The following is a 57,269-nucleotide window of genomic DNA, read 5'->3' as shown; positions in this document are numbered from 1 at the left end:
ATCGTCGAAAGCGCCACGGCGTAGCGTCCCGCGGCCCGGCTGCCCAGCGGCTCAAAGCGATCGAAGAAGGCTATGACCGAACCCGCATCGGGTGATTCTGTCAGCAGGGATTTTTCCGCGAATCCGCGCAATTTGTCCTGCTGGGGATAGCCGGGATAACGCAGCAGGAAGCTGGTATAGGCGGCGAAGCCCATGCGGTCGTTGGCGGAAAGCAGCTTCCAGCGGTCGATCGACTGATGGACCGCCATGTCGTGCGATTGCATCGACTGCGCGCGCGCCGTGTCCCACTCACGCCCGTCGGAAGACTGGGCCTGTGCAAGGGAGGGCGCGGCGAAAGCGAATGCCGCAAAAATGGCTGGGGAAATGCTCAGCAGCAGGTGAGGGGTGCGCAACATGCTGGACATTTTGGAAAGAGGCTCCTTATCAGGCGCTGAACGTGAAGTCCGGGCAGCGGGGTGGTTCCCCGTCAGGGCCGATCATTGAACACCACCAGAGGTAAAGTCCATGTTCTCCGGCTCCATTCCCGCGCTTGTCACACCGTTTCGCGACGGAGCGTTCGACGAACAGGCTTTTCGTCGCCTCGTCGACTGGCAGATCGAGTCGGGTTCGTCCGCTCTGGTCCCCTGCGGTACCACCGGCGAAAATTCGACGCTTTCCAACGCCGAACACCACCGCGTGATCGAAGTCTGCATCGAGCAGGCAGCGGGCCGGGTGCCGGTCATCGCCGGCTGCGGCAGCAACGACACCACCAACGCGCTGCTGCACATGACCTTCTCGAAGAAGTGCGGCGCCGCCGCGGCGCTGCTGGTGGCGCCTTATTACAATCGCCCGAGCCAGGAGGGCCTGCTCGCCCACTTCGGCTATCTGGCCGAAAATATCGACCTGCCGATCGTGCTTTACAACGTGCCGGGTCGCACGGTCACCGACCTGCTCCCTGAGACGGTGTGCGAACTGGCCCGCCGTCATCCCGGCCGCTTCATCGGCATCAAGGACGCCAGCGGCGACCTTTCGCGCGTGACCGACCACCGCATGGGCATCGGCAAGGACTTCGTGCAGCTTTGCGGCGACGATGAACTGGCGCTGCCGTTCAACGCGGCCGGCGGCGTGGGCTGCATTTCGGTGACTGCCAATGTCGCGCCGAAGCTCTGCGCCGAGTTCCAGGCCGCCTGCGCCGCTAACGACCTCGAGGAAGCGCGCCGCCTCAACGACCTGCTTTACCCGCTGCACTACGCCATGTTCGAGGACAGCTCGCCCGGTCCTTGCAAGTACGCGCTGGCGCAGGTCCACGACTGGATCGAGAACGAACTGCGCCTGCCGCTGGTCCCTTGTGGCGACAAGGCACGCCAGGCTGTGGACGATGCGCTGGTCCACGCAGGCCTGCTGTGATCCGCCGTGGGTTCAGCGCAGAGCCCGCGCGGAACCCACGCAATCCTGCGGGATCGAGCCCCGCCCTTGACCCCCGCCGCTTTCAGTCGACGGGGTTGTGTTTGAGGACGAAGCGCATCGTTTCGGCGAGCATCTGCTTGCGGGTGTCCCCGCGCGAGAGCCAGTGGTCCTCGCCATTGAGAACCACCATTTCGTAAGGCTTGCCGGCGTCCTTCAGGGCGTCGGCCATGGCCCGGCTCTGGGCTATCGGCACCACGGTATCGTCCTTGCCGTGGATCAGCAGTACGGGGGCATCGGCCTTGGCGGCAAAGCGCCGGGGCGAAATCTCGGCATAAGTCTTGGGATCGCCCAACTGCTCGCGCAGAGATTTCCACGTCATGCGCGAATTACCCGATTCGCGGACGTCGGTGTTGTACATGGACATCACGTCGGCGACCCCGGCGACCGAGACGGCGCAGCGGTACAGCCCCTGTTGCAGGGTGACCCCGGCCAATGCCGCATAACCGCCATAGCTTGCGCCGACAATGCAGGCGCGTTTGGGGTCGACCACGCCGCGCCGTGCCAGTTCGGCAAGCCCGTCCGAGATGTCGGTCTGCATCTTGCGGCCCCATTCGCCGAAGCCCGCGCGCCGAAAGACGTCGTCGCGATTGGTGGAGCCCCGGAAGTTGGGCTGCAGCACCGCATAGCCCCGCGACGCGAAAGCCTGTGCCCACCAGTCGAACCCGGGATCGCTGCGCGACGAGGGACCGCCGTGGGGCAGGAGGATCACCGGCAGGTTTTTCGCGTTGCGCCCCGGCGGCAGGGTAAGGACACCGTTCATCGTCAGCCCGTCCTGCGCGGTATAGTCGACCAGCGACACCGGCCCCACGGCGTCCGCAGGAATGGCGGTGCGCTCGAATCCGATCGGGCTGGCGTGGCGGGCCTTGACGTCCACCAGATACCAGGTCCCGCTGTCCCCATTGCCATCGGTGCGCACCAGGACCTCGGCGAAGTCGGGGCTCCAATCCACAAGATGGGTTTCGCGGCCCTTGAAGGCCTTCAGAATGCGGGTGACGGCGCTGTGGTGCGTGGGGTCGTAAAGCCGCGTCTCTGCGCCTTCGCCCGCGCTGCGATAGCCCAGCAGCCTGCCGGTTCCCCGGTCCACGAACAGCCGGTCGATCGCGATGCCGGGCAGGAATTCGCTGGTTTCGCCGCCAGCCAGCGGTGCTTCGAACCAGCGGGTGTTCTTGTCCTCGTCCTCGATGCTGTAGAGAATCGTGGTGCCATCCTTGCCGAAGCTTACGAGGCTGACGTTGCCGGTAGGGTCGACGCCGCGGGCCAATTGGCGCTTGTCGGGGCCGAGGATACGCCAGGTGCCGGTACTTTCCGACATGTCCATCGTCACTGCCACGTTGCCTGCGGCATCGATCAGCCAGTCGTTGTAGTGGTCCTCGCCGGCGGGACCGGCGACGTGGCGCGCGCGGTTCGTGGCGATGTCGACAGCGTAGAGTGTCGACCGGCCGTGGCGCCATTGGGGAGATGTGCCTCTGGTGTCCAGGGTGATGCCGCCGAAGTAGCCGACCGTCTTCCCGCCGATCGTGCGCACACCGAACCGCCCGCGGGTAGTATTGGCGATCTCCTTGTTCTTGCTGAAGATCATCCCCGAGGCTGCGCCGTTCAGCGATACGATAACCGTGCCCGTAAGCTCTGCCTTGCTGGCGATGAACTGCGAGCCCAGCGATACGGTGGCGGTGTTGGTGACGAGCAGCGTATCCTTGTCCGCCCAGTCGATCGAGCGGACTTTGGTCTCGCCCGTCGCTCCCCGCAAGTAGACCTCGTTGTCCCGGCCCACGACAAGGATGCTGCGCTTACCTTCGTCCTGCACGACACTCGCGATTCGGGCGCCGTCGGGTGAAATGGCAGCATCCTCGACCGAGGGCAGTTCGCCGTAAGCCTCCAGCGGTATGAGCTCGGCGGCCAGCGCGGCGGCGGGGGCAAGCCAGATGGCCGTGGCAGTCGGCAACAGTAAAACACCGGCCAGAACGGCCCTGAATTTAGATCGCACCTGAAGCATATCCCCCTGATTTACCGGTCGACTATTTCGCAGGCTCGGCGTCGGTGCAAGTCATGCGAGATCGACTTGGGGATTAATTGCATGTCACCGTGAAAAACGGATGCAGTCAGTTTGCAGGTATCGGCGTGGCGGGAAATCCCGCCTTCGCCGACCTCACCGGGCATGGCCGCCCACGCAGACATGGCGAAACGGCGGGCAATTCCTGCACCGTCCACCAGTTCGACGCGGGCGGCAAAATGGTGGACCCGAAGATATATCCGCGCCGCGATCGAACCGTCTGCCGGCTTTGTGCGATTTCCCGTCCGAAAGCGTCGAGATGGGGCGTTTTCTTTTGCCGCGCACATCCCTACATGCGGCTAATCATGGCACGCCCCCAAAACTCCCTTTTCGACAAAGCCAAGACCGTCGCGGAAAACCGCAAGGCTCGTTTCGATTACTTCATCGAGGACAAGTTCGAGGCGGGAATTGCGCTTACCGGTACCGAAGTGAAATCGCTCCGCTTCGGCGAGGGTTCGATTGTCGAATCCTTCGCGGAGATTCGCGGGGGCGAATGCTGGCTGGTCAACGCCAACGTGCCTGAGTTCAGCCACGGCAACCGCTTCAACCACGTTCCCAAGCGCCCCCGCAAACTCCTCCTGCATGAGCGCGAGATTTCGCGTCTTCAGGGCGCGGTAGAGCGCAAGGGCATGACACTGGTGCCGCTGTCGATCTACTTCAACAGCCGGGGCCGCGCCAAGGTCGAGCTGGCGCTTGCCAAGGGCAAGAACGCGGCTGACAAGCGCACCACCATCAAGGACCGCGAATGGAAGCGCGATCAGGCCCGCATCATGCGCGACCACGGATGATATGAGCGCGATGCTTTCTCGCATGGCGGCGTGGCTCCATCGGCAGATGCCGACGCATGAGCAGCTTGAGGGCAACCGTTTCACGGCGCCCCTTGCGCGCCGGCAGGAACTGTTCCGCTTCACCCGCCGCTCGGTCCCGCGCGGTGTTGCAGTCGGCCTCCTGGTGGGCATCTTCGCACTGATTCCCGGCATCCAGATCGTCGGCGCCGCGCTGATGTGCGTGCCGTTCCGCGGCAATATCCCGCTGGCTGCGGCGATGACTTTCCTGTCCAATCCGGCGACGACGCCCTTCATCCTCGCCGCGTCGATCTGGCTGGGCAACCATCTGGGCTATCACGCCGACCTGTCGACCTTCTACGCCCTGTACGAAAGCGGGGCAGGAGTGGGTGAGTGGGGCCGCTGGCTTCTGTCCGACGCCGCCCCGGCGCTGCTCGTGGGTCTCTTCGTGATTTCCACCGTATGCGCCGCACTGGGCTATGTCCTTTCGATGTGGTTCTGGCGCTGGTGGATCGGCCGCAAGCACCATGCCCGCCGCCTGCGTCCGCCGCGGCCCGACAGCGCTGTCGCCCGCGGCTCCGCTCCCGTCCCCACCAAGTCGGAAAACGCTGCATGAAGGTGAGCGCCGATCGGGCCGCCGATCGAGTAGGACCTGGCCCTGACCTTTTGGTCGTTGCCGTCGCCCTTCTGCTCAGCGCCGGGCTGGTCTGGCTGGTCTCGGGTGATGGGCTGCTGATGGCCGTCTTCGTTGCGGCTATGGCCGGACTGGGCGCTCTCGCATGGGCGCTCTCGCGCCGCCGCGCGCCGGTCACCGATGCCGATTTCGCCCAGCCTGACTGGTCCGTCACAGTAGCCGCTATCGAGCGGCCCGACATGGCGATCGCCGTCACGGACCGAGCCGGCCGCCTGACTTGCGGCAACCCCTGCTTCGAGGCGTGGTTCGGCGCCGGCAGCGCTCCACCGCGCCTGCCTGTCACCCATCCCTCGCTCGAACGCCTTGCCGACGCAACACGCCGCGCCTGGCGCGACGGCCACGGCACCGCCGATATCGCCGACGAGGAGGGCAGGCACTGGCGCGCCGACGTGCGCCGGGCCGGGCGCGGTGACGATTTTCTGGTCTGGCGCATCTCTGCCGAGAGCGCGACCGACGCTGTGGCCGAAATCGTCGGGCAGCTTGACGGCAAGCTTGGGCGCGGCCTCGCCAAGGCCGGTATCGCCGCAGCGCTTGTCGATCCCGACGGGACGATCCGCGCCGCGAGTACGGGCTTTGCCCAGCGCGCCGTCGGCGATGCCAAGGTCGACGTGACCGGCACCGATTTCGTCTCCCTGCTCAGCCAGGAGGAGGGCGAGCGCATCGGCTGGGCCCGTGACAGCGGACGCGGCGGGGCGCTGGTGCTCTATCACGTTCCCGTTGCCGACCCCGACAGTGCGAGCGAGCCTGACCCCAACACCACGCCTTCGCTGATGCTGGTCATCGAGGCAGGGCAGGGCATTGGCGCCAGCGCCGGCGGCACGGGCGCCGCGCCGCACCTTGAAGCGCTGCTCAGCCAGTTGCCGCTCGGCCTCGCCATGGCTGACCGCGATGGGCGATTGCTCTTCGCCAACCCCGCCTTCATGCGCGCAGCTGGCCACGAAGGCCATGAGCCGCCGACCTACCCCACCGACCTCGTCGTCAAGGACGACAAGCGCGCCCTGTCGGAAGCGATCCGCCGCTTCGCGCAGGGGCCTGCTGCTGCGGGCGACCTTGCCATCCGTCTGGTGGCGCAGCCCGAGGACCCGGTTTCGCTCAGCCTCGCGGGCGTGCGCGGGCTGGGAGAAGCTGCGGTCCTGCTGGGCCTGACCGATACTTCCGAGGAAATCCGCCTCAAGCGCCAGGTCGCGCAAGCCACCAAGATGCAGGCGGTCGGCCAGCTTGCGGGCGGCGTAGCGCACGATTTCAACAATGTACTCACCGCGATCCTGGGCACCTGCGACCTCATGCTGATGCGCCATACGCCCGGCGATTCGGACTATGACGACATCCAGCAGATCCGCGCGAATTCCAACCGTGCCGCCTCGCTGACCCGCCAGTTGCTGGCCTTCTCGCGCCAGCAGACGCTGCGCCCGGAAACGCTTCAGCTGCCTGATATCGTCGCCGACGTCTCGCAGATGCTGCGCCGCCTGATCGGCGAGAAGATCCAGCTTGTCGTCACCCACGACCGCGATCTTGGCCCGGTACGCGCCGATCCGACCCAGCTCGAACAGGTCATCGTCAACCTTGCCGTCAATGCGCGCGACGCCATGCAGTCGCGCGGGGACGCCTCGGGCCGCCTCGTCCTGGCCACCCGCAAGGTCACCACGACCGACGTGCGCGCGATGCGTAGCGAGATCATCCCGGCGGGCGAATATACCGCGCTCATCGTCGAGGATTCGGGCGGCGGCATTCCCCCTGAAATCCTTGGCAAGATTTTCGAACCCTTCTTTACCACCAAGGAACAGGGCAAGGGCACCGGTCTGGGCCTCTCGACCGTTTACGGCATCGTCAAGCAGTCCGGTGGCTTCATCTTCGCCGAGAGCGAAGTGGGCAAGGGAACGCGCTTCACGGTCTACCTGCCGGTCCACCACGTGGCCCCGGGCAGCACCCCCGAGATCGCACAGGCCAAGCCCGTACCCCCGCCGACCCAGTGGGCGGGCGGCGGCTCGATCCTTCTGGTCGAGGACGAGGATCCGGTACGCATCGTCGCCGAACGCGCGCTCACCCGCCAGGGCTATCAGGTCACCTGCGCACGCGACGGGGAGGAAGGGCTGGAACTGGTGCAGGAAGGCGGCAAGTTCGACATCGTGGTTTCGGATGTCGTCATGCCGACGATGGACGGCCCGGCCATGGCCCGCGAGATTCGCCGCTTCGCTCCGAATCTGCCGGTTCTGTTCATGTCGGGCTATGCCGAGGAGCAACTGCGCAAGCAGATTGGCATTCCCAATGCCTGGTTCATGCCCAAGCCTTTCTCGGTACAGCAGCTTTCAGAAAAAGTCGGGGAAGTTCTGGCGCATATGGCCCAGAGCTGATTCGCACCGCAGGCCGCCGTTAAAAAACGGAAATCCGCCGAAGTTCTCCTCTTGTTCTGTGAGAACAAAGAGAATACATACCCTTTCGTGACGTTGACCTTTCCGGTCAGCCCGGTAGCAAAAGGGAAGAGACATGGCTGCTCAGCTCAAGCTGATCCAGGAAGGCAAGGAAAAGGACGCAATGGACCGTCAAAAGGCGCTAGAGGCAGCGCTTGCCCAGATCGACAAGGCGTTCGGCAAGGGCTCGGCGATGAAGCTGGGCTCGAAGGAGACGATGCAGGTTGAGGCGATCTCAACTGGTTCGCTCGGCCTCGATATCGCGCTTGGCGTCGGCGGCTTGCCGCGCGGCCGCGTAATCGAGATTTACGGCCCGGAAAGTTCGGGCAAGACCACCCTGGCGCTGCACGTCATCGCCGAAGCGCAGAAGACCGGCGGCACCGCCGCGTTCATCGACGCAGAGCACGCGCTCGACCCGGTCTATGCCAAGAAGCTGGGTGTCAACATCGACGAACTGATCGTTTCGCAGCCCGATACGGGTGAGCAGGCGCTCGAAATCGTCGACACGCTGGTCCGCTCGAACGCGATCGATGTTCTGGTGGTGGACTCGGTGGCTGCACTGGTTCCCCGCGCGGAAATCGAAGGCGAGATGGGCGACAGCCACGTTGGTCTTCAGGCCCGCCTGATGAGCCAGTCGCTGCGTAAGCTCACCGGTTCAATCAGCCGTTCGCGCTGCATGGTGATCTTTATCAATCAGCTGCGCATGAAGATCGGCGTCATGTACGGCAACCCTGAGACGACGACGGGCGGCAACGCCCTGAAGTTCTACGCCTCGGTCCGTCTCGACATCCGCCGCACCGGCGCGATCAAGGACAAGGACGAGGTTGTCGGCAACGCAACCCGCGTGAAGGTGGTGAAGAACAAGGTCGCGCCGCCGTTCAAGCAGGTCGAATTCGACATCATGTACGGTGAAGGCGTCTCCAAGATCGGCGAAATCCTCGATCTCGGCGTCAAGGCAGGTATTGTCGAAAAGTCGGGCGCTTGGTTCAGCTACGATTCGATCCGCATTGGCCAGGGCCGTGAAAACTCCAAGACCTACCTGAAGGCGAACCCCGAGGTTGCAGACCGCCTCGAAAAGGCGATTCGCACCAAGACCGAAGGCCTCGCCGAAGAGATGATGGTCGGTCCGTCCGAAGGCGACGACGACTAAAAACCAATCCCTCCGCGAGCTTGCTCGGGGAGGGGCCATCTGCAAAATGGTGGGGTCTACGCAACTTGCCGTAGACCCCCGTGTCCATCCGCACATGGCGCACGATCGCTTCAGTGGGCTGTCTTCGCCACAGCGAGGCGGAATTCGACCGTCTTATCGTGATTCCCGAACAGTCTGACCGCAGACAAGCGCTTGCCGACCTCGCGCACGTGCATTATCGGCCCGAACTATGCAGACGACCAACGAAATCCGCCGGTCCTTCCTCGACTATTTCGCCAGCAATGGTCACGAGGCCGTTCAGTCAGCGCCGCTCGTTCCTTACAACGACCCGACGCTGATGTTCGTGAACGCCGGCATGGTGCCGTTCAAGAACGTGTTCACGGGCCTCGAGACCCGTTCTGTCCCGCGCGCCACGTCCTCGCAGAAGTGCGTGCGTGCAGGCGGCAAGCACAACGATCTGGACAATGTAGGGTACACCGCCCGCCACCACACCTTCTTCGAGATGCTGGGCAACTTCTCCTTCGGCGACTATTTCAAGGAGCAGGCGATCACCAACGCCTGGAACCTCCTGACCAGGGAATGGGCGCTCCCGGTCGAGAAGCTGCTGGTCACCGTCTACCACACCGACGACGAAGCGTTCGACCTGTGGAAGAAGATCGCCGGCCTGCCTGAGAGCAAGATCATCCGCATCCCCACGAAGGACAACTTCTGGGCGATGGGCGATGAAGGCCCGTGCGGACCCTGCTCGGAAATCTTCTTCGATCACGGCGACCATATCTGGGGTGGCCCTCCGGGGTCGCCGGAAGAGGACGGCGACCGCTTCATCGAGATCTGGAACCTTGTGTTCATGCAGTTCGAGCAGTCGGCCGGCGAGATCGTCGGCAACCTGCCCAAGCCTTCGATCGATACCGGCATGGGCCTGGAGCGCGTATCGGCGGTCATGCAGGGCGTGCATGACAACTACGACATTGACACTTTCAAGGCGCTCATTGCCGCGTCCGAAAGCCTGACCGGCGTGGCCGCGCAGGGCGACAGCCGTGCCAGCCACCGGGTCATCGCGGACCATTTGCGTTCGACCAGCTTCCTCCTGGCTGATGGCGTGCTGCCGTCCAACGAGGGTCGCGGCTACGTTCTTCGCCGCATCATGCGCCGTGCCATGCGCCACGCGCATCTGCTGGGCGCGCGTGATCCCCTGATGCACCGCCTGGTGCCGGCGCTCGTTGCGGAAATGGGCCAGGCCTATCCCGAACTTGGCCGCGCGCAGCCGCTGATCGAGGAAACGCTGGAGCGCGAGGAAATCCAGTTCCGCCGCACCCTCTCGAACGGCATCAAGCTGCTCGATGAAGCGACCGCAGACCTCGGTGAAGGCGGCGAGCTGCCTGGCGAAACCGCGTTCAAACTCTACGATACCTTCGGCTTCCCCTACGACCTGACCGAGGACGCGCTGCGTTCGCGCGGCATCGCCGTCGACAAGGCCGGCTTCGATGCCGCCATGGCGCAGCAGAAAGCTGCTGCCCGCGCTGCGTGGAAGGGCTCTGGCCAGGCCGCCGACAGTGAAGTGTGGTTCGACATTGCCGAGCGCGAAGGCGCCAGCGAGTTCACCGGTTACACCTCGACCAGCGGCGAAGGCCGCGTCGTTGCGCTGGTGCGGGACGGCAAGGAAGTGGAAACGGCCACTGCGGGCGAGAGCGTCATTGTCCTCACCAATCAGACTCCATTCTACGGCGAATCGGGCGGTCAGGTCGGCGATGCCGGTACCATTACTGGCGGCGCCGGTGCGGGCGGCAGTGCGCTTGCGATCACGATCGAGGATACTGCCAAACCGCTCGGCCGTCTTCATGCGATGAACGGACGTCTCGAAGCGGGCACGATCAAGGTGGGCGATGTCGTCAACCTCATGGTCGATGGCGAGCGCCGTGATGCGATCCGCGCCAACCACTCGGCCACGCACCTGCTGCATGCGGCATTGCGGAACCGTCTTGGCGATCATGTGACCCAGAAGGGCTCGATGGTCGGGGCGGAGCGACTTCGCTTCGACTATTCGCATCCGAAGCCGCTGACCGACGAGGACGTGGCGGTGATCGAAGCCGAAGTGAATGCCGAGATCCGGGCTAACGAACAGGTACTCACCCGCCTGATGGCACCCGATGATGCCGTTGCCGCTGGCGCGATGGCGCTGTTCGGCGAAAAGTACGGCGATGAAGTTCGCGTGCTCTCGATGGGCCGCAATTCGGGCGACCGCTCCTATTCGGTGGAGCTGTGCGGCGGCACCCACGTGCGCGCCACTGGCGACATTGGCGTGTTCCGCATCGTTGCGGAAAGCGCGGTGTCTTCGGGCGTGCGCCGTATCGAGGCGATGACTGGCGAAGGCGCGCGCCAGTGGCTGGTTGGCCGCGAGGACGCGCTCAAGAACGCTGCCGGGCTTCTGCGCACCACGCCGGAGGACGTCGAGGCCCGCGTTGCCGCGCTGCTCGACGAGCGCCGCAAGCTGGAGCGCGAATTGGCCGAAGCGAAAAAGGCGCTCGCGCTGGGCGGCGGTTCGGGCAAGGCTGAGGCTGCAGACGAGGAAGTGAATGGGGTAAGGTTCTCCGGGCAAGTCCTTGAAGGGCTCGATCCTAAGGAACTGCGCGGACTGCTCGATCAGGCCAAGCAGCGGCTTGGTTCGGGCGTTGCAGTGATCGTTGCAGTGAATGAGGGCAAGGCGAGCATCGCTGCCGCCGTTACCGAAGACCTCGTCGCCACCGTCAGCGCCGTCGAACTCGTCCGTAAGGGCGTCGAGGCTCTGGGCGGCAAGGGCGGCGGCGGCCGCGCGGACATGGCGCAAGGCGGCGGACCCGACGGCGACAAGGCGGCAGAGGCCATCGCGGCGGTCAAGGCGGCGCTGGCGGGGTGATCCGCCCTCGCATACCTCTGGCAGGGCTATTTGGTGTAATGCTGGCGTTGCTGTCTGCGCTGCCGGTTGCGGCCAAGCCGGCGGCAGCGGTTTGGCCTCAGGGGCTTTTCGGATCGGTTCGCATGTCGGAGGAAACCGGCGACCTTGGCGGCATGGAAATACGCTTCTTTGCGCAAGGCGGCCGGCCGATGGTCGAAGCGGTGATCTGCGAGGGCTGGTGCAACGCGTCGTACACTGCTCCGCTGGAACGTACTGCGGACGGGTTCGCATTCCGCTACGTCGAGCGTTACGAGAGTAGCAAGGGGGCGACCGAGGAGGTGCTTCGCGTCACCCTGGAGGCGGCGAAAGGCGGATTTCTCGCCAGCCTCGCGCCCGAGGGGGAGCCGCAGACGCTGCTTTGGGAAGAAGCCGCGCGGTTACGCCGGTTGAAGCAGCCTTTTGGCCTTGCCGTGGTACATGGCCAGAAGGACTGAGCGCATCGTTTGTGCCGGGCGAGGGGGATTTGGGTGCTAGTATCAGCCTCGTCGATTGCCGACATCGTCACCGAAATCGCCGAGGAGATGCGCGGGATTGAGGATCGCGGTACGGTCGCAAGCTATATTCCGCCGCTGGCCTCGGTCCCCGCCGACAAGTTTGGGCTGGCGGTGGTCATGGCCGATGGCGCGGTCCACACTGCGGGGGATGCCGAGGAAGCGTTCTCGATTCAGTCGATTTCCAAGGTTTTTGCTCTGACGCTGGCGCTGGGCGCGGTGGGGGACCAGTTGTGGCGGCGCGTGGGACGGGAGCCTTCTGGTAGCGCCTTCAACTCGATCGTTCAGCTTGAAACCGAGCAGGGAATCCCGCGTAATCCCTTCATCAACGCTGGCGCCATCGTCGTGTGCGACGTGCTGCTAGGAGGGCTGCGGCCGCGCGAGGCGATCGGGCAGATGCTGCGCTTCGTGCGCGAACTGGTGGGCGACGATACGATTCGCATCGACGAGGCCGTGGCACAGGCCGAGCATGACACTGGCTTTCGCAACATCGCGCTGGCCAACTACATGCGGGCCTTCGGGAATATCCACGGCGATATCGGCATGGTGCTGGGGACCTATTTCCATTTTTGCGCGCTGGCGATGAGTTGCCGGCAGTTGGCGCTTGCGGGGCGCTATCTGATGAACGGGGGCCGGGTCGAGGGGCACCGTCTCATTACCCAAAGCCGGGCGCGGCGTATCAATGCACTGATGATGTCCTGCGGGCATTACGACAATTCGGGCGACTTCGCGTTTCGCATCGGCCTGCCGGGGAAGTCCGGCGTGGGCGGGGGCATCCTTGCGGTCGCACCGGGGATCGCCAGCATTGCGGTGTGGTCGCCGGGGTTGAATGAGGAAGGCAATTCGCATCTGGGGCAATTGGCGCTGGAGCGGCTTGTCCAGCGCACCGGCTGGTCGGTGTTTGAGCCGAGGGTTGACGGGTAAGAAGCCTCGTCTTCTCAAGAGCAGGGAAAAGGGCCGCCTTCAGGCCTTTTTCGGCTCGCGCAGTTGCGCGGACTTGAGCGAGGGCTTTTCCGACAACCCGCCGCGTTCCATGATCATTTCGCGGTATTCGTCGCGCTTCTCATGGATCGAGGCGATGATCGGGCCCATCGCCACGCCTGTTTCCACCAGCGCCGCTTCCGATAGCTGCAGCGAGCTTTCGAGCGTTTCGGGCACGGCGTAACTGGCCCCGGCGCGGTAGAGCTGGGCGGCATGGTCGGCGTCGCGGGCGCGGGCGAGGATTGGCAGGTCGGGAAACTGCAGGCGCAGCTTGCGCACGATGCGCTGGGCGGTGACGGGCACGTCCATAGTCAGGATCACCGCCGCCGCTTCGCCCGCGCCGAGGCGCAGCAGAGCATCACCGCGTCCGGCATCGCAGAAGGCGACGTTGTAACCGCGCCGGCGGCCATCGGCGATCAGGTCCGTGTCACTATCTACCGCGAGGTAAGGGCGGCCATGATGGGCCAGCATGTCCGCGACGAGGTGCCCGATGCGCCCGAAGCCGACGATAAGGGTGCGCGGCTTACTGTCGTCTTCCACCGGAGGCTGACGCGGGGCATCGCCGGCGTCCACGCGCTTGCCCATGATCTTGCCGCCGAGCGCGAGCAGGGGGGTGATCGTCAGACCCAGGGCGGTGACGATCTGCCAGAACTGCGCGGTGCCGGGCTGGATGAGCTGCGCCGAAGTGGCCGCCGTCAGCACGATCAGCGTGGTTTCGGAAGGGCTGGACATCAGGATGCCAGTCTCGGTCGCGGTGCCGCGCCGGGCGCCCATGATGCGCAGCATCAACCCGGTGACGATGGCCTTGAGCACGATCACCACTACCGTCGCAATCAGGATCGAGCCGAGGTTTTCCCAGACCACCGCAAGGTCGATGCTCATGCCGATGGTGATGAGGAAGACGCCTAGCGCCAGGCCCTTGAACGGCTCGATGATCTGTTCGACCTCGGCGTGATATTCGGTCTCGGCGATGAGCAGGCCGGCAACCAGCGCCCCGACGATCGGTGAAAGACCCACCGCCGCCGTTGCGAGCGAGGAGAGGATCACTACCAGCAGGCTGGCGGCGAGGAACAGTTCCGGGCTCTTGGTGCGGGCGGCCTGGGCGAAGAGGGGGGGCAGCAGGTAGCGGCCCGCGATCAGCAGCGTGGCGATCACCACCGTGCCCCAGATCAGGGTGTGGAGCAGTTCATCCACACCGCTGCCCGCGTGGGGCGCCAGCGCGCCAAGCAGGAAGATGATCGGCACCAGCGCGATATCCTCGAACAATAGCATGGCCAGGGCGGCGCGGCCCACCGGCGTGGTCGTCTCGGTGATCTTGAGCACCAGCGCGGTCGAGGACAGCGCCAGCGCGAGACCGAGCGCCAGCGCGCCCGAAAAGCTTTGCCCGATCGCCGCGAGGATGAAGGTCAGCGAGCCGCCGATGACGAGAAGTTCCAGCGAGCCCAGTCCGAAGACCATTCGCCGCATTTCCCATAATCGGCCGAAGGAAAGTTCCAGCCCGATCGAGAACAGCAGCAGGATGATTCCGAATTCGGCGAAGAGGTCCAGCCCGTCAGGGTCGGTGATCGTGAAGTACGCCAGCCAGGGCACGTCGAACACGTGCCGGCCCAGCCCGAACGGGCCTACCAGCAATCCCACGAGGATGAAGCCGATGACCGGCGTGATGCGATAGCGGTTGAAGACCGGGATGACGATGCCTGCCGCGCCCAGGATGACCAAGGCATCGGACATGACGGGGGAATAGAGGTCGCTGCTGCCTGACATGGGTCGACACTAGGGCACGCAAAGGCGCGCAGGCAATGGCGCAGCACCGGCAAATCGCGCCGCATCGGGCGTTTTGTTCTGCCGTGATCCCCAAGCGAACGGCCAGGCTGTTGCACACTGCGACAAATGCACCGGCACAAGGCGCGGAACTTCACTTGGCGTTCAGCAAAGCGCTGGCTATAGACCCGTCCATGTTCGAACGTTCGCGCCTGAAGACCGCCCTCCTTGTCGCTGCCACCGGCGCGATCGTTTTGACCGCAGGCTGCGGGGGTGGCGGGGGCAAGAACCGCGACACCGCCTATGTCGCGCGCGATGTCGACACACTCTATGCCGCTGCCCAGCAGCGGCTGGAAACCGGCCGCACCAAGCAGGCCGCCGCGCTGTTCGACGAAGTCGAGCGCCAGCATCCCTATTCCCCGTGGGCCCGCCGCGCCCAGTTGATGAGCGCGTTCAGCTATTATGCAGCGCGCGATTACAACAAGGCGATCCAGTCGGCGCAGCGTTTCCTGTCGATCCATCCGGGCAATAAGGACGCGCCTTACGCCTATTACCTGATCTCGATCTGCTATTACGAACAGATCAGCGACGTGACGCGCGACCAGAAGACCACCGAGCAGGCCAAGCAGGCGCTGACCGACGTAATGCGCCGCTACCCCGGCACGTCTTATGCTTCGGATGCCAAGCTCAAGATCGACCTCGTGAACGATCACCTTGCCGGTAAGGAAATGACCATCGGTCGGTCCTACGAATATGGCGGCAAGTGGCTGGCGGCGACGCTGCGCTTCCGCAACGTGGTCGACAACTTCCAGACCACCAGCCACACGCCCGAGGCGCTGTACCGTCTGGTCGAGGGCTATCTGGCACTCGGCGTGCCGGAAGAGGCGCAGAAGGCTGCTGCCGTGCTGGAACGCAACTATCCCGGTAGCGACTGGTACGCCCGCGCCTACAAGCTGATGAACAAGAACGCGCCGCAGAACGTCGCAGCCTGAAGATGAAATTTCTCCCCGTCGCCATGCGACGGGGAGGCGCTTCGCGAACAAGCGAATGCCCCCTCTGACGAATGCGCAATAGCGCCGGGGAAGGCGTCCCTGCAGGGGCGCAAGGTTTCCATTGTCACATGCGAATGCCCGGCTAGCTAAGGGCTGCGCCGGCGCGCGGATCGGAGCCCCCCGCCACGGCACGCAAAGCTGCATTGATGGCACCGCTTCGCCCTCGCGATCCCTTTCTGCCGCGCAAGAGTTTCGCTTTATCGCCTGATAGCTGAAATCTATTGTCCACTAAATCAGTTGAGATTAGAGATGCTCAACAGGAGGCGAACCGGCCCGGAGGAAAAGTCATATGAAGGCTGCGCGGTGCCTGACCGGGCTTGCGGCTTTCATCTTCTCCACGGGCTGGACGGCGCAGGATCCGCATTCCTCAAGGAAGCGGGCCGGGGCCGACCTCAAATCCATACCGGGCGGTCCTGTGAGGGGGCAGGCTGCTCATGAGGTGCACACCGGACCGCCGGATGCATTCAATTCCCTGACAAAGGATTTGAATCAATGCATTCGTTCGTCCGCAGCAGTCTTTTTGCGACCACCATCCTTGCCTCCGCCGCGATCGGCCTGCCTTCGGCCAATGCCGAGGAGTTGCGCGAGGAGTCCGCAGCCCGCGACGTTCCGGCCACTTCCGCGGACGAGGATCAGGCGACGACCTCGATCGGCACCGGCGCCCGAGACCGGGGCGCCGACATCCTCGTCACCGCACGCCGTCGCAACGAATCGAGCCAGGAGGTGCCGCTGGCGATCTCCGTCGTGGGCGGGGAGCACATCGATGCGACCGGCTCGTTCAACGTAGGCCGGTTGCAGCAGATCACGCCGACCCTGCAGTTCTATTCGTCAAACCCGCGCAACACCGCCGTCAACATCCGCGGCTTGGGCGTGCCGTTCGGCCTGACCAACGACGGCATAGAGCAGGGCGTGGGCATCTACGTCGACGACGTCTATAACTCGCGGGTCGCCTCGGCGACGTTCGATTTCCTGGATGTCGCCCAGGTCGAAGTGCTGCGCGGGCCGCAGGGCACGCTCTACGGCAAGAACACCACAGCCGGCGCCATCAACATCACCACCAACCAGCCGACCTTCGACTTCGAAGGCAAAGCGGAGGTTTCGGTCGGCAACTACAACTTCAAGCAGGCCAAGGCGGCGATTTCCGGCCCACTGTCGGAAACGCTGGCGGCGCGCCTTGCGATTTCGTCCACCAGCCGCAAGGGTACGATCTATAACGTTACCACGCATGAGCACATCCAGAGCCAGGACAACCTCGGCCTGCGCGGACAATTGCTATGGAAGCCCGCCGACACCGTCGAAGTGACGCTGGCAGGAGATTTCAGCGCTCAGGACGCCAACTGCTGCGGTTCGGTCTACGTGCGCACCGGTCTGACCCAGCGCGCGCTCAACCGCCAGTTTGCGGCGCTGGCCGCAGCTCAGAGCTATGCTCCGCCCAGCACCAACCCCTTCGACCGCCTGACTGATCTCGACACGCCGCTCAAGGCCAAGAACAAGATCGGCGGCGCTTCGCTGCGGGTGAAGTGGGAACTGGGCGAGGGCACTCTCACGTCGGTCAGCGCCTGGCGATTCTGGGACTGGGACCCGTCGAACGACCGTGATTTCACCGGCCTGCCGATCGTAGCGCTATCGCAGAACCCCTCGCAGCAGGACCAATACACGCAGGAGCTGCGCTACAACTACAGCGCCGACAAGTTCGACTTCGTGGTCGGCGCCTTCGGTTTCTACCAGCGCATCGACACGCAGGGGACCGAATCGCAGGGCTCTGCCGCCAGCCGCTGGAGCATCAACCCCGGCAGCGACACTGCGGCGCCTCCGGGATCGTCCGGCTGCGGCCCCACCGCGTCCAACCAGCTGGCCTGTACGCCCTCGGTGCTGAACGGCCTCGTCGCCTACAATACGCAGTATCTCAAAAACACGAGCGCGGCTCTGTTTGGTCAGCTGAGCTGGCACGTCACTCCCGAACTGACGCTGCAGCCCGGCGTGCGCCTGAACTATGACAAGAAGGAAGGCTACTATCAGCGCCGCGTGTTCAACGGGGCGGGCGATGAGCTTCTGCTTACCGGGCCGACCAGCGCGGTGAAGACGGCTCAGTTGGCGATCTACACCCCGCAGGAAATCTCGCCCGAGTTCAGCGACTGGAACTTCAGCTACGACTTCACCGCCAGCTACAAGGTGGCGCCGGACGTGCTGGTCTATGCAACTTATGCCAAGAGCTTCAAGTCGGGCGGCATCAACCAGAACGGCGTACCGGTCGACGCGCAGAACAACCCGATCCTTGCCTCGGCGACGGTAAAGCCCGAATCGGTCCACCATTACGAGGCCGGCATCAAGACCCAGTTCTGGGATCGCCGTGTCACCTTCAACCTATCGATCTTCCGCTCCGACATCGCCAACTACCAGGCCAATGTGAACAACGGCCAATACGGCGTGCTGCGCGGTTACCTCGCCAATGCCGGGGAAGTGCGTTCGCAAGGCGTGGAAGCCGACTTCTCCGTTCGCCCGAGCGAGCGCTTCAACGCCTACGTAAACGGCGCCTACACCGATGCGACTTACAGGAAGTTCGTCGACGCGCCGTGCCCGCCCGAGTTGTCCGGTGGCACCGTGGTGACCGGCACCCAGACTCCCGGCGCTGCGGGGGTTCCCAACTCGCTCAGCCCGGCCAACTGCGATATCTCGGGCCAGCGCCTGCCGGGCGTCTCGAAGTTCTCGTTCTCGTTCGGTGCCGAGGCCAATGCGCCTGCGACGATCCTCGGCAAGGAGGGCCAGGTCTACTTCGGCTACGACGGCAGCGTACGCACCAACTTCTCGTCGAACCCCTCGCCTTCGGCCTATACCTGGGTGGACGGCTATAGCCTGCACAATTTCCGGGCGGGGTTCCGTACCGAAGCAGGTTTCAACGTCTACGGCTGGGTGCGCAACGCCTTCGACCAGAACTATTTCGAGCAGCTTTTCGTCGGCCCGGGCAACACCGGCCTGATCGCCGGTCTGCCCGGTGATCCGCGCACCTGGGGCTTTACGGTGTCGTCGAACTTCTGAGAGCGGTGAGCGGTGATCTACGAAAGTGATTAAAACGATTGCAGTGTGAACCTTAAGTAATTTCTCAAAGCCTTGGAAAGCCCCTAATGCATGATTCACCAATGGGGGTGAGCCCGGATCGGCGACGCAGCACAGCAGCCTGCGAGCCGGTCCCGGGCGGGGTAAGGTCTTTCTTCGACATGGACATGAAGCACGATTTTCCGCACGATCCCGACATCCGGGTTCAGCAGGCCACCTCGCGCACCCTGCGGCCGGAAGCTTTTGTCATCGGCAGTATCGTGCTCGTGTTTTGGCTCATTTTCGCCCTGCATCTCCTGAAGATCAGCGGCGCCTGGTAAACCGCACCGGTTAACACGCGAAGCGGGGTGACGGCGGGAATTCCATCCGCTAGAACGATTCGCGAACATGCTGAGCCGGCTCTCCATTCGCAACATCGTGCTGATCGAAGCCCTCGATCTGGATTTCGCACGCGGTCTCGGTGTCCTCACGGGCGAAACCGGGGCGGGCAAGTCTATCCTGCTCGACGCGCTGGGGCTTGTCCTCGGCAATCGGGCGGATAGCGGCCTTGTCCGTAATGGGGAGGGCAAGGCGAACGTCACTGCCAGCTTCGACGTATCGGCGCTGCCGCCGCAGGTGCTGGCGGTTATCGACGAGGCCGGGCTCGAACTGGAGCCGGGCGAACAGTTGATCCTCAAGCGCCAACTGAAGGCGGACGGCGGTTCCAAGGCCTTCCTGAACGACCAGCCGGTGGGCGTGGCCCTGCTGCGGGAAATCGCACCGGCACTGGTGGAAATCCACGGCCAGCACGACGACCGCGGCCTCGTCAACGCACGCGGCCATCGCGCCCTGCTGGACCGATTCGCAGGCGGCGAAGTCGCCTGGGTCGAAGCCGCGTGGAAGGACTGGCGAGCCGCGCAGGATGCCCTCGACCTTGCCCGCAGCCGCGTTGCCCGTGCCGCCGAAGATCAGGACCTGATGCTCGCGCATCTCGCCGAATTGACCACCATCGCCCCGGAACCGGGGGAGGAAGACGAACTCGCTTCGGCTCGCGCCCAGATGCAGAAGGGCGAAAAGCTGGCGGACGATCTTGCAGCGCTCCAGCACTTGTGGACCGGATCCAATTCGGCACTGGCTGCTTTGCGCAGCGCATCGCGCCGGCTCGACCACATTGCCGGCGAACACGAACTTCTGGCGGAAGCTGCCGCCTCGCTGGACCGCGCCGTGATCGAGGCCAGCGAGACCGAGGACGCGCTGGGTCGCGCGGCCGATGCACTGGCCTTCGACCCGGCGGAGCTGGACCGTATCGAGACGCGCCTGTTCGAACTGCGCGCCGCTGCCCGCAAGCATAGCTGCCAGGTTGACGATCTCCCCGCCAAGATGGCCGAGATGCGCGCTGCGCTCGACGATATCGAGGGCGGCAACGAACATATAGCCGAACTGGAAAAGGCGGCGCAGAAAGGCGCTCTTCTCTATCGGGAGAAGGCCGGCGCGCTGCATGATATGCGCCGTGCTGCCGCCAAGCGGCTCGACGTGGCGGTGGCGGGAGAACTCGCGCCGCTCAAGCTGGACGCCGCGCGGTTCCGCACTTCGGTCCTTCGCTTACCCGAAGAGCGCTGGGGCGCTACCGGCATGGACGCGGTGGAATTCCTCATCAGTACCAACCCGGGCGCCGATTTCGCCCCGCTCGGAAAGATCGCGAGCGGCGGCGAACTGTCGCGCTTCATTCTCGCGCTCAAAGTGGCGCTGGCGGAAGAGGGCGGCGCGGCGACGGTGATATTCGACGAGATCGACCGCGGGGTCGGCGGTGCCGTGGCCGATGCCATCGGTGAGCGTCTGTCGCGGCTGGCCTCCAGCGGGCAGCTGCTGGCGGTCACCCACTCGCCGCAGGTCGCGGCTCGCGGTGACCGGCACTACATGATCGCCAAATCGAGCCAGGGCACGGTCACCCGCACTTCGGTCACCCCGCTCACCGCCGCCGAGCGCAAGGAGGAGATCGCCAGGATGCTTTCCGGCGCGCAAGTGACGGATGAGGCGCGCGCTCAGGCGGACAGGCTTCTTCAGGCCTGAGCGCGGCGCGATTGAAGGATTATCGATGACCCAGGATATCTCCGCAGCCTATCGCCGTGATGGCTATACGCCGCTTCGCGGTTTCGTGCCGCCTGAAGTGGCGAACGGCTTTCTCGCGCGGATGAAAGGCGATCTCGACCGGCAGGGCGTGCAGATGGAGCGGATGCGCCAGGAAAGCCCGCTGCTGGCCCGCGCCGCCAGCGAGCTTTACGGGTTCCATTACCCGCCGATGGCCACTTTCCATTGGGGCATGACCTCTGCGGTGGAGGCGCTGGTCGGCGAGCCGCTGCTGCCTTCCTACTCCTATTTCCGCCTCTACCGGGAAGGCGACATCTGCCGCGTCCACGGCGACCGCTATGCCTGCGAACATTCACTGTCGCTGACGCTGGCCTATTCGCACGACCGGCCCTGGGCGCTCGAAGTCTCGCCCGTGCGCACGGAGAAACCGTACCAGCGCGCCGACGCGGGGTTTCGTGAGGAAGAGCGCGGAGTTGCTGTTGCCATGGATGCGGGCGATGCGGTGCTGTATCAGGGCGTTCACCATCATCACGGGCGGACCACGCCCAATCCGAATGCCTGGTCCGCACATCTGTTTCTGCACTGGGTCGCGCGCGCCGGACCCTATGCGGCAGAAGCTTTCGACAAGCAGCCGCTGCCGCCGCGTGTGAGGTTCTGACGAAGGGCGACGAATCGGTCCCAATTCGGCGCGGGCTGTCCTAATAGCCGGACGATGGACAGTCAGATTCCGACCGGCCTTCCCAGTGAAGCCGAAGCCGCCAATGAACTGATGCGCCTGGCGCGTCAGATCAACCGTGCGAACCGCCTCTACCATGCCGAGGATGCGCCGGACATTTCCGACGCCGATTACGATGCGCTGGTGCGGCGCAATGCCGCGCTGGAAGCGGCCTATCCGCATCTCATCCGGCCCGACAGTCCGACCAATAAGGTAGGGCACGAAATCGCCGCCTCGCCGCTGGGCAAGGTGCCGCACGAGGTTCGCATGATGAGCCTCGACAATGCCTTCACCGATGAAGAAGTCGCAGAATTCGTCGCCCGTGTGCGGCGGTTCCTGTCGCTTTCCGCCGATGAGCCAGTGGCACTGACGGCCGAGGACAAGATCGACGGCCTCTCATGCTCGCTGCGCTATGAGAAGGGCAAGCTCGTGCGCGCCGCCACGCGCGGCGACGGGCAGGTGGGTGAGGATGTCACCGCCAATGTCGCGCATATCAAGGATATCGTTCCGGAACTCACCGGTGAGGACATCCCGGACGTGTTCGAGGTGCGCGGCGAGGTCTACATGGAGAAGGGCGCGTTCCTGGCGCTCAACACTCATTTGATGGACGAGGCGCGTGCCGCCGCAGAGGCCAAGGGCGAAGCTTTCGACGACTCCAAGGTCCGCCAGTTCGCCAATCCGCGTAATGCCGCCGCCGGGTCGCTGCGCCAGAAGGACGCCTCGGTCACCGCCAAGCGCCCCTTGCGGTTCTGGGCCCACGGCTGGGGTGCGGCAAGCCATGTACCAGGGACCACCCAGCATGAGGTAGTGCGCCGCATCGAGTCGTGGGGCCTGCCGGTTTCACCGCAGTTCCGCCTTTGCGGGTCGGTTGAGGAAATGCTCGCCGCTTACCGCGCCATTCGCGATGGCCGCGCCGCGCTGCCTTTTGAGATCGACGGGGTGGTCTACAAGGTGGACCGGCTCGACCTGCAGCAGCGTCTGGGCTTCGTCGCCAAGGCGCCGCGCTGGGCGCTGGCCCACAAGTTCCCCGCCGAGCGCGCCGAGACGGTGCTCGAATCGATCGACATCCAGGTCGGGCGTACCGGCAAGCTGACGCCGGTGGGGCGCCTCAAGCCGGTGCTGGTGGGCGGCGTCACCGTCACCAACGTCACCCTGCACAACCGCGACGAGATCGCGCGTCTTGGCGTGCGACCGGGCGACAGGGTGGTGCTGCAGCGCGCCGGGGACGTAATCCCGCAGGTGGTCGACAACCTCAGCCGCGAAGAGGATCGCCCCGCTTTCGCGTTCCCTGACCATTGCCCCGAGTGCGGTTCCGAAGCCGTAGCCGGGGAAGGCGAGGTCGATGTGCGCTGCACCGCGGGGCTGATCTGCCCGGCACAGCGCACGGAGCGCCTGAAACACTTCGTCAGCCGTACTGCGCTCGACATGGAGGGGCTGGGCGACAAGACCATCGACGAGTTCTTTGCGAAAGGCTGGCTGGAAAGCCCGGCCGACATCTTTCGCCTGCGCAGACGCCGCGAGGACATTCTCGCGCTCGACGGCTGGAAGGACAAGTCTGTGGACAACCTGTTGGCAGCTGTAGAGACCAAGCGCCGCCCCGATGCGGCGCGGCTGCTGTTTGGCCTTGGCATTCGGCACGTTGGCGTGGTCACCGCACGCGACCTCATGAAGCGTTTCACCACTTTGCCGGCCTTGCGCGCGCTGGCCGAGCAGGCCCACGTCAAGGAAGGCGAAGAGGCCGTGGTGGCTGCCAGCGACGCCTATTCCGAACTGATCTCGATCGACGGCGTCGGCCCGGTAGTGGTCAAGGCGCTGGGCGACTTCTTCCATGAAGACCACAACCGCGCGGTATGGGACGATCTGTTGAGTGAAGTTTCGCCGCCCGACTACGTGGTGGAAACCAAGGCCAGTGAGGTATCCGGCAAGACCGTGGTTTTCACCGGCAAGCTGGAGACGATGAGCCGCGACGAGGCGAAGGCGCAGGCAGAGCGGCTGGGCGCTAAGGCGGCAGGGACAGTCTCCGCCAAGACCGACCTGATCGTCGCGGGGCCGGGGGCTGGATCGAAGCTGAAGAAGGCGGCCGAACTGGGCATCGAGGTGATCGACGAGGCTGCCTGGGCCGAAATCGTCAAAGCTGCCGGGTAGGGCCGGCGGCGCTGGGAGCGGGTAACGCGATCGAGCCGCAAGCCCAGGGGCTTGCGGCTCATGCACGGGGTCCGTTCAAACATCGGCCGATGCCCGTCTCATGGGCGCCAATTCCCTTTGGGAACTAGCTGTAGCGACCCTTGCGCTCGTGTGCCTGTCGATAGTGCTGCACACGTGTCGCGCGCAGGCCTGCCATGCCTTCGCGTTCCACGGAGCGTTGCCACGAGGCCAGTTCCTCAAGCGTGAGGCCATAGCGCTCGCATGCCTCGGCGATCGTCAGCAGTCCGCCATTGACTGCCGAAACCACTTCGGCCTTGCGCCGCACCACCCAACGAGACGTATTGGCTGGTGGCAGCGTATCTTTACTTAGTGGCTCGCCAAGCGGGCCGGTTACCACCTTTGGCGGGGTGGTTTCAGTATCAATCATGGTTGGCCTCTCGAATGATTGTTGCCAACCCCCTGTCGTTCTCGGATTTTTGCCCCAAATCGTTAATTTGTGACCACCGATATTAGTTAACGTTCGTTTACGTTAAATCCCGTAAATTACGGGGATGACTATGCAAAAATTCCGATCAAAGGTTGATGCGGCGTTTACACATACTTCATCTCCGTTAATTACTTTTGCGTATGAGAGCATTAGCTAAATCGGACGGGGTAGGAGTGTCTACACGGCGCAAGCATTCAGCCTACGCATCTGCGGTGGCGCGGCACATCTCGTCGGAGGGGTGCCAGTTCGAAGTCGTGCGGGATGACATCGCCGAAGGGCAGCGCTTCAGCTTCGCCCTCGACGGCTATCCTCCGATTCGCGGAACCGTGCGCTGGGTGGTGAGCGATCGTGTAGGTTTCGCCTTCGACCGGCCGATCTCACGCGATGCGCAAAGCGCAATGCGCAAGCGGTGCGCCATTGTGGAGGGCGTGGAACTCTACCTCTCCTGAAGGACCGGATCAGCTATCGCAGCCGTTGCGGACATAACGAAACAGCTCGGGGCAGCGCGAACTGCTCCAAGCTGTTCGGTTATGTCTTCATGATGGCAGAGAAGGGCGGGCCGATCGGCCCTGCCGCTAAGCCCGCCGCTTGCGCATCCACAGGATCGACCAGTCGCCGTTGACCATGCGCGCGGCAAGACGAAGCCCGGCCCGGCGGCAGGCGGCGCGTACGGCGGCTTCCTGAGTCTCCAGCAGGCCGGCCAGCAGCAGGTGCCCGCCCGGAACCAGCGCCTTGCCGAAGTCCGGTGCCAGCGAAACCAGCGGTCCGGCAAGAATGTTCGCGAGGATGAGGTCGTAGGGCCCGCGTGCATCGAGCACGGGATGCTCCATGCCGTCTGCCACCGTCATCGCCAACTGACCCCGACCGGAGCCCATGGTGATGCCGTTGGCCGCTGCATTGTCATCCACTACGCCGACGCAGACTGCGTCGATGTCGCTCGCCGTTGCCAGCGTACGCGGCCAGAGCGAGAGCGCTGCGAAAGCGAGCAGGCCGGTGCCGGTGCCGATGTCCGCGCAGTTGCGGATGACCAGTCCCTGGGCCTTCATATGCGTGAGCATGGCGAGGCAGCCGGCGGTCGTCGCGTGCTGGCCGGTGCCGAAGGCCTGGCTGGCGGGGATTGCGAAGTCGAACACGCCCGCCTCGGTCGTGGCCGGGTGCTCAGGGGTGTGGACGTAGAAACGGCCTGCGCGGATCGGTTCGAGGCCCTCCTGGCTGGCGACCAGCCAGTCGGTCTCGGGCAGTTCCTCGACGGTCAGCTTGGGCGCGGTTCCCTCGAAGAGTGCGGCGATCGCGGCCTTGTCCGTGCGAGTCGGCTTGTGGTCGAGCCAGGCTTCGAGCTGCCAGTCTTCGGGCTTGTCCTCGGCGATTTCGCGGCCGGACAGGACTATCTCATGATCCCACTCCCACGCGTCCTCATGTGCGACGAGGGCGCCCTCGACGACGAGACGCGGGGCAAAGGCGGTGACTTTCCAGCTCATCGTGCTTCTTTCGCTTCTTTCTGGAGTCGCGCTGCGAACCGGTCTTCGGCTGCGGTCACGTAGGTGCGGCAGGCGCTTGTATCGGTGAGGGGCTTCGTGCCGGCGAAGCGCTCCATCATCGCGCTTTGCGAAGGGTGCGGGGTAAGGAGGATATCGCAAGGCAGGGCAGCGATCTTGGGCAGGCCCTGGCGGATCGCCGCGACTCGGTCCGGATGGTCGGTGAAACGGTAGCCGTCCGACGAGATAGTGGAGGTGCTGTCGGCATAGGCGATGCTGTGGCAATCGCTGGTGGAGGCGCAGGAGCGCCAGGTCCAGCTTGTCGATCCGGGGGCGTGGACGGGAGTCGCGTGGGCCGTGATGACGAGGGAGCCGACCACGACTGTGGCGCCGTCCTTCAGAACGCGGTCGATCTTCACTGGCGCGATGGAATCGAGGCCCGCGCCTTGCGGGTCCTCCTTGCTTGGCTTGCCGGTTTCGAACACCGCCTTCTGAGCGGGCAGCGCGGCGACTTTGGCACCGGTCTCGCGCTGCAGTGCGGCAAGAGCGCCCACATGGTCAAAATGCTCATGGCTGGCGACGATCCAGCGGACCTGTTTCGGATCGAATCCGGCCTTGCGGATGTTCGCCAGGACGAGCGGGGCGGCCTTGGCGACGCCGCCGTCGATCAGAATGTGGCCCTTGGCGCCGGTTACCAGGATCGCCGAGATGCCGCAGGTGCCGACATACCAGGTATTGCCGAAAATCCGTGCGGGCGGGGCAGGGTCGGCCCATTTGTCATGGCCCGCGCAGGCGGTCGCAAGCACTGCCTGCGTCCTGTCCCCCGGGGTCTGCGGGCGGCCGGGCGACGGGGCGCCTGCCGCGTCTGCTGCGATGGAAGAAAGCGCCAGCGCGGCGGCCAGCGTGATTGCCCTGGAGGTGCGACTCATGCGCGCTGCTTTAGGCTGCAGCTATGCGATAGGCCAGTACGGGCCGACAATGATGGCCTTGGGAACTTGCACCATGGCTCATTTTGTCTAAGGGGCATCAGTGAGGGCAGCTTGTTGCGCTGCCGCAGGCAAGGGATTAGTGAGAGCCATGGCAAACGCCGGGACCAAAAACCGTCCGCTTTCGCCGCACCTCCAGATCTGGAAGTGGGGCCCGCACATGTTCGTGTCGATCCTGCACCGCGTCACCGGCGATGGCATGGCCTTCGCGGGCCTTGGCGTGCTGCTGTGGTGGCTCGGCGCACTCGCTGGAGGCCCCGCTTCCTACGCGACCTTCCAATGGGCGATGTCGACCTGGATTGGCATGATCGTGCTGGTGGGCATTTCCTGGGCGTTCTTCAGTCACATGATGAGCGGCCTGCGTCACTTCGCGCTGGACGTTGGCGCCGGCTTCGAGCTGCGCACCAACCGTATGTGGTCGATCATCTGCCCGATCCTGGGCGTCGTACTCACCGCCGCCTTCTGGGCGCTCCTGCTGCTTCGCTGAGGTAAGGGAAACATGGGTAACGGAACTTCCATCGGCCGCGTACGCGGCCTCGGCGCGGCCAAGGGCGGCGTCGTTCATCACTGGCTGCTGCAGCGCTTCACTTCGATCGGCAACCTGCTGACCGTCCTGTTCCTGGCAGTCTCGCTCGTGCTGCTGCCGGACTACAGCTACGTCACCATGGTCGAATGGATCGCACGTCCGGTCCCGGCCGTGGCGATGATCCTGCTGGTGATCACCACCTTCTGGCATGCCCGCCTGGGCCTCCAGGTTCTGGTCGAGGACTATGTCCACGAGCACGGCAACAAGTTCGCCTGCATCGCTGCACTGAACCTCGCCGCCTGCGCAGGGATCGCCTTCGGCGTGTTCTGCATCGTTCGCCTCGCGCTGGGAGCCCACGCCTGATGTCCGCCGCCTACAAGATCATCGACCACCTCTACGACACCGTCGTCGTGGGTGCTGGCGGTTCGGGCCTGCGCGCCACCATGGGTTCGGCCGAAGCCGGCCTCAAGACCGCGTGCATCACCAAGGTCTTCCCGACCCGCTCGCACACCGTCGCGGCGCAGGGCGGCATTGCCGCCTCGCTGCAGAACAACTCGCCGGACCACTGGACCTGGCACATGTTCGACACCGTCAAGGGTTCGGACTGGCTGGGCGACCAGGACGCCATCGAGTACATGGTGCGCGAAGCCCCGCAGGCCGTTTATGAGCTGGAGCACGCAGGCGTGCCCTTCAGCCGCAATCCCGACGGCACGATCTACCAGCGCCCCTTCGGCGGCCACATGCAGAACATGGGCGAAGGCCCGCCGGTGCAGCGCACCTGCGCCGCCGCGGACCGTACCGGCCACGCCATGCTGCACGCGCTGTATCAGCAGTCGCTGAAGTACGCCGCCGACTTCTACATCGAATACTTCGCGATCGACCTCATCATGGAACCCGGCCCGGACGGCGTTCCGGTATGCCGCGGCGTGATCGCGCTGTGCATGGACGATGGTACGCTGCACCGTTTCCGTTCGCAGGCCGTTGTGCTGGCGACGGGCGGCTACGGCCGTTCGTACTTCACTGCGACTTCGGCCCACACCTGCACGGGTGATGGCGGCGGCATGGTGCTGCGCGCCGGCCTGCCGCTGCAGGACATGGAATTCGTTCAGTTCCACCCGACCGGCATCTACGGCGCCGGCGTTCTCATCACCGAGGGCGCACGCGGCGAGGGCGGCTACCTGACGAACTCCGAGGGCGAGCGCTTCATGGAGCGCTATGCACCTTCGGCCAAGGATCTCGCCAGCCGTGACGTCGTGTCGCGCTCGATGGCGCTGGAAATCCGTGAAGGCCGCGGCGTCGGCCCGCACAAGGACCATATCTACCTGCACCTCGATCACATCGATTCCAAGGTGCTGGGCGAGCGTCTTCCGGGCATCACCGAGAGCGGCAAGATCTTTGCCGGTGTCGACCTGACCCGCCAGCCGCTTCCCGTGGTTCCCACCGTCCACTACAACATGGGCGGTATTCCGACGAACTATCACGGCGAAGTCATGACCATCGGCGCCGACGGCAACCCCGAGACGGTCGTTCCGGGCCTGTTCGCAGTGGGCGAAGCGGCCTGCGTTTCGGTCCACGGCGCCAACCGCCTTGGTTCGAACTCGCTGATCGATCTCGTGGTGTTCGGCCGTGCAACCGGCCACCGCCTGCGCGACATCGTCAAGCCCGGCGCGGCCCAGGCCGAACTGCCCAAGGATTCGGCAGACCTGGCGCTCACGCGTCTGGACCACTTCCGCAATGCCAAGGGCGGCACGCCGACGGCGGAAATCCGCACCGAGATGCAGCGCACCATGTCGCTTCACGCGGCGGTGTTCCGTACCGATGAGCTGATGGTCGAAGGCAAGGAAAAGCTCGCCAGGACTTATGAGAAGTTCCAGGACGTGCATGTCACCGACACCGGCCTGATCTGGAACTCCGACCTCGTCGAGACGATGGAACTGGACAACCTGATCTCGCAGGCCACCGTCACGCTCCACGGCGCACAGAATCGCCAGGAAAGCCGCGGCGCTCACGCGCACGAGGATTATCCGACCCGCGACGATGTGAACTGGATGAAGCACACCGCAGCCTGGTTCAACGGCTGGGGCGGCAAGGGCGGCGAAGTGAAGATCGACTATCGCCCGGTCCACGAATTCACGCTCACCGACGACGTCGAGTACATCAAGCCCAAGGCCCGCGTGTACTGATACGCCGCATCGGCACCTGAACAACGAGAGGAGGGCGGCGCACCGGCAAGGGTGCGCCGCCCTTTTTCGTGGGTCTGCCTGAACGAGGTCAGGCAGGAACTGGCGGGAGTTCCATGCATTTGTAGGGGTAATTCGCTGCAAAGGAACTTCGCCGATGGAACGCACCACGCTCGACCCGTTGCTGGACCCCCATGTGGAGAGCGACCCGCTCGTCCGCTCGATGAACCGCGCTCCCGGCAATCCCTGGGGCTGGATCATGGGCTACGGCGTGTTGCTGCTGCTCGTGGCGCTGATCGTGCTGGTCAATCCGCTGGTCGCCGGAGTTGCCACCGGGCTGCTGCTCGGCGTCGTGCTGGTCGTCTACGGCGTGGCCGCCATCGCGGCGGGGTGGACCACGCTTTCCACGCGCGCGCGCTGGACGGAAATCCTGCTCGGCGCCCTCGCGCTGCTGGCGGGCATCTTCGCGATCGTCGACCCGGTGGCGGGCGCATTGTCGCTGGTATGGGCGATCGGCGTGTGGCTGGTGATCGCAGGTGCATTCCAGATCGCCTTTGCCCTCAAGGCCCTTCACGACCGCGGCTGGCGGCTGTTCATGGGTGTGCTGGACGTGGTGCTCGGGCTTGTCCTGCTGTTCTCCGGCCCGGTGGCGGGACTGGCTTTTCTGGCCATGGTCGTCGCGATCAGCCTCACCGTGCGCGCCGTTTTCCTGATCCAGCTAAGTCTCGCGCTTAAGAAAGCCTGACCCGCCGCATTCACCCGGCGTTCATGTTTACAAACGTAGTCGATTACGTATGTAAACGATGGAGGCCGGGATGTCGGACAAGTCTGGCGAAGGGGCTGGCGAACAGCCCGAGAGGATTTCCGAAGCCGAACATACAGTGATGGAAGCGCTGTGGCAGCGCAGCCCGCTCACCGCGCAGGAAGTTTGCGAGGAAGTCTGCGGCCCGCGCGGCTGGAGCCTTGCCACGGTCAAGACGCTGTTGTCGCGGCTCGTGGTGAAGCAGGCAGTCGGCACCGAGCCGGACGGCAAGCGCTTCCTCTACACTCCCCGCATCGCGCGTTCCGACTATGTCGGCACCGAAAGCCGCCGCCTGGTGGACCGCCTGTTCGGCGGGCGGGCGGCACCGCTTTTTGCGCATCTTGCGCAAAGCGAAGCACTCACCGAAGATGACATCACCGAGATCGAAGCCCTGCTGAGGGAGCTGAAGTCATGATCGAATGGCTGACCGATACGCTCGTTGCCACCGGCGCGCTGATGGCGCTCGTGCTTGCCGCCCGTCGCCCGGTGGCGCGCTGGTTCGGACCAGGCGCAGCGTATGCGTTGTGGGCGCTGCCGATGATCCGTTTGGTGCTGCCGCCGCTGGCCCTGCCGCGCGGGTTGCTGCCTTCAATCCGGTTCGGGGTTGAGCCTGTCACCGCCTCGGCTGCCGGGACGCACGTTGCCGCGCCGGTTGAGGCAATTGCTGCCGGGGGCTACGTACCTATCGAGGCTCCCATGAGCGCAGCGCCGCTCGTGGCGGAGCCGGGCCTGCTGGAGCAGGTGCCTTGGACTACGCTGGCCCTGAGCGTCTGGCTGGGCGGCGCAGTGCTTTTCCTGCTCTGGCGGACGGTTACCTATCGCTGGATGCGACGCGACCTGCTGGAAGGCGCGCGTCTGGTGGCGCGCTCAGGCGCGGTGCGTATCGTCGAGAGTCCAGCGATAACCGCGCCGCTGGCATTCGGTGTCACTGACAAGGTAGTGGCGCTGCCGATGGGCTTCCTCGCGGACGAGGACTCCGAGACATCGGACTTCGCCATCGCGCACGAGATGGAGCACCACGCCGGCGGCGATCTGCTGGCGCTGATCGCGATGCAGCCGCTGTTTGCGCTCCACTGGTTCAATCCGCTGGGCTGGGCAGGCTGGCGCGCCGTGCGCTCCGACCAGGAGGCTGCCTGCGATGCGCGGGTCATGCTGGGCCGCAGCCGCGAGGAACGCGCGCGGTATGGCCGCCTTATCGCCTCACTGGCGGGCGGCACCCGCCTTGGGCTTGCAGCGCCGATGGCCGGGCCGCTTTCGGGCGAGAAGCCGATAATCCACCGGCTGAAAGCACTGGCCCGCAAGGACGTGACGCCCGCGCGGCGCGTGCTGGCCCGCAGTCTGTTCGCGCTGGCTGTCGTCGCCGTGCCGGCGACCGCCACAGTCAGCTACGCCGCGATGGATGAGGCCGATGCGCCTGAGGTCCCGGCGATGCCGGCAACTCCTGCAGCGCCGTCTTCCATCAATGCGGAAATGCGCGCGGGCCCCCAGGTTTCGGAAGCTCTTCAAGCACCAAACGTCCCCGAAGAACCGGATGTATCGGCAGCGCCGGCGTGGGGGGATGTCGCAGGCGCGGTGCCTCCTGCTCCCCCGGTTCCGCCTATGCCACCCGTTCCTGGCGCGCCCTCTGCGCCGCCAGCGCCAGTGGCGCCCCGGAACACCATGTCGCAAGAGCACGCTCGCCGCGCCGCCGATGCTGATCGCCGAGCGGCCGACGCTGATCGCCGCGCCGCCGAAGCGATGGCGCGCGCGCCCCAAGTGGAGGAAAGGGTCTCCAGTGATGGAAAGCGCCGCACAATCAGCATCGTGCGCAGCGACGGCTCCGACGCGGGGAAGATCATCCGGCAGATGGTCCTCGACGAGGATTGCCCGGCCGACAGCCACCGCCGCGAGGCGCGCAGCGAAGCCAACGGCACTTCGGCGAGCGTGGTTATCTGCACAGGCGAGCCCAAGGCTGCGAAGCAGACTGCGGTGAATGCGATTCGCAGTGCGCGGGCTTCCATCGCCTCGAACCGCGATCTCGATACTCAGGTGCGGGCGGAGATCCTGTCGGACCTCGACCGCGAACTGGCGGATGCGATGAAAGAAGTGCGCGGTAGCTGATCCGCTACCCTCGTCATTGCGATCATAGCGAAGCACCCCAGGGCAGCATTACGCCGCCCTGGGGTGCTTCGCTATGATCGTAATGACAAATAAAGGGGCCAAAAAAGCAGGTGGACGAACTGTAGGGGACGATCCCGATTGCAGCTAATTCAGGCCCTTCGGCTGTAGCGACTGTCGCCGTTCCAGCGCGCAAGGATCGTTTCCAGTTCGACCGGGTCGAGCAGTTGGTCGAAGGCGCAGCCGACCAGGCCGTTGTCCCACCATACCACTTTGGCAGAAACCGTGTCCTTGCCCGGCAGTGTCAGCCAGCAGTTCGTGCGGGGAGGCACGCGGGTCATTGCGGTTGCGGAGAAGCCGGACAGCGAAAGATCGCGCACTGCCGTCTGGAACCCCTTGGAACCCGAGGGCCTGAGCGATGCGGGGATGGAAATCCGCAGGCGCGGTGCGCTGCGATCTTCCTGGGCAGCTGCCTCGTATCGTTCCTGCTGGGTGTGGACCATGGCGACCTCGCGCTTTCTAGGCACGGTGCGCATTTTCGGCACCGATTCGTCACCATGTGTCCCAGTTTGGGGTTACCTTCGGATTACGATGACTGGTTAACGGTTTCCCGGTGTCCTGTCATAAAGTCCTCTGTCAGCAAGGAAATCAGCCGATCGGCAACCACTTCGGGCGGTTTTACCGACGCCGGCGCCTCGCCGGGATAAGCCCTTGCGCGCATGGCGGTGCGAGTAGCACCGGGATTGACGATAGCGACTCGAATCTTCGAAATCTTGGCCGTTTCCTGTGCGTAGCAGTCCAGCAGAACCTCGAAGGCGGCCTTGGTGGCCCCGTAGGCGCCCCAATAGGCGCGGGGCGCCTGCGCGACCGTGGTGGTCATGCCGATTACGCGGGCGTTGCCGCTCTTGCGTAGCAGGGGGTCGAAGTTGGCGATCAGCGCCTGCGTGGCAAGGACGTTGGTGGTCAGCGCCTTGTTGAAGGCGCGCTGGTCGATGTCCGCAACGCTGGTCAGTTCAGGCAGGATCGCCGCGTTGACGACCATGATGTCGAGCTTGCCCCAGCGCTGCGACAGGGCAGTGGCAAGGCGGGCGATGCCGTCCGGCTCGACGAGATCGACAGGGGCGATCGTGGCCGAACCGCCGGCCTGAAAGATCGCGTCCTCGACTGCTTCGAGCGCCTTGGTGTCGCGCCCGGTCAGCACGACATGCGCGCCCTGAGCAGCCAGGGCGGCGGCCGTGGCCGCGCCGATGCCCCGGCTAGCGCCGGTTACCAGTGCGACCTGTCCTTCGAATGGCTTCTGTGTCACGCGGCGTTCAGCTCCGCCGGGAAACGGTCGGAGAAGTCGGTCAGCTTTGTGGGGTATTCGCCGGTGAAGCAGGCGTCGCAGAACTGCGGGCACTTGTTGGCGCGCTTTTCTTCACCGACCGCGCGGTAAAGCCCGTCGATCGAGACGAAGGCGAGGCTGTCGGCCTTGATGAAGTCGGCCATGGCCTGGGTATCCATGGTTGCGGCCAGCAGCTTCGAACGCTCGGGCGTGTCGACGCCGTAGAAGCATGAGTACTCGGTCGGCGGGCTGGCGATGCGCATGTGCACTTCGGCAGCGCCGGCATCGCGCATCATCTCGACGATCTTCTTGGACGTGGTGCCGCGCACGATCGAGTCGTCGATAAGGACGATCCGCTTGCCTTCCACGATGGCGCGGTTGGCGTTGTGCTTGCGCTTTACGTCGGCATGGCGGGCAGCATCGCCCGGCTGGATGAAGGTCCGGCCCACGTAATGCGAGCGGATGATGCCCAGTTCGAACGGGATGCCCGATTCCTGCGCATAGCCGATGGCGGCGGGGACGCCGCTGTCAGGCACCGGAATGACGACATCTGCGTCCGCGAAGGCTTCCTTGGCCAGCTCGACGCCGATCTGCTTGCGCACCTGATAGACCGAAAGGCCGTCCATCACCGAGTCGGGGCGCGAGAAGTAGACGTGTTCGAAGATGCAGGGGCGCGGCGACGGGTCCCCGAAGGGGCGGTGGCTGGAAATCGTGCCCTTGTGGTCGACCTGGACCAGTTCGCCCGGCTCGATCGAGCGGATGAACTCCGCGCCGACGATGTCGAATGCGACGGTTTCGGAGGCGAACACGGTGGCATCGCCGATGCGGCCCATCACCAGCGGGCGGATGCCCAGCGGATCGCGGCAGGCGATCATGCCTTCCGGGGTCATGCAGATCAGCGAGTAAGCGCCTTCCACCATGCGCAGCGCATCGACAAAGCGGTCGAGCAGCGTGGGGTAGCGGCTGGTCGCGACGAGGTGGATGATGACTTCGGTGTCCGAGGTCGACTGGAAGATCGACCCCTTCGACACAAGGTCATGCTTCAGCGTCATCGCGTTGGAAATGTTGCCGTTATGCGCGATGGCAAAGCCGCCCGCGGCAAGGTCGGCGAACAGCGGCTGGACGTTGCGCAGGCCCGATCCGCCGGTGGTGGCGTAGCGCACATGGCCCGAGGCCATGTTGCCGGGCAGGGTGTCCAGCTCCTTCTGGCTGAACACTTGCGCCACGTGGCCGATGCCTCGGTGCGAGTGGAACTCGTCGCCCGAGAAGCTGGTGATGCCCACCGCCTCCTGGCCGCGATGCTGAAGGGAATGGAGTCCGGCAGCGGTGATGGCCGCTGATTCTTTGGCTCCGATAACGCCGAAAATGCCGCACTCTTCGCGCAGCTTGTCCCCGTCCGAATCGAGAAAGGGATGAGTAATGTTCATGGATTTATGTCCAGCCCGCTGGCGCGTCATAACGCCCGCGCATTTGGCTGCGATTGTCGGCAAAAGCAAGGGGGAAGGGCACGACATGCAGCGGAACGCGTGATCCGGCGGGTTCCTGGGCCGTGCTTGTGACGCGGCGATGACAGGTGAGCGGGCGAATCGTTTGGACGGAGATGCCTGGACAAAGCCTCTGCTCAGCCGGACGGGGCCGGGTGGGGCGGCGCAGAGTCCTTATAGTATGTAGTATGCGGTGCGGGTTTTTCCGTGCCATGCTGCGTTCAGGTGTGGAACCTTACCCGGTCTCACTCGTCCTCAGCATGACGATGGGTGCTGGCGGGCACCGGGTTTTCCCGTGCCCCGGTTTTCTCGCCGTGCTTGCCAGCCTGTTCCCGCAACTCTAATGCCGCCCTACCTCCCAGATCACAGACGGACCCGTCGCTTGATCCTATCCCCTTTCGAATGGACTATCGCCAAGCGCTACATGCTGCCGGGCAAGGGCGAGCGCTTCATTGCGCTGGTCGCCGGTATCAGCCTTGTCGCGGTGGCGCTGGGCGTCGCCGCGCTGGTGATCGTCATGAGCGTGATGAACGGTTTCCGCGCGGAACTGTTCGACAAGATCGTCAATCTCAACGGCCATGCCATCATCCAGGCCTACGGTGGCCGGCTCGATGACTGGGAGCGCGTGCTCAAGGATGTGCGCGCCACCAAGGGCGTGGTCAGAGCCTCGCCGCTGATCGAGCAGCCGCTGCTGGCCAGCTTCAACGGCCGCGTCGAGGCGATCCTGGTACGCGGCAACACCGCCGAGGACATCGGACGTATCCAGGATAAGGTGAAAGCCGGAAGTCTGGCCGAACTCAAGCCCGGCAGCGACAATGTGGCGATCGGCAAGCAGCTTGCCCAGAACCTTGGCGCGCAAGTGGGCGACGTGATCACCATCATCAACCCGCAGGGGCGTTCCACCCCCTTCGGCACGGTGCCGCGCCAGATCGCCTACAAGGTGTCGGCGGTCTTCGAGATCGGCGTCTATGACTATGACAACGCCTTCGTGGTGATGCCGATGAAGGATGCGCAGACGCTTTTGCTGAGCGGCGATTCGATCGGTACGATCGAAGTGACCACCAACGATCCCGACAACGTAGGCACTATCCTCGCTCCCCTGACGCGTCAGCTACAGGGCAGGGCCGTAGTCACCGACTGGAAGACCATCAATGCCTCGCTGTTCGAGGCGCTGGCGGTGGAGCGGGTGGCGATGTTCGTGGTGCTTTCGATCATCGTGCTGGTGGCGGTGTTCAACATTCTGTCCTCGCTCATCATGCTGGTGCGCGCCAAGACCCGCGACATCGCGATCCTGCGCACGATGGGGGCCACGCGCCGCTCGCTGCTGAAGGTCTTCGTGACGGCGGGCTTCTGTATCGGCGCGATGGGGACGCTGGTGGGCCTCGCGCTCGGCTTCGTGTTCCTGTTCTTCCGCCAGCCGATCGTCCATGCGGTGGAGATCGTCACGGGCCAGAACCTGTGGGATCCCTCGATCCGCTTCCTGACAGAGCTGCCCTCGCGCTCCGACCCTGTCGAGATCATCACGATCTGCGGTATGGCGCTGGTGTTCAGCTTCCTTGCCACGCTCTACCCGGCCTACAGGGCGGCGAGCACCGATCCCGTGCAGGTGCTGCGTTATGAGTGAAACCATCGTTGCTTCCTCGACTGCGCCGGTGGCGCATCTCACCGAAGTTACCCGCAGTTTCGAGCAGGGCGGGGTGCGTATCGACGTGCTGCGCGGCGTGAACCTGACAGTGCGCCCCGGCGAGATCGTCGGCCTGCTTGGGCCATCCGGCTCGGGCAAGTCGACCATGCTGCAGGCAATCGGCCTGCTGGAAGGCGGCTTCGGCGGCAAGATCGAGATCGCCGGGATCGACGCCAGCAAGCTGGGCAAGGACCAGCGCGCTGCCGTGCGCCGCGATCACATTGGTTTCGTCTACCAGTTCCATCACCTGCTGCCGGACTTCAACGCGATCGAGAACGTTGTCCTGCCGCAGCTCATCACCGGCAGGCCCAGGGGTGAGTGTGACGAGCGGGCGCGTGAACTGCTGACCGCGCTGGGCCTCGGCCAGCGTCTGGAACACCGTCCCAGCAAGCTCTCGGGCGGCGAGCAGCAGCGCGTCGCAGTGGCGCGTGCGCTGGCCAACCGCCCCCATCTGGTGCTGGCCGACGAGCCGACCGGCAACCTCGACGAGGCGACCGCCGACAAGGTTTTCGCCCAGTTCCTCGCGCTTGTGCGGGGGGAGGGCAGCGCTGCGCTGGTGGCCACCCACAACGAACGGCTGGCCGCAGCAATGGACCGCGTGGTGCGTCTGCACGATGGTGTGCTGACATAGAGGGGCCGCGCAGGATTGTCGCGGAACCAGCGTTGACCTCGGGATTTTCTGTTCCCACATCGAATGTGTCAGTTTGAACAGAAAAGAAGGTCAGCGCCCATGAGCGACACCCCCTCCACCATCGAGACCAGCACCGGCCCGGCTAAGGGCTTTGGCTGGGACGATTCCGCTGAGCTTCACAAGTGCGAGGATGGCGGCGGTCTGTTCCACCGGTTCAAGACCATCCGGCGCGGCACGGTGGCCGAACTGATCCGTTTTGTCCTCGGCATGCCGGAGGAGCGACAGGACGATTATGCCATCCAGAAGGACGGCGACCACACATTCCGCATCGGCGAGATACGCAGGCTGTCGCGCCGCGCCGACTTCCCTCTGGCGTGATGGCCGTGGGTGTGAAGGCAAATCCGCAGACCATCGCCGACTTCACCGCCGTCCTGCCGAATGGCGAGACGGTGAGCCTTGCCGATCGCCTCGGCAAGGTGGTGCTGGTGGTCAACACCGCCAGCAAGTGCGGCTTCACTCCGCAGTACAGTGGTCTGGAGGAACTCTGGCAGAATTACCGTGAGCGTGGCTTCGAGGTGATGGCCTTCCCGTGTAACCAGTTCGGCGGGCAGGAGCCGGGAGAAGCTGACGAGATCGCCGCATTCTGCGAAGTGAATTTCGGCCTGTCGTTCCCGCTGATGGGCAAAGTCGAAGTCAACGGAGCCGGCACTGCGCCGCTCTACGAATGGCTGAAGGCGCAGGCGCCCGGACTGCTGGGGTCGAAGTCGATCAAATGGAATTTCACCAAGTTTCTCATCGACCGCGAAGGCAAGGTGGTCCGCCGCTATGCGCCCACCGACAAGCCGGCCGCGATGGCCCGCGATATCGAGGCGCTGCTCTAGCGCATTCGTCACCGGGAGCCTGTCCGGCTCTTAGTACGTCCGCGATGGATCGATACGGCGGGCGTTTCGGTCGACCCACGGCGTTCCCGCTTCCCCTCTCGGAGTCATCCCAAGATGCAGCGTCTGCGTTTTTCCTCGGCTCTTGCCGCCTCCGCGCTGGTATCGATCGCGCTTGCCTCGGCCGCCTGTGTGCCGGTGCTGGCAAAGGACCCCATCGCCGAGACGAAGACCGGCAAGGTCTCTGGCGTGATGGAGGAAGGCGTTATCAGCTGGAAGGGTATTCCCTTCGCCGCGCCGCCGGTGGGCGAGTTGCGCTGGCGGGCGCCGCAGCCGGCAGCGGCGTGGCAGGGCGTGCGCGCCGCCACCGCCTATGCGCATGACTGCATGCAAAAGCCGTTCCCCAGCGACGCCGCCCCGCTGGGCACCCCGCCGGCTGAGGATTGTCTCTACTTAAACGTCTGGAAGCCGGCCCATGCGACTGGCACGGCCAAAGGCAAGCTGCCGGTCGTCCTGTGGGTTTACGGTGGCGGCTTCGTGAATGGGGGGTCTTCTCCGCCGACTTATTCGGGCAGGGAACTCGCCGAAAAGGGCGTTGTCGTGGTCAGCTTCAACTACCGCCTCGGCCGTTTCGGGACGTTCGCCCATCCGCAGCTGAGCGCAAAGGATGCCGACGGCGGGATGCTGGGCAACTACGGCACGCTCGATCAGGTCGCCGCGCTCAAATGGGTGCATGACAACATCGCGGCTTTCGGCGGGGACCCCGGCAACGTTACCCTGATGGGCGAAAGCGCGGGCGGATTTTCGGTGCACATGCTGCTGACGTCGCCGCTGAGCCAGGGTCTGTTCCACCGGGCGGTCATCATGTCTGGCGGCAATGGCGACATGTTCGGCAAGGATGACATGGCGCAGGCCGAAAAATCCGGACAGGACTTCGCTGCCGCGCAGGGCATTGCGGCGGACGATCCTCGGGCGCTGGCGAAACTGCGTGCCTTGCCAGCGGAAAAGGTGGTCGACGGGCTTAATCTGGCAGCGCTGTTCGCTTCGCCGCGGCCGGCGTTCTCTTCGCCTTTCGCGGACGGCCGTATCGCGGTGGACATGCAGAAGGCCTATGCCGACGGAAAATTCAACAAGATCCCGGTCATGGTCGGTGCGACCAGCGATGATATCGGCGGCGCGGACGGCATGATGATCAAGGGTGCACGTGACGTCGCGGCGACGCTGACGAAGGCCGGTGTGCCTGTCTATGCCTATCGCTTCTCCTACGTGGCATCCTCGCTAAAGGCGAAGGGCGCGGGCCATGCCTCGGACATTCCGTTCTTCTTCGATACACAGGCTATCAAATACGCGGACACCACTACCGCACGCGATAATCATGTGGGTGAGATGATCAGCGACGCAGTTGTCGCTTTCGCGAAGAAGGGCGATCCGAACGGCGGGGTACTGCCGTTATGGCCGCGCTACGACGGCGCAAAGGACGAGATCATGGACTTCGCCGCCGACGGCGAGGCGCGGGTCGGGCGCGATCCGCTCACCCGCAAGCCCTGAAGGTGCGCCAAATGGAGGGGAGGGCGGGGCTATCCCCTGCCTTTTCCCCCGCGCGCTCTTGATCCCGCCCATGCCCAATGCCTAAATTTGGGCGATGGCCCATTCTCCCTTCGTACCGCTTCGCATCTTTTCCAGCTTCACCATGCTGGACGGCGCGATCGAGCCGAAGGCGATCGCCAAACTGGCCAAGGAGCGCAAGTTTCCCGCCGCCGCTATCTGCGATCGTAACGGTCTCTACGGCGCCCCGATCTTCGCGGGAGCGTGCAAGAGCGCGGGCGTGCAGCCGATCGTCGGCGCGTTCCTCGCCGTCGCCCGTCCCGGCGCTCAGGCGCAGGGGCAGGAACTGCCGATCGACTGGCTGGCCCTGTTCGCGCAGAACGAAGCGGGCTGGCTCAACTTGTGCCATCACGTCAGCCGCGCACACCTCAGCCGTCCGCTGGAACTGGACCCCCATGTCCAGCTCGAATCGCTGCGCGGTTACACCGACGGTTTGATCTGTCTTTCCGGCGGCAACGAAGGCGCGCTGGCGCGGCTTTTCGCGGGCGGCAAGTATGACGCTGCGGAAAGCTATTGCGACACGTTGCAGTCGCTGTTCGGTGATCGTCTTTACATCGAGATCACCCGCACCGGCGAGCCTGAGGAGGACGAGAGCGAGGAGGAGCTGATCGCGCTCGCCTACAGCCGCGATATCCCGCTGGTCGCCTCCAACCCGGCGCAGTACCCGGAAAAGACCTTCCACGCCGCGCATGACGCGCTGCTGTGCATCGCCAACTCCACCCAGATCGACGCCGGCGACCGCCCGCGCTCCTCGTCCGAGCGCTGGGTCAAGCCGATGCCGGTCATGCAGGAACTGTTTGCCGACCTGCCCGAGGCGCTGGCCAATACCCTCGTCGTTGCGCAGCGCTGCGCCTATGCGCCGCCCAAGCGCAAGCCGCTGCTGCCCAGCCTCGCCGGTGACCGCGAGGGTGAGGCACGGATGCTCGCCGACGATTCGCGCCTCGGCCTTGCCGTGCGTCTGGCGCCGTACTGGCCCGATGTAACCGTCGACGAACTCGACCAGGCCATGGCCCTCAAGGGCGACGAGCGCCGCGCCGCCTACGAAGGATTGCGCGAAAAAGGCGTCACCGAAGACTTCCTCGAATACGCCGACCGCCTCGATTTCGAGGTCGGTATCATCGTCGGCATGGGCTTCCCCGGCTACTTCCTGATCGTTGCCGACTTCATCAAGTGGTCGAACGACAACGGCATTCCCGTGGGTCCGGGGCGTGGTTCGGGCGCCGGCTCGCTGGTGGCATGGGCCTTGACCATCACCGGGCTAGATCCGCTCAAGCTGGGCCTGCTGTTCGAACGCTTCCTCAACCCGGAACGCGTCTCGATGCCTGACTTCGACATCGACTTCTGCGAAACCCGCCGCGGTGAGGTGATCCGCTACGTTCAGGCCAAGTACGGCGAGGACCACGTCGCCCAGATCATCACCTTCGGCAAGATGAAGGCCCGCGCGGTTCTGCGCGATTGCGGGCGCATCTTGCAGATGGGCTACGGCAAGGTCGACAGCCTGTGCAAGATGGTGCCCAACCATCCGACCGACCCCTGGACGCTGACCGAGACTATCAACGGGCGAAAGCAGCACGGCGTCACCAAGGACGGCCCGGTTCCGGAATTCCGCCGCGAATACGACAACGACGCCGAAGTGCGGCGGCTGGTCGATCTGGCGGTGCAGCTGGAAGGCCTGCCGCGCAACTCCTCCACCCACGCAGCGGGCGTCGTCATCGGTGACCGTCCGCTGGCGCAGCTTGTGCCGCTCTACCGCGATCCGCGCTCCGACATGCCGGTGACGCAGTTCGACATGAAATATGTCGAGGACACGGGCCTCGTCAAATTCGACTTCCTCGGCCTCAAGACGCTGTCGGTGCTGCACAAGGCGGGCGAATTGCTCCAGCGGCGCGGCATCACGATCAACCTTTCGACGCTGGGCTGGGACGATCCTGCGGTTTACGAACTGCTCAAGCGCGGTGACACCGTGGGCGTGTTCCAGTTGGAATCGGAAGGTATGCGCCGCACGCTGTCGGCGGTGAAGCCGACCAACTTCGGCGACATCATCGCGCTCGTTTCGCTCTACCGTCCGGGCCCGATGGACAACATCCCGCTGTTCGGCCAGCGCAAGAACGGCCTCGCCGCGATCGAGTATCCGCACGAGAAGCTCTCGGTGATCCTGGGGGAAACCTACGGGATTTTCGTTTATCAGGAGCAGGTCATGCAGGCCGCGCAGATCCTGGCGGGCTACTCGCTGGGCGACGCCGACCTTCTGCGCCGCGCCATGGGCAAGAAAGTCCAGGCCGAGATGGACGCGCAGCGCCTGCGCTTCGTCGAGGGCTGCAAGCGCGAATCCGGCATCGAAGCGGCCAAGGCCAACGAACTGTTCGACTTGATCGACAAGTTCGCCGGCTATGGCTTCAACAAATCGCACGCCGCCGCCTATGCGCTGCTTGCCTATCACACCGCCTGGTTCAAGGCGCATTACCCGCACGAATTCTACGCCGCCGCCATGTGCTTCGACATGCACCAGTCTGAAAAGCTGGCGATCTTCGTCGACGACGCGCGCCGCAATGGCATCGAACTGGCACCGCCCGACATCAACCGTTCGGAAGCGGAATTCATCGTCGAGGAAACCGCCGAAAGCCACGCGGTGCGCTATGCGCTGGCGGGCATTCGCAACGTCGGCGAAAAGGCGATGGACGCCATCGTCGCCGAGCGCGTGGCCAATGGCCCGTTCGTCAGCCTGGATGACGTGTTCCGGCGCGCGCCTGCCGGATCGATGAACCGCCGCCAGCTTGAAAGCCTCGGCGCGGCGGGCGGTTTCGATACGCTGGAGCCGAACCGCGCCAAAGTCCTCGCCAACGCGGACACCCTGCTGGCCGAGGCCGACCGCTCCTCCCGCGAACGCAATTCCACGCAGGCCGCGCTGTTCGGCGGCGATGACCATGCCGAACAGGGGCTGCGCCTTGTCGAAGCGGAACCCTGGAGCCGCATTGACCAGATGGCGAAGGAGCGCGAGAATTTCGGCTTCTACTTCGCCGCCCACCCGGTCGAGCAATACCGCGTGGTCGCCAGCGGCAACGGCGCGCGCACGTATTCCAGCCTGATGGCGGGCGGCGGCGGAGGCGGGCGCACCGGCGCGGTCATGGCGGCGATGGTGGAGAGCGTGCAGCGGCGCAAGACCAAGCGCGGCAAGGACTTCGTCATGGCCGATTTCTCGGACCAGTCGGGCAATTTCTCGGCCTCGTGCTTCGAGGAAAGCCTGGTCGAGAACTTTGTGAAGTGGGCCAAGGAAGGCACCTGCATCCTGCTCAACGTCGAGCTGGATTCGCCCAGTGTGGACGAGCCTCCGCGCGTTACGGTGCGCGGCGGGCGCCCTCTGGCGGAAGTAAAGGCCGATGCGCGGATGCTGCTGAAGCTCGATATCGACCGGGTCGAGGCAGTGCAGGAACTGGCGCTGCTGATGCGCCCCGGCCCCAAGGGCAGCGGCGAGGTGATTGCGACCCTGCATCTGGGAAATGGCCGCGAGCAGAAAGTACGCCTCGGTCGCGATTTTGCGCTGGATGGCGACTTTGCCGAACAATTGCAGAGCGTAACGGGCATATCGGGCATCGAGTTGACCGCGCGGCGCGGTCCTGAACGAGTGCCGATGGCTGCCTGACGCGGGTAGATCTCACGTTACTTTCCGCGCTAGCAGTGTCGCGCAGAGGTCCGCGGCAGCATGGAAACAGTGCGGCTTGGCTCGCCCAGTCTGCGGTCACTGATAATGGGCGCGACTTTACGAAGTAAACGGTTTGCTCCATCTGGCCGTGCTTCGCCCCGTCTTGTCCTTATTTTACATTCTTTTGCTGGAATAGCGCAAAAGTGCGCATAACTTGCCGGGACAGGAGAACGCTGCGATGCTGGGTGGGATGCAGGATTGGGAGCTGCGCGTCTCTGGTCTGATCGATCATGCCGCGCGGGCGCATCCTGAGCGTGAGATCGTCAGCCACTGGGCGGACGGCACCCAGACGCGGACCAACTGGCGTGACCTGCGCCGCGATGCGCTGCGCATGGTGCAGGCGCTGCGGCGGCTGGATATCTACGCTGGCGCGCGCGTCGCCACCCTGGCGATGAACCATTCACACCATCTTGCAAGCTGGTTCGGCATCACCGGCGCGGGCTGCGTGCTGCACACCATCAACCCGCGCCTGTTCGACGATCAGCTCGAATATATCGTCAATCACGCCGGCGACCGCGTACTGATCTACGATGCCCAGTTCCAGTCCATCGTCGACCGCATGCGCGCGCGCTGGCCGACGATCGAGCACTACATATGCTTCGACGATGCTCGCCATGCCGTGGCCTTCGCAGACTTGATCGCGGCCGAGGACGGCGATGCGGTGTGGGGCATGGGCGACGAGCGGGCGCCATGTATGCTGTGCTATACCAGCGGCACGACCGGCGATCCGAAGGGGGTGCTTTATTCGCACCGCTCAAACGTGCTGCATACGCTGGCGATGATCCAGCCGGCATGCCTGGCGATCGAACCGCGCTCCTGCGTGTTGCCGGTGGTGCCGATGTTCCACGCCAACAACTGGGGCCTGCCCTGGGCCTGCGCCGCGACGGGCGCGAAGATGGTTTATAGCCAAGTCAACGAACCTACCGTCCTCTGCGACCTGATCGCGGATGAGAAAGTCACCCATGTCGGCGGTGTGCCCACCGTCTGGTTTGCGATGTTCGAGCATCTCGACAGGACCGGACGCGCGATGCCGCCGTTCCGGCTGGCGCTTTCGGGCGGCTCGGCCGTGCCGTCCAGCGTGGTCGAGCGGTTGATGCGCGCGGGCGTGCGCGTAGTGCAGGCCTGGGGCATGACCGAGACTTCGCCGATCGCCACCGTCACTTACGAGCCGCCCGAATGGGATGAGATGACCTTCGAGCAGCAGGTCGAATGCAAGAGCCGTCAGGGCCGCCCGGTCTACGGCAGCGAAGTGCGCGTGATGTCGCTGGCCGACCCCAGATGCGAGGCTGCGCACGACGGCAAGACGAGCGGCCCGCTACAGGTGCGCGGCCCCTGGACGATCAAGCGCTACTTTGAGGCAGAGGAAGACGTGGTCGGTCCCGGCGACTGGTTCGATACCGGCGATGTCGCGGTTATCTCACCTGATGGCACGGTGCGGCTGACCGACCGGACCAAAGACCTCATCAAGTCGGGTGGAGAGTGGATCAGTTCGGTCGATCTGGAAAACGCTGCCATCGGCCATCCCGAAGTTCTGGAAGCGGCGGCGATCGGAATATTTCATCCCCGCTGGGACGAGCGACCGCTGCTGGTTGTCGTAAAGAAACCGGACACCGCGCTTTCGGCCGAAACCCTGCGCCATTACCTCGCTGCGCGGGTCGCCAAGTGGTGGGTGCCCGATGCGATCGAGTTCGTCGCCTCGCTGCCCCACACCGGCTCCGGCAAGATCAGCAAGAAAGACCTGCGTGTTCAGTTTCGCGATTATCGTCTGGACTGATCCATCGCTCTCACTTGTTGGTGTTAACCGCGTTTTCAGCAGCATTGCCGACCTTGGTGGCGGCATTGCCGACATCGCTCGCCGCGTCGGCAATGGCGTTGTCGCGGGCGTTCTCGCTTGAGGTCTTGCTGAAAAGATAGATGCCGCCGACCACGACGATGAGCAGGATCAGCGCCATGATGATGCCGATGCCGCTGCTGGAGCGCGGGGCTTCGTGAATGATCGTGGTGTGCGTCGCGGGGGCTTCCGACTGGCGCGCGGTTTCGCTGGTTTCGTCGGCCATGTATGGGCTCCTGTCCGTTATCTCGTTACCAACGGAACGCGCGTGCGGCGAAGCGGTTGCCGCGCGCAGGAAGCAGGGCTCAGCGGTCGCGGTAGCGGGGCGGGCGCTTCTCGCGGAAGGCGGCGACGCCTTCGGAAAAATCCTCGCTCATCAGAAGCATCACTTGCTGGCGGTCTTCCACCGCCATGGCATCCGCCAGCGAGCGCGCATCCAGGTTGCGGTTCAGCGCGTCCTTGCTGAGCCTGAGGCCCATCGGTGCGTTCGCGATCATCTCCCGCGCCAGCGCGAGGCCGGTTTCGAGCAGGTCTTCAGGCGCGGCGATCTGGCTCAGGAGGCCGCAGGAAAGCGCTTTGTCCGCCGTCATGAACCGTCCGGTGAGGATATATTCCGAAGCGATGGAAGCTCCGACGAGGCGCGGGAGAAAGTAGCTGCAGCCAAGGTCGCAACCGCCAAGACCAACCTTGATGTAGGCCGCATTCATCCTGAGGTCGGGCGCTGCGTACCGCACGTCGCTTGCGAGAAGCAGCGAAAAGCCGGCCCCGCAAGCTGCCCCGTGACCAAGAGCGACGATAGGCTGGGGGCAGGCGCGCATCGCCTCCAGAACGCCGGCGACCGCGCGTTGAAGGCGCCAGTAATGCTGCACCTCACCGCGCGCGCCGTCATTTTGCCAGCCGCCAAGGTCGAGCCCGGCGCAGAAGGCGCGGCCTTCGGCGCGAATGATCACCACGCGCACGTCGAGCCGCTCGGCAAGGCCCGTGAAATAGCCGCGCAGAGCGAAGGTCAGCGCCTCGTCGAAGGTGTTGAGCGCTTCCGGGCGATTGAGCGAGACGATCTCGATGGCGCCGCGCGATTCGATCAGGATCGGGTCGTCGGCCATGCGCGTTCCTTGCCTCCGGTTGCGGGCGGAAGTTCGGGGACAAAGGCCGTCCGTTCAAGGCCTGCAAGGGCGGCGCGGATTGCCTTTGCCGGAAAAGCGCTCTCCTTCCGGCGTTAACCGACGATCCGTACCCGCCCGGCATCGCCGACACGGACATGGATCTGATAGTAGTATTTACCGGTGGGCCTGCCGTCGTTGAGGAAATTGATGCGTACCTGTCGGGCGATCCCGTTCACGATCACGCGGCGGCTGCGCAGGCGCTCACGTATATCCGCAAGATCGGTGGTCCCGACCAGGTCATTCATGGCGCGGGGCGTCATGGCGACTGTCAGGCAGTTACGGTCCCGGTAGTCCGTTTCCGAGTTAAGGTAGAACATCCCGTTCTGCTGACCCACTTCCACCACCGGCATCTCGAAGATGCCGGCAACCCCGGCCTTGGTTCCCAGGTACGAAGCATAAGTCACCGCCTCGATGGCAGACATGCAGCCCGCCGCGCAGGAGGGCGCTCCTCGTTCAACGGATACGACCGGAGGCGGTGCGCCCGCCAGAGCCTGCTGATAGGATGCGGCAGGAGCCGCGACGAGGACCAGAAATGCAAGGGCTGCCGTTACCATCGTCACATGCGTCCTCGAAATGTCATTCGCGAAGTTATAGCAGCGAAAGTTGACCGTCCAGCGACGGGCGGCAAAATTGCGTGCAGTCCAGCACGGATCTGGGGCCGGTAATGCCCAGCCGCGTGGCGGCGATGCGGAAGCGGCTGCGGAACAGTTCTGCCCAAACACCCTTCGGCTTCATGCGGGTGAAGAAATCGGGATCGTTGTCGCGTCCGCCGCGCATCGATCGGATCGTTGCCATCACCTTGTCGGCGCGGCTCGGGAAGTGGGCCGCCAGCCATTCGCGGAAGAGCGGGGCGACTTCATGCGGCAGACGGACCATGATCCACGTCGCCGCGTGGATGCCGCGCGCTGCCGATTCCTCCAGAATCTCTTCCATGAAACTGTCGGTGATGGCCGGGATAACCGGCGCGACAGATACATGCGCGGGCACGCCCGCCTCGGCCAGCCGCCCCAGTGCCGCCATGCGCTTGGCCGGGGATGAGGCGCGGGGCTCCAACAGCTGCGAGAGTTTCGGATCAAGGCTGGTCACGGAAATGCCAACGCTCACGAGATCGCGCTGGGCCAGTGCCACCAGCAGGTCGAGGTCGCGCAGCACGCGGTCGGACTTGGTGGTGATCGTCACGGGGTGGCGCGTTTCCAGGCACAGTTCGAGCACGTCGCGGGTGATGCGGTAGGTGTTTTCGATCGGCTGGTAAGGGTCAGTATTGGTCCCCATTGCAATCGGAGCGGGTTTGTAGCCGCGCTTGGCCAGCGTTTCGCGCAGCAGTCTGGCGGCGGCAGGCTTGGCGAACAGCTTCGTTTCGAAATCGAGGCCGGGGGAGAGATCGTGATAGGCATGACTGGGCCGCGCAAAGCAGTAGATGCAACCGTGCTCACATCCGCGATAGGCGTTGACCGAGCGGTCGAACGGCACATCGGGAGACTTGTTGAACGAGAGGATCGAGCGGGGACGTTCCTCGATCACGGTGGTTGCCGGGTGGCGGGCAGGGCCGTCGACGGTTTCTGCATCGTCGAGCCAGTCGCCGTCCGCTTCGCGTGCAGGCAGATTGAAGCGTGCGCTTGCCGCTCCCGTAACCGCGCCTCTGCCCTTGATCGGTTCCATGAGTCGAGAATGAACAAAAAGAGAACAAAAGTCAATCCACCCTTCGCGGTTGATCTTGTATGCCTGCGCCCTTAGGCCAGCCGGCGAAGGGAATTACGATGGCAGGCGTAGCACGCAGGGTCGGAGCAGAGACGTCCGCGACGCGGGCCCTCATCGTCGAGGCTACCAACCAGTTGATCCGCGACGAAGGGTATGCATCCGTCAGCACTCGCCGGGTTGCCGCTTGCGCCGGGCTAAAGCCTTCGCTGGTGCACTATTATTTCCCGACCACCGATGATTTGCTGGTCGAAGTCTCGCGGCTTGGCGCATCGCAGAGCGACCTGATGATCGAGGAGGCATTGGCTTCCGATGATCCGCTACGCGCGCTCTGGGGGTTCTTCGTCGACACCAGCCGCACCGCCATGGCGCTCGAATTCATGGCGCTGGCCAACCATCGTCCGGCGGTGCGCGACTATATGGCGCAGCACAGCGAGGCGATGCGTGCGCGTCAGGTCGACATTCTCAAGCGCATCCTGGGCGACAGGATAAACCGCCTCGAAGGTTTCGATGCGGCGGGTCTCAGCCTCATTCTCGCCGGGATCGGCCGGGCCATCGTGATGGAAGAGGGGTTGGGCGTACGTACCGGCCACGCCGAGGCGATGCGCATCGTCGAAACCTGGCTGGAAAAGCTGGCACCGGCGAAGGACTGACTGGCCCTTCATATAGGGCCGACATACCGCATCGGCGCTGACTTGGCCTCACCGGGCCAGTCCGCTTGACGCTCAAGGAGCTTTGGTCCCAGACGCGGTAACAGCGTTCTCGCAGCCCAAACTTCGGGAGAAATCAACATGTCGGTCGCAACCAAGGCCCAATTCAAGGTCGAACACGTCAAGCCGAAGATCGGCAGCCGTATCCTCAATTCCAAGGAAGAACTGCTCTCCGGGGAATTTGCCGCCCAGATCCGCGAGGAACTGGAGGCGCGCGGGGTGCTCGTCTTCCCGCAGATCAACTTCTCCGACGAGGAGCAGATCGCCTTTACCAAGACGCTCGGCGAATATGCCTCGGAAAACCCCGACGGTTCGCCTTCCAAGATCACGCTCGACGTGAAGGAAAACCCCAGTAGCGCCGAGTATCTGAAGGGCTCGCTCTACTGGCATATCGACGGCACCCGTAACGAAGTGCCGATCCTGGCCTCGCTGCTTTCATGCAAGGTGCCCAGCCCGAAGGGGACCGGCAACACCGGGTTCTCGAATACCTATGCCGCCTATGACGACCTCTCGGACGAGGACAAGGCGCGTTACGAGGACATGCGTGTACTGCACGGGCCCTGGGCCTCGCTGTTCTACTATGAGGCGGAGCCGAGCCTGGCGAAGCTCAAGCTCATGCAGAGCATCGGCGAGAAAGTCCTGCCACTGGTGTGGAAGCACGCCTCGGGCCGCAAGTCGCTGGTTCTGGGATGCACTTGCCACCACGTGATCGACGTCGATTACGCCGAGAGCGCGCGGATCATCCATGGCCTGCGCGAATGGGCGACCAGCCCGGACTTCACCTATAGCCACGCTTGGACGGTGGGCGACCTGGTGATCTGGGACAACACCGGGACCATGCACCGGGCCGAGGCTTACGATCCCGACTGCGGGCGCATGATGCACCGCACCAAGCTGGAAGGCGAGGAAGCCTGGGCGGAGTGAGCCGCGAATTCCTTCCCGAGTAAGTTCGGGGAGGAATTAAGACCAACAAAAAGCCCGCCGGCTCTGACGAGTCGGCGGGCTTTTTGCTGTGTCGATCAGCCGGCGGCTCGCACCGCCGGCTGAAACGGGATCAGGCCCAGTTGGCCATTTCCGCGTCGAGGTTCTCGACGATAGCTTCGAAGAACTGCTCGGTGGTCATCCAGCTCTGGTCGGGGCCGATGAGCAGCGCGAGGTCCTTGGTCATCTTGCCGCTCTCGACGGTCTCGATGCAGATGCGCTCGATCGTCTCGGCGAACTTCACGACTTCCGGCGTGTTGTCGAACTTGCCGCGATAGGCCAGGCCGCGCGTCCAGGCGAAGATCGAGGCGATCGGGTTGGTCGAGGTCGCCTTGCCCTGCTGGTGCTGGCGGTAGTGACGGGTCACGGTGCCGTGGGCCGCTTCCGCTTCGACGGTCTTGCCGTCGGGCGAGAGGAGGACCGAGGTCATCAGGCCCAGCGAGCCGAAGCCCTGTGCAACGGTGTCCGACTGCACGTCGCCGTCGTAGTTCTTGCAGGCCCAGACGAACTTGCCCGACCACTTGAGCGCCGAGGCGACCATGTCGTCGATCAGACGGTGCTCGTAGGAAATGCCGGCAGCCTTGAACTTTTCGGCAAAGCCTTCGGTGTCGAACACTTCCTGGAACAGATCCTTGAAGCGGCCGTCATAGGCCTTCAGGATGGTGTTCTTGGTCGAGAGGTACACCGGCCAGCCGAGGTTGAGGCCGTAGTTGAACGAAGCGCGTGCGAAGTCGCGGATCGATTCGTCGAGGTTGTACATCGCCATGGCGACGCCCGGAGCCGGGAAGTCGAACACGTCGAGGTCGATCTTCTCGCCGTTCTCGCCGTCCCAGACCAGACGCAGCTTGCCCGGGCCGGGGATCAGGGTGTCGGTGGCCTTGTACTGGTCGCCGAAAGCGTGACGGCCAACCACGATCGGGTCGGTCCAGCCCGGAACCAGGCGGGGCACGTTCGAGATCACGATGGGTTCGCGGAAGACCACGCCGCCCAGGATGTTGCGGATGGTGCCGTTGGGCGACTTCCACATCTTCTTGAGGCTGAATTCGGTGACGCGCTGTTCGTCGGGGGTGATGGTGGCGCACTTGACTGCGACGCCGAATTCCTTGGTCGCATTGGCGGCGTCGATAGTGATCTGGTCGCCGGTCTCGTCGCGCTTCTCGACCGAGAGGTCGTAGTACTTGAGGTCGATATCGAGGTAGGGGAGGATCAGCCGTTCACGGATCCACTGCCAGATGATGCGGGTCATTTCATCGCCGTCCATTTCGACGACGGGGTTCGTAACCTTGATCTTTGCCATTCTAAAGGGACTCCCGTGGGGTGAGAATTGCGGCAGTCTCTAGGCAGCGCTGCGGCGCATGGCAAGGCTGCTACTCGGCAGTAATCGGCTTTACAGGCCGGGTTTGGCCCTCCAGCCTGTCACCAAACATGGGAGAAGCGACTGATGGAAGATGAGGTGCTGGTCACGGAGCGCGGCGGCGTACTGGAAGTGACGATCAACCGGCCCGCCCAGCGCAACGCGATGACCCGTGCTGCGGCGCAGGCGATCGGGGCGGCGATGGACAGGCTTGATTCGCAAGGTCACCTGCGCTGTGCGATCCTTACCGGAGCAGGGGGCAGCTTTTGCGCAGGAATGGACCTCAAAGGGTTCCTGCGCGGCGAACTGCCGGTCGACGAACGTGGTGGCTTCGGCGGCATCTGTACGTGGACACCGAAAAAGCCGGTCATCGCGGCGGTCGACGGTCCGGCGCTCGCCGGGGGATTCGAACTGGCGCTGGCCTGTGATCTGATCGTTGCCCATGTGGATGCGCGTTTCGGCATTCCCGAGGTGAAGCGCGGGCTGGTGGCGGCGGGCGGCGGCGTGGTGCAACTGCCCCGCCTCTTGCCGCGCGCGCTAGCGATGGAACTGGCGCTCACGGGTAATTCCATCGATGCGCGCCGGGCGCTGGAGTTGGGGCTCATCAACCGGGTCACCGATGGATCCGCGATCGAGGAAGCGCGCACGCTCGCGCTCGCGATCGCCGCAAATGGTCCTCTGGCGGTGGCCGCCTCCAAGGGTATCGTGCGCGATTCGTGGCTCTGGCCGGTGGAGGAGATCAACACGCATCAGACGCCTTACGTCGCGCATGTATTCGCCTCGGAGGATGCGCGCGAAGGTGCAAGGGCCTTTGCGGAGAAGCGTGCGCCCGAGTGGAAGGGGCGATAGGAAATCGCGGGGGCTGAAAAGCAGAAAACCCGCCGTTTTCACGGCGGGTTTTCAAGGAATGGTGGGCGTAGCAAGGATTGAACTTGCGACCCCTACGATGTCAACATAGTGCTCTACCACTGAGCTATACGCCCATTCCAATTCGGCGTCCCCGGTGAGTGTCCCCTCCGGAGGACTGGCCCTCTAGCTGCGGTTCATTACCGTGGCAAGAGGCTTCATGAAGATTTTTTGACTTAAAGAGTGGCGTGCTCGGTCAGGCCGAAAACGCGCTGCACTTCCATCACGATGTCGCGCAGGTGGAAGGGCTTGGACAGGACCTTGGCCTGGGGTGCCTCGCGGCTGGCGCGCAGGGTGACGGCGGCGAATCCGGTGATGAACATCACCTTCGTCATCGGCGAAATCTCCGCACACTTCTGGGCGAGTTCGATGCCGTCCATCTCGGGCATGACGATGTCCGAGAGCAGAAGATCGAAATCGTCGTTCTTGAGATGGGGGATCGCTGCGGTGCCCCGGTCGACCGCAACGACGCTGTAGCCTGCATTCTGCAGTGCACGCGCCAGATAGGTGCGCATGGCGTCGTCGTCTTCGGCGAGGAGGATGCGGATCATCGCGATATGTCCAGTTTCGTAGTGTTGTGCGAGGTTGCGACGCGTCGCGTTGTGGCGCGTGTCGTTCTGGGACTCGCCATAGCGCCTCACCGGTTAAAATTCTCGTCCGGATTTGGCGGTGACCGGGAACGGGACGCTTTGACTAAATTGCGGGAAACGCACAGCGTCGCCGGATGATTGATCTGCCGTATGAGAGTGATTCGCAACAGGAACTGGGGGGATGGATTCCCGGTGCTCCAGGCGTTGCAGCCTATATACTGGACGCAAAAGAGCCTTCTGCGATCCCTGTGGTGATCGCGGCGCCGCATGGTGGCCGGGTCTATCCACAATCGCTGGTTCGGGAACTGCGTCATGGGAGCGGTGTCGCCCTGCGGCTCGAAGATCGTTACGTCGACAGGTTGGCGCAGGGCGTGGCTACTGCGACGGGCGCAAACCTTCTGGTGGCAAATGCGCCGCGTGCGATGATCGACCTCAACCGTGCGCCTGACGACATCGACTGGGAAATGTTCTTGCGAGATGCACGGCCCGCTGGCGGCTTGCCGCTGCCCAGTCGCCGCGCGCGCAGCGGGCTGGGCCTCATTCCGCGCCGACTGGCAGGGATGGGCGAATTGTGGCGCCGCCGCTTCGGGGCTCAGGACCTGAACGACCGCCTTGAGGGCGTCCACGAGCCCTATCATGCCGCGCTCGCCCGCGTTTTGGCGGGACTGCGCGAGCGTTGGGGCGCAGCCTTGCTGATTGACCTGCATTCGATGCCGCCGCTTCCCTCGCGGCTCGGCGCGCCGGGGGCGCAAGTGGTGCTGGGTGACCGATTCGGCGCAAGTTGCCACGGCAGTATAGTCGACGCTGCCTTCGCGCATTTCGCGCAGGTAGGGCGCGAGGCGGCGCACAACCGGCCTTATGCCGGCGGCTATGTGCTGGAGCGCCATGCGGACCCGCGCGGCGGCGTCCACGCCCTGCAGATCGAGATCGACCGCGGCCGCTATCTCGATTCGGCGCTGGTTGAGCCGGGGCAGGGGATGGAGGAGATGATCGAGGATCTGGCGGGTCTGGTGCGACGCCTCGCCTCGGTTGTGGCTGACCTGGGGCAGAACACAGGCTGGCCGCTAGCAGCTGAATAGCCGTCGGGGGCAGCGATAACTTTACTCGTCATCGCTCGCGATGACGTTAGGTGAAATCGCGGGGTGTACCTGAAAACACTGTGGCCAATAAAAAACCACCTCGCGCGATGCGCGAGGTGGCCAAGGTTCAGGGAGGAGGTGCACGAAGTGCACCAACCCGAACGGGCCATGAGGGTAGCGCCGGCCGGGCAAGACCTACTTACGCACCCAAACTTCAAACTTCAAGCGATTCGTCATGCAGCGGATATGAAAAATGTCCAGAGACGTATCAGCGCCGCTCAGCGAATTGAGCGGGACTGTGACAAAAGTGTCATAAGGCCCGCTCAATACGTGGTGAATCAGCCGTTTACCGGAAGGTTCGGCACTTTGCCCTGGCCTGCCTGGCGACCGAAGATGTCCCGAACCAGGTCAAGCGAGAAGAGGTGCGCGTAAATCAGCGGCAGCATGCCGTTCTGGTTCCACGTGCGCAGTACGTCGCCGCGCACTTCACGCAGCTTGTTCTCGTCGACCATCTGGAAGCCGCGATAGTTGAAGGGCGGCTGGCCGTTGCCAAGGTCGATGTTCAGTTCGCCGTCCATGAGCAGCTTGTGCTTCTGCAGCTCGGCCATGAAGTTCGCGGTCTTGGTGCCGGCCATCTCGAAGTTCTCGCAGAACTTGAGCATGTTGGCGGTGGTGTCGCTCGGCTGGCCATCTTCGTTGAACAGAGCCTCGCCTTCCTCGATCTCGCCGATCAGGTCGCTGGTCGGATCGACGCAAAGCGACAGTTCGTCAGCGTCGGGACGCAGCTTGGCGAGCATGAAGGGATAGCGGCGCGCATAGGCCGGGATGTAGATCGGCGTGTTCACGATGCCGTCTTCGTCGACGAAAACGTTCACGCCCTCGTTCATGCCCATCAGCACGAGTGGGATCGGGTCCGGGCCAGCGGTGAAGATGATCGGGAAGTTGCGCTGGGCCTGAGGGAACTCCTCGACCGTGAGCGGCACCGAATTGATCCCCACGAGCCAGGTGGCCTTGTCGGTGGCGCGGGTCTTCCAGTTCGCATGCTGCTGCGAATTGAGCGGAATGAGGTCCTTGTAGAACAGGGGCAGTGCAGGATTCTGAGGCGCGCTGGCCATTGCGATACTCTCCGCGAGGTGGGGTAATCTGTCGAGGTCGCCGGCTTTAGTGACTAGGCCCTTGCCGCGCAAGCGCGGCTCCCCGCCGTTTCGGGGATTCCTGCCATGAATGCTCTAGATCAGCTTCCCGGGATTCAGCAGCCCCTGCGGATCGAGCGCCTGCTTCACCGCGCGCAGCATATGCAGCGCCACCGGATCTCCCAGCCGCACCAGTTCATCGCGCTTGAGCTGGCCGATGCCGTGCTCGGCCGAGATCGAGCCGCCCCACTGCGTCACCAGATCATGAACCCGGCGGCTGATCGCCTTGCCTTCGTTCGCGTTCCACGCTTTTCCATCGGTCACCTGCGGGGCGATGACGTGGTAGTGGACATTGCCGTCGCCGAGATGGCCGAAGGCGATCGCCTCGGTGCCGGGGAATTCGGCTTCCAGCATCGGCGCGGTGGTTTCGACGAAGGCGGGCATCTTTTCCACCGGAACGGAGATATCGTGTTGGACGGCCGGCCCGCGTGCGCGCTCGGCGGCAGGGACTGTCTCGCGGATCAGCCAGAACGCTTCGGCCTGCGCTTCGCTGGCGGACATCGCGGCGTCTTCCAGCAGTTCCTTTTCGAAGGCGTCGGCCATCATCGCCTCGCAGCGGTCACGCAGGGTCGCGGCCCCGGCGCGGTCGGCGACCACTTCGATGAGGACGTGCCAGGCGTGGCGACCCTCCAGCGGGGCGCGGGCGGCCGGCATATGCTCCTTCACCGCGTCGATGCTGGCCTGGGGCATGACCTCGAATCCTTCGAGCGCCTCGCCCTCCATAGCGTCGCAGTGGAGCAGCAGCGCGCGCGCGGCGGGCAGGGAGGAAACCCCGGCCCAGATCACCACGCGCTCGGTCACGGCGGGAAGCAGCCGCAGTGTGGCGGCAGTGACGATGCCGAGCGTGCCTTCAGAGCCGATCAGCAACTGCTTGAGGTCGAAGCCCCGATTGTCCTTCTTGAGCGGGGTGAGCATCGAGAACACCTGGCCATCGGCCAGCACCGCTTCCAGCCCCAGTACCAGCGCGCGCATGGAGCCGTGGCGCAGCACTTGCGATCCGCCGGCATTGGTGGATATCAGGCCGCCCACCGTCGCCGACCCCTTGCCGCCCAGAGTGAGCGGGAAACGCAGGTCCTTGGCTTCTGCCGCTTCGTGCAGCGTCTGGAGGACGACGCCGGCCTCGCAGGTGACGCGGCCTGCCTCGATGTCGATATCGCGGATACGGTTCATCCGGCGCAGCGACAGGAGTAGTGCCTCCCCGGTCTGGTCCGGGGTGGCACCGCCCGACATGCCGGAGTTGCCGCCCTGCGGCACGATTGGCACCCCATGCTGGCCGCAAAGCCGCACGAGCTGAGAAAGTTCCTCAACGTTCGCGGGCGAGGCGAGGGCGCAGGCTTCGCCGGTAAAACGCCCGCGCCAGTCGGTCAGCCAGGGCGACACGAGGTCGGGATCGCGTGTCAGCCCGCGCGGGCCGAGCAGGGCGAGGGCGTCTTCGAAAAACGGGTCGAGCGAGACGAGTGAAGCGGTCATGGCGCCGATATGGCACATGGTGCGGTCGGTTTCATCTCCTCCCGCTCTTTCTCGTCCAGTGGCATAAATGCACCGCCCCGCCAGGCAGTCGTGCGCGGAGAGTTAAGCGGCGGTTCAAGCTCTTGCGGTAAGGGGGGCATGTCGGCATGTCCGGCGTCCGGGGACATTATCGAGAATGAATTTCGCCTCAGTCCTGTTCTATCCCATCCTCCTGCTGCTTCCCGCAGCGGGCGCGACCGACGTTGCTCCACGTGCGGATGACGTCAGGGCGCAGGGCGAGCAGGTATCGAGGGAAGTCCCGCCAAAAGCCCATGCCTGGCCCAGGTACGATATTCCGGGGCTTTCTTCCGATTCGCCGTTTCCGGTAAGCCTGCTCAGTCATGCCCTGCCGCAGGACGCCTGGCAGGTGCGCATCGAACAGCGCATGATCATCCGCATCACCCCGCGCTCTGCCGTGCCGATGCGGGACATGTTCATGGGCATGCCCGATGGCGATGGCGGGATGCCGCAGATAACCGAGCGCAAGATCGGCAATTGCCTGTCTGTCGCGGGCATCGCCAGCGTGCGCCCCGATCGCGCCAATCGCCTGCTGCTTTTCATGCGTGACCGACGCGTGGTCAGCGCCGAACTCGACCGTTCCTGCCGCGCGCGCGACTTCTATTCGGGCTTCCTTCTGGAAGATATCCCGGATGGTCGCCTCTGCGTGG

50 protein-coding genes and 1 tRNA gene (2 of these 51 cut by a window edge) are annotated in these 57,269 nt (G+C 64.4%); 33 read left to right on the top strand and 18 right to left on the bottom strand.

Features of this window, described 5'->3' with window-relative positions; all coding sequences use genetic code 11:
• On the bottom strand, positions 1–404 hold the 5' portion of the coding sequence (locus GVL61_RS16020; RefSeq protein ID WP_159981658.1) for a lytic transglycosylase domain-containing protein. 1,591 nt of this gene lie to the left of the window's left edge; the window shows 404 of its 1,995 coding nt (coding positions 1–404); the start codon lies at positions 402–404; the stop codon falls past the left edge of the window.
• A 100-nt stretch (positions 405–504) separates the two neighbouring features.
• Between GVL61_RS16020 and dapA the strand changes: the two genes are divergently transcribed.
• Entirely contained in the window at positions 505–1,386 is an 882-nt protein-coding gene (dapA, locus tag GVL61_RS16015) for a 4-hydroxy-tetrahydrodipicolinate synthase (RefSeq protein ID WP_159981657.1), read from the top strand.
• 82 nt (positions 1,387–1,468) lie between these two features.
• Here the strand turns inward: dapA and GVL61_RS16010 are convergent, their stop codons facing one another.
• The gene (locus GVL61_RS16010; protein ID WP_368667126.1) at positions 1,469–3,388 is read right to left on the bottom strand and encodes an alpha/beta fold hydrolase; all 1,920 of its coding nucleotides are present in this window, start codon (positions 3,386–3,388) and stop codon (positions 1,469–1,471) included.
• A 413-nt stretch (positions 3,389–3,801) separates the two neighbouring features.
• Here GVL61_RS16010 and smpB point away from each other — a divergent pair, with 413 nt between their 5' ends.
• The 7 genes from smpB (at position 3,802) to GVL61_RS15975 (ending at position 12,880) form a co-directional block, all read left to right on the top strand.
• Complete coding sequence (gene smpB / locus GVL61_RS16005) at positions 3,802–4,284, top strand: SsrA-binding protein SmpB (protein ID WP_007678650.1); 483 nt, start codon at positions 3,802–3,804, stop codon at positions 4,282–4,284.
• Position 4,285: 1 nt separating this feature from the next.
• Positions 4,286–4,897 carry a DUF2062 domain-containing protein gene (locus tag GVL61_RS16000; RefSeq protein WP_200844815.1) on the top strand — a complete coding sequence of 204 codons (612 nt, stop codon included), beginning with the start codon at positions 4,286–4,288 and terminating at the stop codon, positions 4,895–4,897.
• Positions 4,894–7,326 carry an ATP-binding protein gene (locus GVL61_RS15995; RefSeq protein ID WP_159981655.1) on the top strand — a complete coding sequence of 811 codons (2,433 nt, stop codon included), beginning with the start codon at positions 4,894–4,896 and terminating at the stop codon, positions 7,324–7,326. Before GVL61_RS16000 ends, GVL61_RS15995 begins: the two co-directional genes overlap by 4 nt.
• 133 nt (positions 7,327–7,459) lie before the next feature.
• Complete coding sequence (gene recA, locus GVL61_RS15990; protein WP_159981654.1) at positions 7,460–8,533, top strand: recombinase RecA; 1,074 nt, start codon at positions 7,460–7,462, stop codon at positions 8,531–8,533.
• Positions 8,534–8,762: 229 nt separating this feature from the next.
• On the top strand, positions 8,763–11,426 hold the full coding sequence (alaS, locus tag GVL61_RS15985) for an alanine--tRNA ligase (RefSeq protein WP_159981653.1): 2,664 nt from the start codon (positions 8,763–8,765) through the stop codon (positions 11,424–11,426).
• Positions 11,427–11,548: 122 nt separating this feature from the next.
• Positions 11,549–11,899, top strand: coding sequence for a hypothetical protein (locus GVL61_RS15980; RefSeq protein WP_159981652.1), 351 nt, complete (start codon positions 11,549–11,551; stop codon positions 11,897–11,899).
• Between the two features lie 54 nt (positions 11,900–11,953).
• Positions 11,954–12,880, top strand: a complete 927-nt coding sequence (locus GVL61_RS15975; protein WP_255456509.1) for a glutaminase — start codon at positions 11,954–11,956, stop codon at positions 12,878–12,880.
• Positions 12,881–12,919: 39 nt separating this feature from the next.
• Here the strand turns inward: GVL61_RS15975 and GVL61_RS15970 are convergent, their stop codons facing one another.
• Positions 12,920–14,701, bottom strand: coding sequence for a cation:proton antiporter (locus tag GVL61_RS15970; protein ID WP_159981651.1), 1,782 nt, complete (start codon positions 14,699–14,701; stop codon positions 12,920–12,922).
• A gap of 191 nt (positions 14,702–14,892) precedes the next feature.
• On the opposite strand from GVL61_RS15970, the gene GVL61_RS15965 reads away from it, so the two are divergent.
• The 6 genes from GVL61_RS15965 to ligA all read left to right on the top strand — a co-directional run bounded on the left by GVL61_RS15965 (position 14,893) and on the right by ligA (position 23,731).
• Positions 14,893–15,690, top strand: coding sequence for an outer membrane protein assembly factor BamD (locus tag GVL61_RS15965; RefSeq protein ID WP_159981681.1), 798 nt, complete (start codon positions 14,893–14,895; stop codon positions 15,688–15,690).
• Between the two features lie 552 nt (positions 15,691–16,242).
• Positions 16,243–18,786 carry a TonB-dependent receptor gene (locus tag GVL61_RS15960; protein ID WP_159981650.1) on the top strand — a complete coding sequence of 848 codons (2,544 nt, stop codon included), beginning with the start codon at positions 16,243–16,245 and terminating at the stop codon, positions 18,784–18,786.
• A 179-nt stretch (positions 18,787–18,965) separates the two neighbouring features.
• Entirely contained in the window at positions 18,966–19,124 is a 159-nt protein-coding gene (locus GVL61_RS15955; RefSeq protein WP_159981649.1) for a hypothetical protein, read from the top strand.
• A gap of 67 nt (positions 19,125–19,191) precedes the next feature.
• Complete coding sequence (gene recN, locus GVL61_RS15950) at positions 19,192–20,853, top strand: DNA repair protein RecN (RefSeq protein WP_159981648.1); 1,662 nt, start codon at positions 19,192–19,194, stop codon at positions 20,851–20,853.
• Between the two features lie 25 nt (positions 20,854–20,878).
• Complete coding sequence (locus GVL61_RS15945) at positions 20,879–21,529, top strand: hypothetical protein (protein WP_159981647.1); 651 nt, start codon at positions 20,879–20,881, stop codon at positions 21,527–21,529.
• 54 nt (positions 21,530–21,583) lie between these two features.
• Positions 21,584–23,731, top strand: a complete 2,148-nt coding sequence (gene ligA / locus GVL61_RS15940) for an NAD-dependent DNA ligase LigA (RefSeq protein ID WP_159981646.1) — start codon at positions 21,584–21,586, stop codon at positions 23,729–23,731.
• Positions 23,732–23,855: 124 nt separating this feature from the next.
• On the opposite strand, the gene GVL61_RS15935 is transcribed toward ligA, so the two are convergent.
• Entirely contained in the window at positions 23,856–24,158 is a 303-nt protein-coding gene (locus GVL61_RS15935) for a DUF1153 domain-containing protein (RefSeq protein ID WP_043980557.1), read from the bottom strand.
• Positions 24,159–24,391: 233 nt separating this feature from the next.
• Here GVL61_RS15935 and GVL61_RS15930 point away from each other — a divergent pair, with 233 nt between their 5' ends.
• Entirely contained in the window at positions 24,392–24,667 is a 276-nt protein-coding gene (locus GVL61_RS15930; RefSeq protein WP_159981645.1) for a PilZ domain-containing protein, read from the top strand.
• Between the two features lie 126 nt (positions 24,668–24,793).
• On the opposite strand, the gene GVL61_RS15925 is transcribed toward GVL61_RS15930, so the two are convergent.
• Both GVL61_RS15925 and bla read right to left on the bottom strand, forming a co-directional pair.
• A complete protein-coding gene (locus GVL61_RS15925) occupies positions 24,794–25,696 on the bottom strand; it encodes a 50S ribosomal protein L11 methyltransferase (protein WP_159981644.1) in 903 nt (300 codons plus the stop codon).
• Positions 25,693–26,622, bottom strand: coding sequence for a subclass B3 metallo-beta-lactamase (gene bla / locus GVL61_RS15920; RefSeq protein WP_159981643.1), 930 nt, complete (start codon positions 26,620–26,622; stop codon positions 25,693–25,695). The genes GVL61_RS15925 and bla overlap by 4 nt, the downstream gene beginning before the upstream one ends.
• Before the next feature lie 148 nt (positions 26,623–26,770).
• On the opposite strand from bla, the gene sdhC reads away from it, so the two are divergent.
• The 6 genes from sdhC (at position 26,771) to GVL61_RS15890 (ending at position 32,287) form a co-directional block, all read left to right on the top strand.
• On the top strand, positions 26,771–27,166 hold the full coding sequence (gene sdhC / locus GVL61_RS15915) for a succinate dehydrogenase, cytochrome b556 subunit (RefSeq protein ID WP_059150535.1): 396 nt from the start codon (positions 26,771–26,773) through the stop codon (positions 27,164–27,166).
• Between the two features lie 12 nt (positions 27,167–27,178).
• Positions 27,179–27,568: a succinate dehydrogenase, hydrophobic membrane anchor protein gene (gene sdhD, locus GVL61_RS15910; RefSeq protein ID WP_159981642.1), complete on the top strand. Its 390-nt coding sequence runs from the start codon at positions 27,179–27,181 to the stop codon at positions 27,566–27,568.
• On the top strand, positions 27,568–29,388 hold the full coding sequence (gene sdhA, locus GVL61_RS15905; protein WP_159981641.1) for a succinate dehydrogenase flavoprotein subunit: 1,821 nt from the start codon (positions 27,568–27,570) through the stop codon (positions 29,386–29,388). The genes sdhD and sdhA overlap by 1 nt, the downstream gene beginning before the upstream one ends.
• Before the next feature lie 154 nt (positions 29,389–29,542).
• Positions 29,543–30,130, top strand: coding sequence for a DUF308 domain-containing protein (locus GVL61_RS15900; protein WP_159981640.1), 588 nt, complete (start codon positions 29,543–29,545; stop codon positions 30,128–30,130).
• 70 nt (positions 30,131–30,200) lie between these two features.
• The gene (locus tag GVL61_RS15895) at positions 30,201–30,602 is read left to right on the top strand and encodes a BlaI/MecI/CopY family transcriptional regulator (protein ID WP_200844816.1); all 402 of its coding nucleotides are present in this window, start codon (positions 30,201–30,203) and stop codon (positions 30,600–30,602) included.
• Positions 30,599–32,287, top strand: a complete 1,689-nt coding sequence (locus tag GVL61_RS15890) for a M56 family metallopeptidase (protein WP_159981638.1) — start codon at positions 30,599–30,601, stop codon at positions 32,285–32,287. The genes GVL61_RS15895 and GVL61_RS15890 overlap by 4 nt, the downstream gene beginning before the upstream one ends.
• A 149-nt stretch (positions 32,288–32,436) precedes the next feature.
• On the opposite strand, the gene GVL61_RS15885 is transcribed toward GVL61_RS15890, so the two are convergent.
• From GVL61_RS15885 to purF, 3 genes are all read right to left on the bottom strand, one after another.
• Complete coding sequence (locus tag GVL61_RS15885) at positions 32,437–32,787, bottom strand: PilZ domain-containing protein (RefSeq protein ID WP_159981680.1); 351 nt, start codon at positions 32,785–32,787, stop codon at positions 32,437–32,439.
• Positions 32,788–32,870: 83 nt separating this feature from the next.
• Positions 32,871–33,590: an SDR family NAD(P)-dependent oxidoreductase gene (locus GVL61_RS15880; protein WP_159981637.1), complete on the bottom strand. Its 720-nt coding sequence runs from the start codon at positions 33,588–33,590 to the stop codon at positions 32,871–32,873.
• A complete protein-coding gene (gene purF, locus GVL61_RS15875; RefSeq protein ID WP_159981636.1) occupies positions 33,587–35,035 on the bottom strand; it encodes an amidophosphoribosyltransferase in 1,449 nt (482 codons plus the stop codon). The genes GVL61_RS15880 and purF overlap by 4 nt, the downstream gene beginning before the upstream one ends.
• A 439-nt stretch (positions 35,036–35,474) precedes the next feature.
• Here purF and GVL61_RS15870 point away from each other — a divergent pair, with 439 nt between their 5' ends.
• The 7 genes from GVL61_RS15870 (at position 35,475) to GVL61_RS15840 (ending at position 45,364) form a co-directional block, all read left to right on the top strand.
• On the top strand, positions 35,475–36,716 hold the full coding sequence (locus GVL61_RS15870) for a lipoprotein-releasing ABC transporter permease subunit (RefSeq protein ID WP_159981635.1): 1,242 nt from the start codon (positions 35,475–35,477) through the stop codon (positions 36,714–36,716).
• Positions 36,709–37,407 (top strand): ABC transporter ATP-binding protein, encoded by a 699-nt coding sequence (locus GVL61_RS15865; RefSeq protein WP_159981634.1) that lies wholly within the window; start codon positions 36,709–36,711, stop codon positions 37,405–37,407. The genes GVL61_RS15870 and GVL61_RS15865 overlap by 8 nt, the downstream gene beginning before the upstream one ends.
• A gap of 99 nt (positions 37,408–37,506) precedes the next feature.
• Positions 37,507–37,785, top strand: a complete 279-nt coding sequence (locus GVL61_RS15860; protein ID WP_159981633.1) for a hypothetical protein — start codon at positions 37,507–37,509, stop codon at positions 37,783–37,785.
• 11 nt (positions 37,786–37,796) lie between these two features.
• Entirely contained in the window at positions 37,797–38,288 is a 492-nt protein-coding gene (locus GVL61_RS15855) for a glutathione peroxidase (RefSeq protein ID WP_235037732.1), read from the top strand.
• A gap of 114 nt (positions 38,289–38,402) precedes the next feature.
• Positions 38,403–39,833 carry a carboxylesterase/lipase family protein gene (locus GVL61_RS15850; protein ID WP_159981631.1) on the top strand — a complete coding sequence of 477 codons (1,431 nt, stop codon included), beginning with the start codon at positions 38,403–38,405 and terminating at the stop codon, positions 39,831–39,833.
• A 94-nt stretch (positions 39,834–39,927) separates the two neighbouring features.
• The gene (gene dnaE, locus GVL61_RS15845; protein WP_159981630.1) at positions 39,928–43,530 is read left to right on the top strand and encodes a DNA polymerase III subunit alpha; all 3,603 of its coding nucleotides are present in this window, start codon (positions 39,928–39,930) and stop codon (positions 43,528–43,530) included.
• Positions 43,531–43,768: 238 nt separating this feature from the next.
• Positions 43,769–45,364: a long-chain fatty acid--CoA ligase gene (locus GVL61_RS15840; RefSeq protein WP_159981629.1), complete on the top strand. Its 1,596-nt coding sequence runs from the start codon at positions 43,769–43,771 to the stop codon at positions 45,362–45,364.
• 10 nt (positions 45,365–45,374) lie between these two features.
• On the opposite strand, the gene GVL61_RS15835 is transcribed toward GVL61_RS15840, so the two are convergent.
• From GVL61_RS15835 to GVL61_RS15820, 4 genes are all read right to left on the bottom strand, one after another.
• Positions 45,375–45,647 (bottom strand): hypothetical protein, encoded by a 273-nt coding sequence (locus tag GVL61_RS15835; RefSeq protein WP_159981628.1) that lies wholly within the window; start codon positions 45,645–45,647, stop codon positions 45,375–45,377.
• Positions 45,648–45,726: 79 nt separating this feature from the next.
• Positions 45,727–46,524 (bottom strand): enoyl-CoA hydratase/isomerase family protein, encoded by a 798-nt coding sequence (locus GVL61_RS15830; RefSeq protein ID WP_159981627.1) that lies wholly within the window; start codon positions 46,522–46,524, stop codon positions 45,727–45,729.
• A 113-nt stretch (positions 46,525–46,637) separates the two neighbouring features.
• Positions 46,638–47,138 carry a hypothetical protein gene (locus GVL61_RS15825; RefSeq protein WP_159981626.1) on the bottom strand — a complete coding sequence of 167 codons (501 nt, stop codon included), beginning with the start codon at positions 47,136–47,138 and terminating at the stop codon, positions 46,638–46,640.
• Between the two features lie 34 nt (positions 47,139–47,172).
• Positions 47,173–48,243, bottom strand: coding sequence for a PA0069 family radical SAM protein (locus GVL61_RS15820; protein WP_159981625.1), 1,071 nt, complete (start codon positions 48,241–48,243; stop codon positions 47,173–47,175).
• A gap of 98 nt (positions 48,244–48,341) precedes the next feature.
• Between GVL61_RS15820 and GVL61_RS15815 the strand changes: the two genes are divergently transcribed.
• Both GVL61_RS15815 and GVL61_RS15810 read left to right on the top strand, forming a co-directional pair.
• On the top strand, positions 48,342–48,932 hold the full coding sequence (locus GVL61_RS15815; RefSeq protein ID WP_159981624.1) for a TetR/AcrR family transcriptional regulator: 591 nt from the start codon (positions 48,342–48,344) through the stop codon (positions 48,930–48,932).
• Positions 48,933–49,070: 138 nt separating this feature from the next.
• Positions 49,071–49,913: a TauD/TfdA family dioxygenase gene (locus tag GVL61_RS15810; RefSeq protein ID WP_159981623.1), complete on the top strand. Its 843-nt coding sequence runs from the start codon at positions 49,071–49,073 to the stop codon at positions 49,911–49,913.
• Between the two features lie 130 nt (positions 49,914–50,043).
• Here the strand turns inward: GVL61_RS15810 and GVL61_RS15805 are convergent, their stop codons facing one another.
• Positions 50,044–51,267, bottom strand: coding sequence for an NADP-dependent isocitrate dehydrogenase (locus GVL61_RS15805; RefSeq protein ID WP_159981622.1), 1,224 nt, complete (start codon positions 51,265–51,267; stop codon positions 50,044–50,046).
• 144 nt (positions 51,268–51,411) lie between these two features.
• On the opposite strand from GVL61_RS15805, the gene GVL61_RS15800 reads away from it, so the two are divergent.
• Positions 51,412–52,173, top strand: coding sequence for a crotonase/enoyl-CoA hydratase family protein (locus GVL61_RS15800; protein WP_159981621.1), 762 nt, complete (start codon positions 51,412–51,414; stop codon positions 52,171–52,173).
• 59 nt (positions 52,174–52,232) lie between these two features.
• Here GVL61_RS15800 and GVL61_RS15795 read toward each other — a convergent pair.
• Together GVL61_RS15795 and cpdR are read right to left on the bottom strand one after the other, a co-directional pair.
• Positions 52,233–52,307 (bottom strand) — tRNA-Val (locus GVL61_RS15795).
• A gap of 99 nt (positions 52,308–52,406) precedes the next feature.
• The gene (cpdR, locus tag GVL61_RS15790; protein ID WP_159981620.1) at positions 52,407–52,781 is read right to left on the bottom strand and encodes a cell cycle two-component system response regulator CpdR; all 375 of its coding nucleotides are present in this window, start codon (positions 52,779–52,781) and stop codon (positions 52,407–52,409) included.
• 173 nt (positions 52,782–52,954) lie between these two features.
• Here cpdR and GVL61_RS15785 point away from each other — a divergent pair, with 173 nt between their 5' ends.
• Positions 52,955–53,899 carry an N-formylglutamate amidohydrolase gene (locus GVL61_RS15785; RefSeq protein WP_159981619.1) on the top strand — a complete coding sequence of 315 codons (945 nt, stop codon included), beginning with the start codon at positions 52,955–52,957 and terminating at the stop codon, positions 53,897–53,899.
• A gap of 338 nt (positions 53,900–54,237) precedes the next feature.
• Here the strand turns inward: GVL61_RS15785 and GVL61_RS15780 are convergent, their stop codons facing one another.
• Together GVL61_RS15780 and GVL61_RS15775 are read right to left on the bottom strand one after the other, a co-directional pair.
• Positions 54,238–55,014, bottom strand: coding sequence for a SapC family protein (locus GVL61_RS15780; RefSeq protein ID WP_159981618.1), 777 nt, complete (start codon positions 55,012–55,014; stop codon positions 54,238–54,240).
• Between the two features lie 114 nt (positions 55,015–55,128).
• Positions 55,129–56,562, bottom strand: coding sequence for an FAD-binding oxidoreductase (locus tag GVL61_RS15775; protein WP_159981617.1), 1,434 nt, complete (start codon positions 56,560–56,562; stop codon positions 55,129–55,131).
• A gap of 175 nt (positions 56,563–56,737) precedes the next feature.
• Here GVL61_RS15775 and GVL61_RS15770 point away from each other — a divergent pair, with 175 nt between their 5' ends.
• Positions 56,738–57,269 carry the 5' portion of a hypothetical protein gene (locus GVL61_RS15770; protein WP_159981616.1) on the top strand. 80 nt of this gene lie beyond the right edge of the window, so only the first 532 of its 612 coding nucleotides appear in the window; its start codon is at positions 56,738–56,740; its stop codon lies beyond the right edge, outside the window.

The sequence above is a fragment of the Novosphingobium sp. 18050 genome (assembly GCF_902706195.1).
Classification (GTDB): Bacteria; Pseudomonadota; Alphaproteobacteria; order Sphingomonadales; family Sphingomonadaceae; genus Novosphingobium.
Note: the sequence above shows the minus strand (reverse complement) of the source record. Positions and strands in the feature narration are given on the sequence as shown.

Bases quoted from the DNA above. Each gene is read 5' to 3' on its own strand.
- dapA (WP_159981657.1), top strand. From the start codon at position 505: ATGTTCTCCGGCTCCATTCCCGCGCTTGTCACACCGTTTCGCGACGGA.
- smpB (WP_007678650.1), top strand. From the start codon at position 3,802: ATGGCACGCCCCCAAAACTCCCTTTTCGACAAAGCCAAGACCGTCGCG.
- GVL61_RS16000 (WP_200844815.1), top strand. From the start codon at position 4,286: ATGAGCGCGATGCTTTCTCGCATGGCGGCGTGGCTCCATCGGCAGATG.
- GVL61_RS15995 (WP_159981655.1), top strand. From the start codon at position 4,894: ATGAAGGTGAGCGCCGATCGGGCCGCCGATCGAGTAGGACCTGGCCCT.
- recA (WP_159981654.1), top strand. From the start codon at position 7,460: ATGGCTGCTCAGCTCAAGCTGATCCAGGAAGGCAAGGAAAAGGACGCA.
- alaS (WP_159981653.1), top strand. From the start codon at position 8,763: ATGCAGACGACCAACGAAATCCGCCGGTCCTTCCTCGACTATTTCGCC.
- GVL61_RS15980 (WP_159981652.1), top strand. From the start codon at position 11,549: ATGTCGGAGGAAACCGGCGACCTTGGCGGCATGGAAATACGCTTCTTT.
- GVL61_RS15970 (WP_159981651.1), bottom strand. From the start codon at position 14,701: ATGTCAGGCAGCAGCGACCTCTATTCCCCCGTCATGTCCGATGCCTTG.
- GVL61_RS15965 (WP_159981681.1), top strand. From the start codon at position 14,893: ATGTTCGAACGTTCGCGCCTGAAGACCGCCCTCCTTGTCGCTGCCACC.
- GVL61_RS15960 (WP_159981650.1), top strand. From the start codon at position 16,243: ATGCATTCGTTCGTCCGCAGCAGTCTTTTTGCGACCACCATCCTTGCC.
- GVL61_RS15955 (WP_159981649.1), top strand. From the start codon at position 18,966: ATGGACATGAAGCACGATTTTCCGCACGATCCCGACATCCGGGTTCAG.
- recN (WP_159981648.1), top strand. From the start codon at position 19,192: ATGCTGAGCCGGCTCTCCATTCGCAACATCGTGCTGATCGAAGCCCTC.
- GVL61_RS15945 (WP_159981647.1), top strand. From the start codon at position 20,879: ATGACCCAGGATATCTCCGCAGCCTATCGCCGTGATGGCTATACGCCG.
- ligA (WP_159981646.1), top strand. From the start codon at position 21,584: ATGGACAGTCAGATTCCGACCGGCCTTCCCAGTGAAGCCGAAGCCGCC.
- GVL61_RS15935 (WP_043980557.1), bottom strand. From the start codon at position 24,158: ATGATTGATACTGAAACCACCCCGCCAAAGGTGGTAACCGGCCCGCTT.
- GVL61_RS15925 (WP_159981644.1), bottom strand. From the start codon at position 25,696: ATGAGCTGGAAAGTCACCGCCTTTGCCCCGCGTCTCGTCGTCGAGGGC.
- bla (WP_159981643.1), bottom strand. From the start codon at position 26,622: ATGAGTCGCACCTCCAGGGCAATCACGCTGGCCGCCGCGCTGGCGCTT.
- sdhC (WP_059150535.1), top strand. From the start codon at position 26,771: ATGGCAAACGCCGGGACCAAAAACCGTCCGCTTTCGCCGCACCTCCAG.
- sdhD (WP_159981642.1), top strand. From the start codon at position 27,179: ATGGGTAACGGAACTTCCATCGGCCGCGTACGCGGCCTCGGCGCGGCC.
- sdhA (WP_159981641.1), top strand. From the start codon at position 27,568: ATGTCCGCCGCCTACAAGATCATCGACCACCTCTACGACACCGTCGTC.
- GVL61_RS15900 (WP_159981640.1), top strand. From the start codon at position 29,543: ATGGAACGCACCACGCTCGACCCGTTGCTGGACCCCCATGTGGAGAGC.
- GVL61_RS15895 (WP_200844816.1), top strand. From the start codon at position 30,201: ATGTCGGACAAGTCTGGCGAAGGGGCTGGCGAACAGCCCGAGAGGATT.
- GVL61_RS15890 (WP_159981638.1), top strand. From the start codon at position 30,599: ATGATCGAATGGCTGACCGATACGCTCGTTGCCACCGGCGCGCTGATG.
- GVL61_RS15885 (WP_159981680.1), bottom strand. From the start codon at position 32,787: ATGGTCCACACCCAGCAGGAACGATACGAGGCAGCTGCCCAGGAAGAT.
- purF (WP_159981636.1), bottom strand. From the start codon at position 35,035: ATGAACATTACTCATCCCTTTCTCGATTCGGACGGGGACAAGCTGCGC.
- GVL61_RS15865 (WP_159981634.1), top strand. From the start codon at position 36,709: ATGAGTGAAACCATCGTTGCTTCCTCGACTGCGCCGGTGGCGCATCTC.
- GVL61_RS15860 (WP_159981633.1), top strand. From the start codon at position 37,507: ATGAGCGACACCCCCTCCACCATCGAGACCAGCACCGGCCCGGCTAAG.
- GVL61_RS15850 (WP_159981631.1), top strand. From the start codon at position 38,403: ATGCAGCGTCTGCGTTTTTCCTCGGCTCTTGCCGCCTCCGCGCTGGTA.
- dnaE (WP_159981630.1), top strand. From the start codon at position 39,928: ATGGCCCATTCTCCCTTCGTACCGCTTCGCATCTTTTCCAGCTTCACC.
- GVL61_RS15840 (WP_159981629.1), top strand. From the start codon at position 43,769: ATGCTGGGTGGGATGCAGGATTGGGAGCTGCGCGTCTCTGGTCTGATC.
- GVL61_RS15835 (WP_159981628.1), bottom strand. From the start codon at position 45,647: ATGGCCGACGAAACCAGCGAAACCGCGCGCCAGTCGGAAGCCCCCGCG.
- GVL61_RS15830 (WP_159981627.1), bottom strand. From the start codon at position 46,524: ATGGCCGACGACCCGATCCTGATCGAATCGCGCGGCGCCATCGAGATC.
- GVL61_RS15825 (WP_159981626.1), bottom strand. From the start codon at position 47,138: ATGGTAACGGCAGCCCTTGCATTTCTGGTCCTCGTCGCGGCTCCTGCC.
- GVL61_RS15820 (WP_159981625.1), bottom strand. From the start codon at position 48,243: ATGGAACCGATCAAGGGCAGAGGCGCGGTTACGGGAGCGGCAAGCGCA.
- GVL61_RS15815 (WP_159981624.1), top strand. From the start codon at position 48,342: ATGGCAGGCGTAGCACGCAGGGTCGGAGCAGAGACGTCCGCGACGCGG.
- GVL61_RS15810 (WP_159981623.1), top strand. From the start codon at position 49,071: ATGTCGGTCGCAACCAAGGCCCAATTCAAGGTCGAACACGTCAAGCCG.
- GVL61_RS15805 (WP_159981622.1), bottom strand. From the start codon at position 51,267: ATGGCAAAGATCAAGGTTACGAACCCCGTCGTCGAAATGGACGGCGAT.
- GVL61_RS15800 (WP_159981621.1), top strand. From the start codon at position 51,412: ATGGAAGATGAGGTGCTGGTCACGGAGCGCGGCGGCGTACTGGAAGTG.
- cpdR (WP_159981620.1), bottom strand. From the start codon at position 52,781: ATGATCCGCATCCTCCTCGCCGAAGACGACGACGCCATGCGCACCTAT.
- GVL61_RS15785 (WP_159981619.1), top strand. From the start codon at position 52,955: ATGATTGATCTGCCGTATGAGAGTGATTCGCAACAGGAACTGGGGGGA.
- GVL61_RS15780 (WP_159981618.1), bottom strand. From the start codon at position 55,014: ATGGCCAGCGCGCCTCAGAATCCTGCACTGCCCCTGTTCTACAAGGAC.
- GVL61_RS15775 (WP_159981617.1), bottom strand. From the start codon at position 56,562: ATGACCGCTTCACTCGTCTCGCTCGACCCGTTTTTCGAAGACGCCCTC.